This window comes from Methylothermus subterraneus, assembly GCF_054656915.1.
On the sequence record NZ_BAAHXK010000001.1, the window covers coordinates 1 to 53,901 of the forward strand.

61 protein-coding genes and 1 pseudogene (1 of these 62 only partly in view) are annotated in these 53,901 nt (G+C 60.7%); 15 read left to right on the plus strand and 47 right to left on the minus strand.

Going from position 1 to position 53,901, the window contains the following annotated elements:
- Window positions 1-28: 28 nt before the first annotated feature.
- From ACYQ3M_RS00005 to sodC, 3 genes are read left to right on the plus strand one after another with little or no spacing between them, the layout of a single operon-like run.
- Window positions 29-940: a methyl-accepting chemotaxis protein gene (locus ACYQ3M_RS00005; protein ID WP_460033989.1), complete on the plus strand. Its 912-nt coding sequence runs from the start codon at window positions 29-31 to the stop codon at window positions 938-940.
- Window positions 941-975: 35 nt separating this feature from the next.
- Window positions 976-1,491 carry a phosphate-starvation-inducible PsiE family protein gene (locus ACYQ3M_RS00010; protein ID WP_460033990.1) on the plus strand — a complete coding sequence of 172 codons (516 nt, stop codon included), beginning with the start codon at window positions 976-978 and terminating at the stop codon, window positions 1,489-1,491.
- 57 nt (window positions 1,492-1,548) lie between these two features.
- Entirely contained in the window at window positions 1,549-2,070 is a 522-nt protein-coding gene (gene sodC / locus ACYQ3M_RS00015; RefSeq protein ID WP_460033991.1) for a superoxide dismutase [Cu-Zn] SodC, read from the plus strand.
- Here sodC and argC read toward each other — a convergent pair.
- The gene (gene argC, locus ACYQ3M_RS00020) at window positions 2,067-3,095 is read right to left on the minus strand and encodes an N-acetyl-gamma-glutamyl-phosphate reductase (protein WP_460033992.1); all 1,029 of its coding nucleotides are present in this window, start codon (window positions 3,093-3,095) and stop codon (window positions 2,067-2,069) included. The two genes, sodC and argC, sit on opposite strands and share 4 nt — an antisense overlap.
- A 37-nt stretch (window positions 3,096-3,132) precedes the next feature.
- Between argC and tsaD the strand changes: the two are divergent.
- A pseudogene (gene tsaD, locus ACYQ3M_RS00025) lies at window positions 3,133-4,143 on the plus strand (tRNA (adenosine(37)-N6)-threonylcarbamoyltransferase complex transferase subunit TsaD); the annotation flags it as partial.
- Here the strand turns inward: tsaD and plsY are convergent.
- Window positions 4,142-4,726: a glycerol-3-phosphate 1-O-acyltransferase PlsY gene (gene plsY, locus ACYQ3M_RS00030; protein ID WP_460033993.1), complete on the minus strand. Its 585-nt coding sequence runs from the start codon at window positions 4,724-4,726 to the stop codon at window positions 4,142-4,144. The pseudogene tsaD and the gene plsY overlap by 2 nt on opposite strands.
- Before the next feature lie 66 nt (window positions 4,727-4,792).
- Between plsY and folB the strand changes: the two genes are divergently transcribed.
- Window positions 4,793-5,155: a dihydroneopterin aldolase gene (folB, locus tag ACYQ3M_RS00035; protein WP_460033994.1), complete on the plus strand. Its 363-nt coding sequence runs from the start codon at window positions 4,793-4,795 to the stop codon at window positions 5,153-5,155.
- Window positions 5,148-5,681, plus strand: a complete 534-nt coding sequence (folK, locus tag ACYQ3M_RS00040) for a 2-amino-4-hydroxy-6-hydroxymethyldihydropteridine diphosphokinase (protein WP_460033995.1) — start codon at window positions 5,148-5,150, stop codon at window positions 5,679-5,681. Before folB ends, folK begins: the two co-directional genes overlap by 8 nt.
- Here folK and ACYQ3M_RS00045 read toward each other — a convergent pair.
- From ACYQ3M_RS00045 to def, 22 genes are all read right to left on the minus strand, one after another.
- The gene (locus ACYQ3M_RS00045) at window positions 5,638-6,366 is read right to left on the minus strand and encodes a pteridine reductase (RefSeq protein WP_460033996.1); all 729 of its coding nucleotides are present in this window, start codon (window positions 6,364-6,366) and stop codon (window positions 5,638-5,640) included. The two genes, folK and ACYQ3M_RS00045, sit on opposite strands and share 44 nt — an antisense overlap.
- Complete coding sequence (locus ACYQ3M_RS00050) at window positions 6,356-7,156, minus strand: sulfite exporter TauE/SafE family protein (protein ID WP_460033997.1); 801 nt, start codon at window positions 7,154-7,156, stop codon at window positions 6,356-6,358. The genes ACYQ3M_RS00045 and ACYQ3M_RS00050 overlap by 11 nt, the downstream gene beginning before the upstream one ends.
- Window positions 7,157-7,576, minus strand: a complete 420-nt coding sequence (gene gspG, locus ACYQ3M_RS00055) for a type II secretion system major pseudopilin GspG (protein ID WP_460033998.1) — start codon at window positions 7,574-7,576, stop codon at window positions 7,157-7,159. It abuts the gene before it with no gap.
- An 11-nt stretch (window positions 7,577-7,587) separates the two neighbouring features.
- Complete coding sequence (gene tatC, locus ACYQ3M_RS00060; RefSeq protein WP_460033999.1) at window positions 7,588-8,331, minus strand: twin-arginine translocase subunit TatC; 744 nt, start codon at window positions 8,329-8,331, stop codon at window positions 7,588-7,590.
- Window positions 8,315-8,635, minus strand: coding sequence for a Sec-independent protein translocase protein TatB (gene tatB / locus ACYQ3M_RS00065; RefSeq protein WP_460034000.1), 321 nt, complete (start codon window positions 8,633-8,635; stop codon window positions 8,315-8,317). The genes tatC and tatB overlap by 17 nt, the downstream gene beginning before the upstream one ends.
- A 2-nt stretch (window positions 8,636-8,637) precedes the next feature.
- Entirely contained in the window at window positions 8,638-8,889 is a 252-nt protein-coding gene (gene tatA / locus ACYQ3M_RS00070) for a twin-arginine translocase TatA/TatE family subunit (RefSeq protein WP_460034001.1), read from the minus strand.
- Between the two features lie 28 nt (window positions 8,890-8,917).
- A complete protein-coding gene (locus tag ACYQ3M_RS00075) occupies window positions 8,918-9,250 on the minus strand; it encodes a phosphoribosyl-ATP diphosphatase (protein WP_460034002.1) in 333 nt (110 codons plus the stop codon).
- Window positions 9,240-9,626, minus strand: a complete 387-nt coding sequence (gene hisI / locus ACYQ3M_RS00080; RefSeq protein WP_460034003.1) for a phosphoribosyl-AMP cyclohydrolase — start codon at window positions 9,624-9,626, stop codon at window positions 9,240-9,242. Before hisI ends, ACYQ3M_RS00075 begins: the two co-directional genes overlap by 11 nt.
- Window positions 9,623-10,381, minus strand: coding sequence for an imidazole glycerol phosphate synthase subunit HisF (gene hisF, locus ACYQ3M_RS00085; RefSeq protein WP_460034004.1), 759 nt, complete (start codon window positions 10,379-10,381; stop codon window positions 9,623-9,625). Before hisF ends, hisI begins: the two co-directional genes overlap by 4 nt.
- On the minus strand, window positions 10,381-11,112 hold the full coding sequence (hisA, locus tag ACYQ3M_RS00090) for a 1-(5-phosphoribosyl)-5-[(5-phosphoribosylamino)methylideneamino]imidazole-4-carboxamide isomerase (protein WP_460034005.1): 732 nt from the start codon (window positions 11,110-11,112) through the stop codon (window positions 10,381-10,383). The genes hisF and hisA overlap by 1 nt, the downstream gene beginning before the upstream one ends.
- A 10-nt stretch (window positions 11,113-11,122) precedes the next feature.
- Window positions 11,123-11,758 (minus strand): imidazole glycerol phosphate synthase subunit HisH, encoded by a 636-nt coding sequence (hisH, locus tag ACYQ3M_RS00095; protein ID WP_460034006.1) that lies wholly within the window; start codon window positions 11,756-11,758, stop codon window positions 11,123-11,125.
- Window positions 11,755-12,348, minus strand: coding sequence for an imidazoleglycerol-phosphate dehydratase HisB (gene hisB / locus ACYQ3M_RS00100; RefSeq protein WP_460034007.1), 594 nt, complete (start codon window positions 12,346-12,348; stop codon window positions 11,755-11,757). The genes hisH and hisB overlap by 4 nt, the downstream gene beginning before the upstream one ends.
- Window positions 12,349-12,433: 85 nt before the next feature.
- Complete coding sequence (locus ACYQ3M_RS00105; protein WP_460034008.1) at window positions 12,434-12,838, minus strand: rhodanese-like domain-containing protein; 405 nt, start codon at window positions 12,836-12,838, stop codon at window positions 12,434-12,436.
- Window positions 12,810-13,427 (minus strand): class I SAM-dependent methyltransferase, encoded by a 618-nt coding sequence (locus ACYQ3M_RS00110; RefSeq protein ID WP_460034009.1) that lies wholly within the window; start codon window positions 13,425-13,427, stop codon window positions 12,810-12,812. Before ACYQ3M_RS00110 ends, ACYQ3M_RS00105 begins: the two co-directional genes overlap by 29 nt.
- 7 nt (window positions 13,428-13,434) lie before the next feature.
- Window positions 13,435-14,889 (minus strand): TrkH family potassium uptake protein, encoded by a 1,455-nt coding sequence (locus ACYQ3M_RS00115; RefSeq protein WP_460034010.1) that lies wholly within the window; start codon window positions 14,887-14,889, stop codon window positions 13,435-13,437.
- A 4-nt stretch (window positions 14,890-14,893) separates the two neighbouring features.
- The gene (trkA, locus tag ACYQ3M_RS00120; RefSeq protein WP_460034011.1) at window positions 14,894-16,261 is read right to left on the minus strand and encodes a Trk system potassium transporter TrkA; all 1,368 of its coding nucleotides are present in this window, start codon (window positions 16,259-16,261) and stop codon (window positions 14,894-14,896) included.
- Entirely contained in the window at window positions 16,262-17,614 is a 1,353-nt protein-coding gene (locus ACYQ3M_RS00125) for a sigma-54-dependent transcriptional regulator (protein ID WP_460034012.1), read from the minus strand. It abuts the gene before it with no gap.
- Entirely contained in the window at window positions 17,611-19,803 is a 2,193-nt protein-coding gene (locus tag ACYQ3M_RS00130; RefSeq protein WP_460034013.1) for a sensor histidine kinase, read from the minus strand. Before ACYQ3M_RS00130 ends, ACYQ3M_RS00125 begins: the two co-directional genes overlap by 4 nt.
- On the minus strand, window positions 19,800-20,348 hold the full coding sequence (locus tag ACYQ3M_RS00135; protein ID WP_460034014.1) for a DUF4390 domain-containing protein: 549 nt from the start codon (window positions 20,346-20,348) through the stop codon (window positions 19,800-19,802). The genes ACYQ3M_RS00130 and ACYQ3M_RS00135 overlap by 4 nt, the downstream gene beginning before the upstream one ends.
- Window positions 20,342-21,622, minus strand: a complete 1,281-nt coding sequence (rsmB, locus tag ACYQ3M_RS00140) for a 16S rRNA (cytosine(967)-C(5))-methyltransferase RsmB (RefSeq protein WP_460034015.1) — start codon at window positions 21,620-21,622, stop codon at window positions 20,342-20,344. Before rsmB ends, ACYQ3M_RS00135 begins: the two co-directional genes overlap by 7 nt.
- A gap of 7 nt (window positions 21,623-21,629) precedes the next feature.
- On the minus strand, window positions 21,630-22,553 hold the full coding sequence (gene fmt / locus ACYQ3M_RS00145; protein WP_460034016.1) for a methionyl-tRNA formyltransferase: 924 nt from the start codon (window positions 22,551-22,553) through the stop codon (window positions 21,630-21,632).
- 3 nt (window positions 22,554-22,556) lie between these two features.
- Window positions 22,557-23,087 (minus strand): peptide deformylase, encoded by a 531-nt coding sequence (gene def, locus ACYQ3M_RS00150; RefSeq protein WP_460034017.1) that lies wholly within the window; start codon window positions 23,085-23,087, stop codon window positions 22,557-22,559.
- A gap of 123 nt (window positions 23,088-23,210) precedes the next feature.
- On the opposite strand from def, the gene ACYQ3M_RS00155 reads away from it, so the two are divergent.
- The 4 genes from ACYQ3M_RS00155 to topA are packed head-to-tail and all read left to right on the plus strand — an operon-like array spanning window position 23,211 to window position 28,177.
- A complete protein-coding gene (locus tag ACYQ3M_RS00155) occupies window positions 23,211-24,248 on the plus strand; it encodes a LysM peptidoglycan-binding domain-containing protein (RefSeq protein WP_460034018.1) in 1,038 nt (345 codons plus the stop codon).
- 6 nt (window positions 24,249-24,254) lie between these two features.
- Window positions 24,255-25,367: a DNA-processing protein DprA gene (gene dprA, locus ACYQ3M_RS00160; protein ID WP_460034019.1), complete on the plus strand. Its 1,113-nt coding sequence runs from the start codon at window positions 24,255-24,257 to the stop codon at window positions 25,365-25,367.
- A 22-nt stretch (window positions 25,368-25,389) separates the two neighbouring features.
- Complete coding sequence (locus ACYQ3M_RS00165; RefSeq protein ID WP_460034020.1) at window positions 25,390-25,854, plus strand: Smg family protein; 465 nt, start codon at window positions 25,390-25,392, stop codon at window positions 25,852-25,854.
- A gap of 31 nt (window positions 25,855-25,885) precedes the next feature.
- Complete coding sequence (topA, locus tag ACYQ3M_RS00170) at window positions 25,886-28,177, plus strand: type I DNA topoisomerase (RefSeq protein WP_460034021.1); 2,292 nt, start codon at window positions 25,886-25,888, stop codon at window positions 28,175-28,177.
- Between the two features lie 14 nt (window positions 28,178-28,191).
- On the opposite strand, the gene ACYQ3M_RS00175 is transcribed toward topA, so the two are convergent.
- From ACYQ3M_RS00175 to ACYQ3M_RS00205, 7 genes are read right to left on the minus strand one after another with little or no spacing between them, the layout of a single operon-like run.
- Complete coding sequence (locus ACYQ3M_RS00175) at window positions 28,192-28,914, minus strand: 4'-phosphopantetheinyl transferase family protein (protein ID WP_460034022.1); 723 nt, start codon at window positions 28,912-28,914, stop codon at window positions 28,192-28,194.
- Window positions 28,911-30,572 (minus strand): gamma-glutamyltransferase, encoded by a 1,662-nt coding sequence (gene ggt / locus ACYQ3M_RS00180; protein WP_460034023.1) that lies wholly within the window; start codon window positions 30,570-30,572, stop codon window positions 28,911-28,913. Before ggt ends, ACYQ3M_RS00175 begins: the two co-directional genes overlap by 4 nt.
- Entirely contained in the window at window positions 30,569-30,823 is a 255-nt protein-coding gene (locus tag ACYQ3M_RS00185; RefSeq protein ID WP_460034024.1) for a YfhL family 4Fe-4S dicluster ferredoxin, read from the minus strand. Before ACYQ3M_RS00185 ends, ggt begins: the two co-directional genes overlap by 4 nt.
- Window positions 30,823-31,332, minus strand: coding sequence for a pantetheine-phosphate adenylyltransferase (gene coaD / locus ACYQ3M_RS00190; protein WP_460034025.1), 510 nt, complete (start codon window positions 31,330-31,332; stop codon window positions 30,823-30,825). The genes ACYQ3M_RS00185 and coaD overlap by 1 nt, the downstream gene beginning before the upstream one ends.
- Window positions 31,305-31,865: a 16S rRNA (guanine(966)-N(2))-methyltransferase RsmD gene (gene rsmD / locus ACYQ3M_RS00195; protein ID WP_460034026.1), complete on the minus strand. Its 561-nt coding sequence runs from the start codon at window positions 31,863-31,865 to the stop codon at window positions 31,305-31,307. Before rsmD ends, coaD begins: the two co-directional genes overlap by 28 nt.
- Window positions 31,849-33,171, minus strand: a complete 1,323-nt coding sequence (locus ACYQ3M_RS00200) for a M16 family metallopeptidase (RefSeq protein WP_460034027.1) — start codon at window positions 33,169-33,171, stop codon at window positions 31,849-31,851. Before ACYQ3M_RS00200 ends, rsmD begins: the two co-directional genes overlap by 17 nt.
- Window positions 33,161-34,555 carry a M16 family metallopeptidase gene (locus ACYQ3M_RS00205; protein WP_460034028.1) on the minus strand — a complete coding sequence of 465 codons (1,395 nt, stop codon included), beginning with the start codon at window positions 34,553-34,555 and terminating at the stop codon, window positions 33,161-33,163. Before ACYQ3M_RS00205 ends, ACYQ3M_RS00200 begins: the two co-directional genes overlap by 11 nt.
- Before the next feature lie 117 nt (window positions 34,556-34,672).
- On the opposite strand from ACYQ3M_RS00205, the gene cyoE reads away from it, so the two are divergent.
- Entirely contained in the window at window positions 34,673-35,569 is an 897-nt protein-coding gene (gene cyoE, locus ACYQ3M_RS00210) for a heme o synthase (protein WP_460034029.1), read from the plus strand.
- Here cyoE and rpoH read toward each other — a convergent pair.
- Genes rpoH through ACYQ3M_RS00230 form a run of 4 tightly spaced genes read right to left on the minus strand, consistent with a single transcriptional unit; the run spans window position 35,532 to window position 39,816 of the window.
- On the minus strand, window positions 35,532-36,425 hold the full coding sequence (gene rpoH, locus ACYQ3M_RS00215; RefSeq protein WP_460034030.1) for an RNA polymerase sigma factor RpoH: 894 nt from the start codon (window positions 36,423-36,425) through the stop codon (window positions 35,532-35,534). The two genes, cyoE and rpoH, sit on opposite strands and share 38 nt — an antisense overlap.
- 60 nt (window positions 36,426-36,485) lie before the next feature.
- A complete protein-coding gene (ftsY, locus tag ACYQ3M_RS00220; RefSeq protein ID WP_460034031.1) occupies window positions 36,486-38,453 on the minus strand; it encodes a signal recognition particle-docking protein FtsY in 1,968 nt (655 codons plus the stop codon).
- Between the two features lie 12 nt (window positions 38,454-38,465).
- Window positions 38,466-39,059 (minus strand): SCO family protein, encoded by a 594-nt coding sequence (locus tag ACYQ3M_RS00225; RefSeq protein WP_460034032.1) that lies wholly within the window; start codon window positions 39,057-39,059, stop codon window positions 38,466-38,468.
- Window positions 39,052-39,816, minus strand: a complete 765-nt coding sequence (locus ACYQ3M_RS00230; RefSeq protein WP_460034033.1) for an SURF1 family protein — start codon at window positions 39,814-39,816, stop codon at window positions 39,052-39,054. The genes ACYQ3M_RS00225 and ACYQ3M_RS00230 overlap by 8 nt, the downstream gene beginning before the upstream one ends.
- Window positions 39,817-39,845: 29 nt before the next feature.
- Between ACYQ3M_RS00230 and ACYQ3M_RS00235 the strand changes: the two genes are divergently transcribed.
- Window positions 39,846-40,088 carry a twin transmembrane helix small protein gene (locus ACYQ3M_RS00235; protein WP_460034034.1) on the plus strand — a complete coding sequence of 81 codons (243 nt, stop codon included), beginning with the start codon at window positions 39,846-39,848 and terminating at the stop codon, window positions 40,086-40,088.
- A gap of 30 nt (window positions 40,089-40,118) precedes the next feature.
- Here the strand turns inward: ACYQ3M_RS00235 and ACYQ3M_RS00240 are convergent, their stop codons facing one another.
- The 4 genes from ACYQ3M_RS00240 to ACYQ3M_RS00255 all read right to left on the minus strand — a co-directional run bounded on the left by ACYQ3M_RS00240 (window position 40,119) and on the right by ACYQ3M_RS00255 (window position 44,120).
- The gene (locus tag ACYQ3M_RS00240) at window positions 40,119-40,991 is read right to left on the minus strand and encodes a cytochrome c oxidase subunit 3 (protein WP_460034035.1); all 873 of its coding nucleotides are present in this window, start codon (window positions 40,989-40,991) and stop codon (window positions 40,119-40,121) included.
- A 128-nt stretch (window positions 40,992-41,119) separates the two neighbouring features.
- Entirely contained in the window at window positions 41,120-42,727 is a 1,608-nt protein-coding gene (gene ctaD, locus ACYQ3M_RS00245; protein WP_460034036.1) for a cytochrome c oxidase subunit I, read from the minus strand.
- A 43-nt stretch (window positions 42,728-42,770) separates the two neighbouring features.
- Window positions 42,771-43,589: a cytochrome c oxidase subunit II gene (gene coxB / locus ACYQ3M_RS00250; protein WP_460034037.1), complete on the minus strand. Its 819-nt coding sequence runs from the start codon at window positions 43,587-43,589 to the stop codon at window positions 42,771-42,773.
- A 12-nt stretch (window positions 43,590-43,601) separates the two neighbouring features.
- Window positions 43,602-44,120, minus strand: a complete 519-nt coding sequence (locus ACYQ3M_RS00255; protein ID WP_460034038.1) for a DUF2244 domain-containing protein — start codon at window positions 44,118-44,120, stop codon at window positions 43,602-43,604.
- 87 nt (window positions 44,121-44,207) lie between these two features.
- On the opposite strand from ACYQ3M_RS00255, the gene ACYQ3M_RS00260 reads away from it, so the two are divergent.
- Complete coding sequence (locus ACYQ3M_RS00260; RefSeq protein WP_460034039.1) at window positions 44,208-45,125, plus strand: cytochrome c oxidase assembly protein; 918 nt, start codon at window positions 44,208-44,210, stop codon at window positions 45,123-45,125.
- Here the strand turns inward: ACYQ3M_RS00260 and bioC are convergent.
- From bioC to bioB, 4 genes are read right to left on the minus strand one after another with little or no spacing between them, the layout of a single operon-like run.
- Window positions 45,122-45,892 (minus strand): malonyl-ACP O-methyltransferase BioC, encoded by a 771-nt coding sequence (gene bioC / locus ACYQ3M_RS00265; protein ID WP_460034040.1) that lies wholly within the window; start codon window positions 45,890-45,892, stop codon window positions 45,122-45,124. The two genes, ACYQ3M_RS00260 and bioC, sit on opposite strands and share 4 nt — an antisense overlap.
- A complete protein-coding gene (gene bioH, locus ACYQ3M_RS00270; RefSeq protein WP_460034041.1) occupies window positions 45,889-46,650 on the minus strand; it encodes a pimeloyl-ACP methyl ester esterase BioH in 762 nt (253 codons plus the stop codon). The genes bioC and bioH overlap by 4 nt, the downstream gene beginning before the upstream one ends.
- On the minus strand, window positions 46,647-47,807 hold the full coding sequence (gene bioF / locus ACYQ3M_RS00275; RefSeq protein WP_460034042.1) for an 8-amino-7-oxononanoate synthase: 1,161 nt from the start codon (window positions 47,805-47,807) through the stop codon (window positions 46,647-46,649). Before bioF ends, bioH begins: the two co-directional genes overlap by 4 nt.
- Window positions 47,797-48,780, minus strand: a complete 984-nt coding sequence (gene bioB, locus ACYQ3M_RS00280) for a biotin synthase BioB (protein WP_460034043.1) — start codon at window positions 48,778-48,780, stop codon at window positions 47,797-47,799. The genes bioF and bioB overlap by 11 nt, the downstream gene beginning before the upstream one ends.
- Before the next feature lie 104 nt (window positions 48,781-48,884).
- Between bioB and ACYQ3M_RS00285 the strand changes: the two genes are divergently transcribed.
- Window positions 48,885-49,544, plus strand: a complete 660-nt coding sequence (locus ACYQ3M_RS00285) for a ComF family protein (protein ID WP_460034338.1) — start codon at window positions 48,885-48,887, stop codon at window positions 49,542-49,544.
- Between the two features lie 87 nt (window positions 49,545-49,631).
- Window positions 49,632-49,757: a hypothetical protein gene (locus tag ACYQ3M_RS00290; protein ID WP_460034044.1), complete on the plus strand. Its 126-nt coding sequence runs from the start codon at window positions 49,632-49,634 to the stop codon at window positions 49,755-49,757.
- Here the strand turns inward: ACYQ3M_RS00290 and ubiA are convergent.
- The 4 genes in view from ubiA to ACYQ3M_RS00310 are tightly spaced (at most 27 nt apart) and all read right to left on the minus strand, a layout consistent with a single transcriptional unit that may run on beyond the window.
- Complete coding sequence (ubiA, locus tag ACYQ3M_RS00295; RefSeq protein ID WP_460034045.1) at window positions 49,728-50,588, minus strand: 4-hydroxybenzoate octaprenyltransferase; 861 nt, start codon at window positions 50,586-50,588, stop codon at window positions 49,728-49,730. The genes ACYQ3M_RS00290 and ubiA overlap by 30 nt on opposite strands.
- Window positions 50,575-51,153 (minus strand): chorismate--pyruvate lyase family protein, encoded by a 579-nt coding sequence (locus tag ACYQ3M_RS00300; RefSeq protein WP_460034046.1) that lies wholly within the window; start codon window positions 51,151-51,153, stop codon window positions 50,575-50,577. Before ACYQ3M_RS00300 ends, ubiA begins: the two co-directional genes overlap by 14 nt.
- A gap of 27 nt (window positions 51,154-51,180) precedes the next feature.
- Window positions 51,181-53,226 (minus strand): ATP-dependent DNA helicase RecG, encoded by a 2,046-nt coding sequence (gene recG / locus ACYQ3M_RS00305; RefSeq protein ID WP_460034047.1) that lies wholly within the window; start codon window positions 53,224-53,226, stop codon window positions 51,181-51,183.
- Window positions 53,227-53,901 carry the final stretch of a RelA/SpoT family protein gene (locus ACYQ3M_RS00310; RefSeq protein ID WP_460034048.1) on the minus strand. It continues 1,479 nt past the right edge of the window, so the window shows 675 of its 2,154 coding nt (coding positions 1,480-2,154); its start codon lies beyond the right edge, outside the window — the gene reads right to left on this strand; its stop codon occupies window positions 53,227-53,229.

The following is a 53,901-nucleotide window of genomic DNA, read 5'->3' on the forward strand; positions in this document are numbered from 1 at the left end:
GGCGGCAAATCCTTAACTGAATCTGAGCGTGAGCGGGGAAGATGAAATCGCGGTCTTTAGCCGCCAGCTCGAGCGCTTCGCCAGCACGATCCGCCAACTCCTCGGGCAGGTCAAGCAGTCGGCGCAGGAACTTAACCAAGCCGCCGCGGCGATGGCCAGGATCGCTCAGCAGACCGAAACCCTCGCCGCCAAGCAGAACCACGCGACCGAACAGGCGACCGTCACCATGAGGCAGATGAGCGCGGCCATTCACGAAGTCGCCCGAAGCTGCAGCGCGGCCGCCGAGCAAGCGCTGCAAACCGACACCCAAGCCGAGCAGGGCCGCAGCGTGGTGCTGGACGCGCGCGATAAAATCCGCGAGCTCGCGGCGGAAATCGAACTGGTCGCGCAGGAACTCGAGCGCTTAGAAAGCGGCAGCCAAAGCATAGGCAAAGTACTGGAGATTATCCGCGATATTGCCGATCAGACCAACTTATTGGCCCTCAACGCCGCCATCGAAGCCGCTCGCGCTGGGGAGTACGGGCGCGGGTTTGCGGTGGTCGCCGAGGAAGTGCGCACTTTGGCCAACCGCACTCAGCAATCCATCGCCCAAATCCAGACCACCATCGACGAGCTCCAAGGCCGATCCCACGCCTGCGTGACGCGCATCGAACAAAGCCGGCGCAAAGCTCAAGAAAGCGTCCACGCGACCGAGGCCACCGCGGGGGCTTTGGAAAAAATTCTAGAAGCCATCGCTACGATCAAGGAACTCAACACCCAAATCGCCGCTGCGGTCGAAGAGCAAAGCACGGTAAGCAGCCACATCGATACCAACGTCGCTGAGATCCACCAGGGCGCTAAGGAAGTGGCCGCCCAAATGGGGCAAGTCTTAGACGCCAGCCGCCGCCTCGAAGCCATCGCCGCCGATCTGGAGTCTAAGGTGGCGCAGTTTCAGACTTAAGCAAACTCAGCGCCGTTCAGGTTACACTATCGACTATGGCCAGAACCGACCCTTCGTTAGACAAGATCGAACCGAATTTGGAACCATCGCAACCGGAAAAGTTGGGCTTTTCCCAGTTTTTTTTCGATACCCACCCTCAGGTTTGGAAGCTTTTGAGCTTCTATGACCGCTTCGAGCAAGTGGTCAGCATCCTCGTGACGATGGTCATCTCGGTGGTGATCGTCTATGCCTTGTTTGCCCTCGTGCACGAGGTCTTCACCGGCTTGATCCTCGGGCGGCTGGACCCTTTTGAGCACACCACCTTCCAACGCCTGTTCGGGGCGATTATGGCGGTGCTCATCACTCTCGAGTTCAAACACTCGATCATCAAAGTGACTGTGCGCGCCGAAGGCATCATCCGCGTCAACACCGTGATCCTGATCGCGCTGCTGGCGATCGCGCGCAAATTGATCATCCTCGATTTCGAGCGCACCTCGCCGGCCTTGCTCGCTGCGCTGGCCGCCTCGATCTTGGCCTTAGGCGTGGTCTATTGGCTGCTGCGCAAACAGTGATGCTTAAAAAAGCAGTATGTTAGAGTCACCTCTTCCTAGACCATTAAGGAGCAAGCAATGTACCTCAAATCAGTCATAGGCTTAGCATTGCTAAGCGCAATGCAAGCTACAAGCAGCGCCGAGCTCAAGGTACCCATGCACCGCGTGACCGAACACGGCATCGGCGCTCCGCTAGGCCAGATCACCGTCTCCGAATCCAAATACGGCTTGGTTTTTACCCCCGATTTGAGCGGCCTCCCTCCCGGGCTGCACGGCTTCCACCTCCACCAGCATCCAGACTGCAGGCCGCAGGAAAAGGACGGCAAACAGGTCGCCGCGCTGGCGGCGGGAGGGCATTACGATCCTAAGGGAACCAACCGCCACGCCGCGCCCTGGGAAAATGGCCATTTGGGCGATCTCCCCCCGCTCTACGTGGACGCCGACGGCAAGGCCGCGTTGCCGGTGTTGGCGCCGCGCCTCAAGCTCTCCGACCTCAAAGGCCGGGCCTTGATCGTCCACGCCGGCGGGGACAATTACTCCGACCATCCCGCGCCCCTAGGTGGCGGCGGGGCCAGGATCGCGTGCGGAGCCCTCCCTTAAGGATACAGCGCGATCCCATCCAAGCCGGCAGTCTCTGGGAGACCTAAGGCCAGGTTCATGTTTTGCACCGCCTGGCCGGCGGCGCCTTTGACCAGGTTGTCGATCACCGCCAGCACCACCACCGTATCCCCGCCTCCCGGGCGGTGTACGGCGATGTGGCAGCGGTTGGAGCCGCGCACTTGGGAGGTGGCCGGGTGGGAGCCGGGCGGCAAAACCTCGACGAAAGGTTCAGCAGCGTAATAGGACGCAAACAGCGCCTGAAGATCCGCCTCGCAGCGCAAGCGCGCATATAGGGTCGCGTGGAGGCCGCGGATCATCGGTGTAAGATGCGGGACGAAGGTCAGCCCGACCGGCTTTCCCACCAGTTCCTCAAGCCCTTGGCAGATTTCGGGATGATGGCGGTGGCCGGGGACCGCATACGCTTTGAAGCTTTCGCCGGCCTCGGCCAGCAGCAGGGAAACCTCGGCCTTGCGTCCGGCGCCGGAGACGCCGGATTTGCAGTCGGCGATCAAAAATTCCGGCTCGACCACGCCGCTTGCCAAAAGCGGCCAAAAGCCAAGCTGCACCGCAGTGGGGTAGCAGCCGGGACAGGCGATCAGGCGCGCGCCTTTAATCTTTTCGCGATGGATTTCAGGCAGGCCATAAACGGCTTCGCCGAGCAGCTCGGGGCAGGCGTGCGGCTGGCCGTACCAGCGCTCCCAGAGCTTAGGATCGCGCAGGCGAAAATCGGCGGCCAAGTCGATCACTATCTTCCCGCGCGCGAGCAAGTCTTTAGCGTACTGCATCGCTACCCCATTGGGGGTGGCGAAAAAGATTACATCGCACGCCGCCAAGGCTGAGACGTCGGGCGCTTGCAAGCGCAAATCCACCACCCCGCGCAGGTTGGGATAGACTTCAGCCACCGGCCTGCCCGCCTCGCTGCGCGAGGTCGCCACCGCCAGTTCCACCTCGGGATGGCGCGCCAACAGGCGCAGCAGCTCCACCCCGGCATAGCCGCTGCCGCCGACCACTGCCGCTTTGATCATCGTTTTCCCCGCTTTTAAAAGCTATAATTTTACGCCAATGTACGTTCTTGGTATCGAAACCTCTTGCGACGAGACGGGCGTTGCCGTCTACCATTCAGAGCACGGTCTGCTCGCCCATCGCCTATACAGCCAGGTCAAGCTGCACGCGCCTTACGGCGGGGTCGTGCCGGAGATCGCCGCGCGCGACCATATCCGCGCCCTCACGCCGCTGATCCGCCAAACCTTGGCCGAAGCGGCCTTGAGCGTAGCCGACCTAGACGGGGTAGCCTACACCGCCGGCCCCGGACTGATCGGCGCCTTGCTGGTGGGTGCGGCGGTCGGCCACAGCCTGGCTGTGGCCCTTAAGGTACCAGCGGTAGCGGTCCACCACCTCGAAGGCCACCTATTGGCCCCGCTCTTGGAGCGCCCAGAGCTTGCGCCGCCGTTTTTGGCCTTGCTGGTTTCGGGCGGGCACACGCTGCTGATCCAAGTCGAAGATTTAGGGGTTTACCGCGTCCTCGGGGAATCGATCGACGATGCGGTCGGGGAGGCTTTCGACAAGGTCGCCAAAATGCTGGGGCTTAAGTATCCAGGCGGGCCAGAGCTTGAGCGCCTGGCCGCCCAAGGACGCCCCGGCCGCTTCCATTTCCCCCGCCCCATGACCGACCGGCCCGGCCTGGACTTTAGCTTCAGCGGCCTCAAGACTCAGGCAAGGTATACCCTGGCCCAGGCTTCGGGCGACACGCAGGACCTGGCCGACCTCGCTTACGCGTTTCAAGAAGCGGTGGTCGACACGCTTGCGATCAAAGTCCGCCGGGCGCTGCGCCATACCGGCCTGAAGCGGCTGGTGGCCGCCGGCGGAGTATGCGCCAACCGCACTTTGAGGGAGCGTCTGGCGCAGGTGGCAGAGCAAGAAGGCGCCCGGCTGTTCCTCCCGCGCCCGGAGTTTTGCACCGACAACGGCGCGATGATCGCTTTTTGCGGCTGCCTGCGCCTGCTTGCCGGGCAGCGCGAGGGACACGAGATCCGGGCCCAAGCCCGCTGGCCGCTGGAAGAACTGCCGCCGATCAACCTCGGATGCGGTCTTCCTCGCCGCGCAGCAAGCGGCGGATGTTGTCGCGGTGGCGAACGATCAGCCAGCCGGCCATGACCGCCGCCACCGCGGTAATCGCCGGGGTACGCAAGAGCCAGTGCGCGTACAAAGGCGCCAGCGCCGCGGCGGTGAGCGCCGACAGCGAAGAAATCTTGGAAAGTTTGGCCACGGCGAGCCAGGTGCCCGCCAACATTAGGCCCAGCCCCCAGTGAATCCCGCTCAGCACCCCGAGCGCGGTGGCCACGCCTTTCCCCCCTCGGAAACCGAAGAACACCGGATAAAGGTGCCCTAAAAACGCGGCCAGGCCTGCGGCAGCAACGACGCCGGGTTCGGCTCCCAAACCGCGCGCCAACGCCACCGGCAAAAAGCCTTTGAGCACGTCCCCGAGCAAGGTCAAAGCGGCGGCCGGCTTGCTGCCCATCCGGAGCACGTTGGTGGCGCCCGGATTGCCCGAGCCTGCGGTGCGCGGGTCAGGCAAGCCCCACAAGCGGCACACGATCACCGCGCTGGAGATCGAACCCAAAAGATACCCCGCAGGCACCCACAACCAAAACCCCACCTTGCCTTCTCCCTCGTCTGTGTGTCACCCTAATCGGCCCGTCAACTTCGCAATCCAAGGCGATCCATGGACATTATATTCTTGCGTGGCTTAGAGATCGAGACGACCATCGGCATCTACGAATGGGAACGGCAGATCAAGCAGACCGTGATCTTGGACCTGGAGATGGCCACCGACATCCGCCGCGCAGCCGCCACCGACGATATCCAACACACCATCGATTATAAGGCGGTGGCCAAACGGCTGATCGGGTTCGTGGAAAAGAGCGAGTTTTACCTTGTGGAAACCCTAGCCGAACGCATCGCCCAGATCGTGCTCGAGGAATTTTCGGTCCCTTGGGTTCGCCTAAGCCTTAACAAAAAAGGCGCCATCTCCGGCGCCAGCGACGTGGGGGTGATCATCGAGCGCGGCGAGCTTCCCCGTGGTTAGAGCCTTCGTCAGCATCGGCAGCAACTTAGAACGCGAACGCCACATTCGAGAGGCTCTGGCCGAGCTCGAAGAAAGCTTTGGCGAGCTTTCCGTCTCCAGCCTTTACGAAAGCGAGGCCGAAGGCTTTGAAGGGCCGCCGTTCTACAACCTGGTGGTGGGATTCGACACCGAGCTTACGGTAGAACAGGTCTTAAGCCGGCTTAAGGCGATCGAACGCCGCCACGGCCGCGGCCCCGAAAGCCGCAAGTTCGCCTCGCGCACCTTGGACTTGGATCTGATCCTCTACGGCGAGGAGGTGATTCAAGATTCCCAAGGCCGGATCGTGCTGCCCCGGGAGGATATTTTGCGCTACGCTTTCGTCCTCGAACCTTTGGCCGAGATCGCCCCCAACTTACGCCATCCTTTATCCGGCGAAACCTATCAGGCGCTTTGGCAGCGCTTCGATCGCCGCAAGGTTCGGCAAACGCGCCTCCCGCTTGCGCTCATAGGCTACGGCCGCCGTCCACCGCCAGCACCTGGCCGGTAACGTAAGGAGCGTCGCAGAGCAGGTATTTGACCGCTTTGGCGATGTCCTCGGGTTGACCCAGGCGGCGTAGCGGGATGGTATCTAGCAAGGCTCGTCTCTCTGCCTCAGGCAGCGGGGTCTTGGGCCACAAAATCGCCCCCGGTGCCACCCCGTTGACCCGCACTTCCGGCGCCATTTCTTTGGCCAGCGCCTGCGTCAGGGCGAGCAAACCCGCCTTGGATACGCTGTAGATGGGATAACTTAACCTTGGGCGATAGGCATAGACGTCGATGAGATTCACGATCGCGCCCCCGCGGCGCTTGAGTTCAGGGAAGGCCGCCTGGGACAGAAAAAACGGCGCTTTGAGGTTGAGATCGAGCAATTCCTCCCAGTGCTCTTCGGTCGCCTCCTCCAAAGGCGTGGGATAAAACCGCGAGGCGTTGTTGACCAACGCATCCAGCCTTCCCCAAACGGCCGCGGCTTCCTTCACCAGTCTTGCCAGCGCGCTCACCTGCCGCAAATCCGCCGCGACCAGGCGCACCGAATCCGGCCGCTCGGCTTCCAGGCGGGTTTTGAGAGCAACCGCTGCGCGCTCGGAGCTTAGGTAGTGCAGGACCAAATTGAACCCTTCGCGGTGCAGAACCTCGGCGATGGCGGCGCCGATCCGCACGACCCCGCCGGTGATCAAAGCGACTTTAATGGCCATACCAAAGCTTTAACCCGATCAACGCCAAACTCAAGGCGAACAGGCGCTTTAGCACTTCGCTCGGCAAGCGGTGAGCTAATCTTGCTCCCATGGGAGCCGTCACCAAGCTGGCGGCGGATATGGCCGAAAAAGCCGGCAGGTACACGTAGCCAAGACTGCCGGGAGGAAGACTTGGCGCATTTAGCCCCAAAAGCGCGTAGCTTAAGGTCCCCGCTAAAGCGATAGGCACCCCCAAAGCGCTCGCGACCGCCACCGCCCTCCGGATAGGAAAGCCGCTCCAGAGCAGAAACGGCACCGTCAAGGTGCCTCCCCCGATCCCAAGCATGGCCGAAAGCGCGCCTATGAGGCTCCCGGCCCCGCCGTAAACCCAAAGCCTAGGCGGCGCCTGACCGGCTGGCGGTGGAAAGCCCCGGACCATCTGCGCCGCAACTGCCAAAAGATACGTCGCAAACAGGGTTTTAAGCCAACCGCCCGGCAAGCGTTCGGCCAACCAGGCGCCGCCGCCCGAGCCTAAGACGACGCCCGGGGCCAGGCGCCAAACCGCCTGCCAATCCAGCGATCCCAGCTTGTGGTGGGCCCACGCCGAAGCGGCCGCCGTGACTGCAACGGTCGCCAGCGAGGTAGCCACCGCCGCCACCGGGATAGATTCGGGCGGAAACCCCTGCCAAGCGTACAGGAACAACAGCGCGGGTACCAACACGACCCCGCCGCCCAAGCCGAACAACCCGGCCACCAGGCCCGCCAACGCCCCCGCCGCGCCGTATAGGGGCAGTTGCCAAAGCGACCCCACTCACCAATTCCCGATGTCGGCGTTTTCTCCCTCGCCTCCCTCGGCGTTGTCGGCGCCTAGGGAATACAGGTCATAATCCATCCCGCCGCGCCGGGGCGGGATCTCGTAGTGGAAGGGGAACCCCCAAGCGTCCTTGGGCAGTTCTTTCTTACGCAAATACGGGCCGTTCCAGTTGGGAAGACCCTCCGGCGGGCTAAGCAAAGCCTGAAGACCCTCCTCTTGGGTAGGATAGCGGCCGTTGTCGAGGCGGAAATTGTCTAACGCAGTGGCGAGCATCTCGATTTGCGATTTGGTGGTCTTGATCTGGCCTTGACCTAAGGCGTTTATCAGCCTGGGGCCGACCAAGGCCGCGAGCATGCCCAAAATGGCAAGCACGATCAGCAACTCGATCAGGGTAAATCCCAAAGCACGTTTTGGCATCGACTCTTCTCCTAAATGGTACTGCGCTCAAAAGGACGGCAAAACAACAGCCCAAGTTCGTACAAAAACCACATCGGCACCGCGAGCAGCGTCTGGGAGATCACATCCGGCGGCGTCAACACCATTCCGATCACAAACGCCGCCACGATCACATAGGGACGCTTGGCGGCAAGCGCGGCGCGGGTGGTGATTCCGCTCCAAACCAGCAAGATGGTGGCGATCGGGACTTCGAAGGCCACGCCGAAGGCAAAAAACAGCGTCAGGATGAAATCCAAATAGCGGCTGATGTCGGTCATCACCGCCACCCCTTGGGGCGCGGTGGCGGTCATGAACTGAAAGACCAAAGGCAAAACCACCAAATACGCAAACGCGCCCCCAAGATAGAACAAAACCGTACTCGCCGCCAACAAGGGCAAAAGCAGGCGTTTTTCGTGGCGGTACAGCCCCGGCGCGACAAACGCCCAGACCTGATACAGCGTAAACGGCATGGTGCCGAAGATCGCGACCACCAAGGCGAGCTTAAACGGGGTCAAAAACGGCGAGGCCACGTCGATCGCGATCATCCGGCCGCCTTCGGGCAAATGCTTGAGCAGAGGACCGGCCAAATAGGTATAGAGCCGGTCGGCGAACGGAGCCAGGCCCAAAAACGCCAACAGCACCACCGCGACGACCTTGAGCAGGCGGCTGCGCAGCTCGATCAGGTGGGCGATGATGGGCTGCTCAGGACCCAACTCGGACTCAGGCGGAATCGTCATCGACAACGGCAGCCTTAGGCTGAGCGCCTGCTTGCTCTACAGTTTGCGGCGGAATCAGCGGCTGGCGTAACTTTTGCTCCAAGTCCCGCAGGTGCTTCAAGGAATCCCCTTGCTCCAACGACGCCTTAACCTCTTCCAAAGCCAATTCGCGTTCGATATCGGCTTTTACCTGCGCCACCAAGCTGCGCGCCCGGCGCACCACAAACACCGTCGTGCGCACGGCCCCAGGCAACCGCTCCGGCCCCAGCACCAACAAGGCGACGATGCCGACCAATACCAATTCCCAGAACCCAATGTCGAACATCGTCAGGGTTCCAACGGCTGGCGCTGCGGACGCTCCGGTTTTTCCTCAACCTGCCGCTCCGTGCCGCCTTGCGCCTCGATCTGCGCAAGCTCTTTAGACTTTACCGGGCTTTCGGTTTCCCCTTCGCCCAGCGCGTTTTTAAAGCTTTTGATCGCTGCCCCCAAATCCGCGCCGACATCCCGCAACCTGCGGGTGCCGAACAACAGCAGTACGATTACCAGCACGATCAACAACTGCCAAATACTGATCCCCATAACGCCTCCATAATCCAACTCAGGCATTTTACCCTTGCCGCCCCTGGCGCGCCGCCTTCTCCTCAAGACCCGAGCGGCCAAAGCGCGCTTTGAGCTCGGCCAGCACCTCCTCCAGCTCCAACCCTTGATGCACCAGCAACACCAAAGTATGAAACCAAAGATCGGCGGCTTCATGAATCAAAGGCCCGCGCTCGCCGTTTTTGGCCGCGATCACCACTTCGGTGGCCTCCTCGCCGAGCTTCTTTAAGATCGCATCCAAACCCTTGGCGTACAAAGAAGCCACATAAGAACTTTTAGGATCGGCGTGCCTGCGCGCCTTAAGCACTTGGACCAGTTCCTCGAGCACCGGTTCAAACGCCATAGATCGCCTCGGGGTCCTTTACCACCGGCAAGTCGGTCTGCCAACCCCCGCGCTCCAGGCGGCGATAAAAACAAGCCCGCCGACCGGTGTGGCAAGCGACGCCGCCTTCCTGGATCACTTTCAGCAACACCGCATCGCCGTCGCAATCCAGGCGGATCTCGCACACGCGCTGACGATGGCCGGAAACCTCGCCCTTGCACCAAAGCTTACGGCGCGACCTGGACCAATAGACCGCCTCGCCCTCTTGCAAGGTCAAGGCCAGCGCCTCGCGGTTCATCCACGCCAGCATCAGCACCTCGCCCGTGCTTGCCTCTTGGGCGATGACCGGCACGAGCCCCTCTTCGTTCCAGCGCACCTCGTCCAACCAGCCGCTCACAGCCGCACCTCGATGCCGCAGCCTAAAAGATACTCTTTGGCCTGCCTAATCGAATACTCGCCGAAGTGGAAAATGCTCGCCGCCAACACCGCATCCGCCCAACCTTCCAGGATTCCTTCGGCAAGATGGGATAAACTGCCCACCCCCCCGGAGGCGATCACCGGGATGGTGACGCGCGCGCTCACCGCCCGCGTCAAGGCAAGATCGAATCCTTCCCGGGTGCCGTCGCGGTCCATGCTGGTAAGGAGGATCTCACCGGCGCCCAAAGCTTCCATCTTGGCCGCCCACTCGACCGCGTCGATCCCGGTCGGCTTTCTGCCGCCGTGGGTGAAGACCTCCCAACCTTGGCCTACGCGCTTGGCGTCGATCGCCACCACGATGCATTGCGAGCCGAACCGGCGCGCCGCCTGGCGGACGAACTCCGGCTCCGCCACCGCGGCGGTGTTGATCGCCACCTTGTCGGCGCCGGCGTTGAGCAGCCGACGGATGTCGTCTAAACTTCGAATCCCCCCGCCCACCGTCAGCGGGATAAACACGCAGCCGGCCACCTGTTCCACCACCTGGACCATGGTCGCGCGGCCTTCGTGGCTGGCGGTGATGTCCAAAAACGCCAGTTCGTCCGCGCCCTCCTCGTCGTAGCGCCGGGCAATCGCCACCGGATCGCCGGCGTCGCGGATATCCACAAACCGCACGCCTTTGACCACCCGCCCGCGATCCACGTCCAAACAGGGAATAATGCGCTTGGCCAGTCCCATCAGTACTGCTCGGCTAATTTGAGCCCTTGGGCGAAATCCAGCGTTCCCTCGTAGATGGCGCGACCGGTAATGGCGCCGATCACGCCTTTGTCGGCGATCTCCCCAAGGGCGCGGATATCCTCTAAACTCCGGATTCCGCCGGAAGCGATCACCGGGATGTGAATGGCCTCGGCCAAGCGCGCGGTCGCCTCCACGTTCACGCCGTCGAGCATGCCGTCGCGGCTGATGTCGGTGTAGATGATCGCTTCCACCCCCTCGTCTTCGAACCGCCGGGCCAGGTCGATCACGTCATGGCGGGACAGCTTCGACCAGCCGTCGATGGCCACTTTGCCTTCCTTAGCGTCCAGGCCGACCAAGATGTGGCCTGGAAATTCCAGCGCCATGTCCTCTACGAAGTGCGGCGCGGTAACCGCCTGGGTGCCGAGGATCACGTATTTTACCCCCGCGTCCAGATACTCCTGGATCGTATCGGCGTCGCGGATTCCTCCCCCCACCTGCACTTCCACCTCGGGGAACGCCGCGGTGATGGCGCGGATCACCTCCGCATTCTTGGGTCGGCCGGCCAAGGCGCCATCGAGATCCACCACGTGCAGGCGCCGGGCACCCTGCTCCACCCAGCGCCTGGCCGTCGCCACCGGATCGTCGGAAAACACGATTTCTTCCTCCATCCGCCCTTGACGCAGCCGCACGCACTTGCCGGCTTTCAAATCGATCGCGGGAATCAACAACATGGGTTCTCTCTCACGGTGACCAAGACAAAAAGTTAAACAGCAGGCGCAGCCCCATCCGTTGGCTTTTTTCCGGATGGAACTGCACGGCAAACAGATTATCGCGCGCCAGCGCGCAGGCAAAGGGACCGCCGTAATCGCACGTTGCGGCGACATCTTGCGCCGATTCGGGGCGGGCCAGGTAGCTGTGCACGAAATAAAACCAGCTGGCTTGCGGAATGCCCTCCCACAACGGATGGGGGCTAAGTTGCTGGACCCGGTTCCAGCCCATATGGGGGATTTTCAGCGGCCGCCCCTGAGCGTCTAAACCCCGTGGAAACCGGACCACCCTGCCAGGCAACATCCCAAGACAGGGCACCCCTCCTCCCTCCTCGCTCTCTTCCAGCAGGGCCTGAAGTCCCAGGCAGATCCCCAAGAGCGGGCGCGTCCGCGCCACCTGCCGGAGCACCTCGATCAATTGCCGTTGGCGCAACGCCGCCATGCAGTCGGCAATCGCCCCAACCCCAGGAAACACCACCCGATCGGCGGCTAGGATCGCTTCGGGATCGGCGGTGACCAAAACGCGCGCCGCGGAGGCAACGTACTTTAGCGCCTTGGCGATGGAGTGCAAATTGCCCATGCCGTAATCGATTACGGCAACGCAGCTCATACCAACATCCCCTTGGTCGAAGGGACGCTGCCCTGGGCGTCCCGACTAAGAGCCGCACGCAAGCTGCGACCGAAAGCTTTAAACACGGTCTCGGCGATGTGATGGGCGTTGCGCCCGCGCAGGCAATCGATGTGCAAAGTCACCAGCGCGTGGTTGACAAAGCCTTGGAAAAATTCGCGGATCAGGTCCACGTCAAAGCTACCGATCAGCGGGCGGGGGAACTCCACCTCATACACCAGGCCGGGGCGGCCGGAGAAGTCCACCACCACCCTCGAGAGCGCCTCGTCCAAAGGCACGTAGGCATGACCAAAACGGGCGATGCCGCGCCGATCTCCCACCGCGTTGGCGACCGCCTGGCCCAAGGTGATGCCGATGTCTTCCACGGTGTGGTGGGCGTCGATGTGCAGATCGCCGCGGGCGGTGATTTCTAAATCCAGCCCGCCGTGCTTGGCCACCTGGTCCAACATGTGCTCCAAAAACGGAATGCCGGTATTTAATACCGCCTGGCCCGCGCCGTCGAGATCGACGCGCACCGTGATCTGGGTTTCAAAGGTACAGCGCTCCACCTGCGCCTGCCGAGAATCGCTCATGATCGTTTCTTAGAATTGGACTTGGCCCAAGCCATTCGCTCGCCGTGCTTATCCTAATCGCAACCTCTGCCGCGCAAAAGCCCGCTTAACTTTGCTCCCAAGGCAGGCCATGGAACCGCCAACCGCCCAAGGTGCTGCGGTGCTTGTTCGGATCCAACGGGCCTTCAAAACCTTCGTCGATGTTGATCAAGATCTCATACCCTGCCGCCGCCATCGCCTCAGCCGCCTCCAGAGAACGATGGCCGCTGCGGCATAAAAACAAGATCGGGGTTTTGGGATCGGGTACCGCCGCCTTGACCGCAGCGACGAAGTTAGGGTTAGCTTGCATAGGCAGACCGTCCTTCCACGGGATCAAGATACAGCCTAGAGGATGCCCCACGAACAGGTGTTCGGCGGTGGTGCGCACGTCGATCAACACCGCCTCGGGGTGTTCTTGCAGGAACTTCCAAGCCTCAGGCGGCTTAAGGTGGATAACTTTGGATTCCGCCATATTCGCCTCCTTTATATACCTGAAATTGCGGCCGCTCGCCCACCAAATACGCCTCGTTGCGAAAACCCTGCCCCAAATCGCCGCATCGCCCTTCGTCGCGGAAGGCCCGCACGATGAGACCAGGAAAAAGCCGCAACAGTTCGTTTTCTTCCAGAAGATACGCCGGGTTCTCAGGCCCGCTTGAAGCCGCCTTGGCGCGTACGAAAGTTTGATAATACAACAGCCCGCCCGGCTTGAGCGCCGCCGCAATCTTAGAACACAAAGAGCGCACCAAAAACCGGCTTACCACGATCACGTCAAACGCCTGTTCGGGCCAAGGCACGGCCGTAACATCGACCGCCTGTGCGTTAAGCTTCCATCCCAAGGCGCGGCGGCGCAGCTTTTCGATCGCCACCTCCGAAAGGTCCCATGCGGTCACTTCAAACCCCCGTTCGGCCAAGAACAGCGCGTTGCTTCCCAGACCGCAGGCCAGATCCAACGCGCATCCTGAACTTGGCAAAAGATGCGCGTTTTCCACCAGCACGCGCGCCGGAGGCGGTTCGTCGGTAGCCTCTTGGTAGATCCGATCCCATTTGGCCTTTAAGTTCATAAAATCTTTAGCTTTTCCAATAGGCCGGGCTGAAAAGGACCAAGAGGGTGAAGATTTCCAATCGTCCGAGCAACATGGCAAGGCTGGCCAGCCACTTGACCGCCGTTGGCATGGATGCGAAATTCGCCGTCACCTCGCCCAACCCGGGACCCAAGTTGTTAATGCACGTAGCCACGGCCGAAAACGCCGTCACCTGATCGAGGCCGGCGACCATCATCAAGACCATGATGACGGCAAATACCGCCACGTACAAGGAGAAAAACCCCCACACCGCCTCCACCACGCGGGGCGACACCGGGGTTTTGCCGAGTTTTACCGGAATCTCCGCCTGCGGATGGATCAGGCGCAAGATCTCGCGCACGCCCTGCTTGTACAAGAGTAAGACCCGGATGACTTTGAGCCCTCCGGCGGTGGATCCGGCACAACCGCCGATAAACACGCTAAAGAGCAACAGCACCGGCACAAACGCCGGCCACCGGCTGTAATCGGCTGTGGTAAAGCCGGTGCTGGTCATGAACGAAACGGTCTGGAACAAGCCCTCGCGCACGCTTTCCCTAAACGGCAATCCGTTTTGCCATAACGTTGCGCTCACGATCAACGTAAACAGCACCAGCAAGCCGACGTAAGTGCGCGCCTCGGAGTCCCGCCAATACAGCGCAAACCGCCCGCGGCGCAGGGCTTCGAAGTGGACGGCGAAGTTGATTCCCGAAATGGCCATGAACCCCACGGCCAGCCCTTCGAGCAGCGGGCTGTTGAAAAAGCCAAAACTGGCGTCGTGGGTGGAAAATCCTCCCGTAGAGATGGTCGCAAACGCGTGGCAGATTGCATCAAACCAACTCATCCCAGCCAGGTGATAACTCACCGCGCACGCCGCCGTGATTCCTAAGTAAACCGCCCACAGGGCTTTGGCGGTCTGGGCAATGCGCGGGGTGAGTTTGACGTCCTTCATCGGCCCGGGCAGTTCGGCGCGATACAGCTGCATTCCCCCAATGCGCAGCAAAGGGAGCACCGCCACCGCCAACACCACGATCCCCATTCCCCCCAGCCATTGAAGTTGCTGGCGGTAATATAGGATCGAGGCAGGCAAATGGTCCAAGCCGACCAACACCGTCGCCCCCGTGGTCGTCAGTCCGGAGACGCACTCGAACACCGCATCGCTAAACGACATCACCGGTTGCTTGGCGAGCACCAAAGGCACCGCCCCCGCCAAGCTGATCGCGATCCAACAACAGCTGACGACCAAAAACCCATCGCGCACTTTAAGCTCCTGCTGGACTTCGCGCACCGGCATCCACAGCGCCCAACCCAGCAAAAACACCAAGGCAAAGGCGAGCAAGAAGATCTCTTCCTGGCCGTCGCCGAAATACCAGGAGACCCCCAACGGCGGCAAGAAACTCAAGCTGAAAAACATAAAAAACGCGCCGACGATGTGCAGTATCATCCGCACTTGGATGACTGTCACCAAGTCAGGCGGCCTCCTTGGCCTCGAACAGGTTTTCGACCAGCGGGATCAGTTTCTTGTCGAGCAAAAACAGCACGATGTGATCGCCGTCTTCGAGCCGCGTATCGTGGTGGACCTGGATGACCTCGCGGCCACGGATCAGAACGCCCGGCACCACCCCGTCCGGCAATCTGAGCTGTTCGATCGTGCGCCCGACGACTTTGGAGCGCCCCGGGCACCCGCGCACCACCGCCTCGAGCGCTTCGGCCGCGCCGCGCCGCAAGGAATGCACCTGCACCACGTTCCCGCGGCGGATATAGCGCAACAGGCTGCTGATGGTGACCTGGTCGGGAGAGATCACCAAATCGACCAGGTCTTGCACCAGATCGACGTAGGCGGGGCGATTGATGAGGCTGATCACCCGCCGCGCCCCAAGCTTCTTGGCCAGCATCGCCGACAAGATGTTGACCTCGTCGTCGTTAGTGATCGCGCAGAACACGTCCATGTTCTCTATGTTCTCGTTAAGCAAAAGCTCGCGCTCGGAAGCGTCCCCCACCAACACCACCGTTTGCTCCAGGTCGGTGACCAACTTGATCGCGCGCTGGGGGTCTTTCTCGATTAATTTGACCTGAAAACGCGACTCCAAGGCTCTGGCCACGCGCTTGCCGATATGGCCGCCGCCGGCGAACATCAGGCGGCGGTAAGGCTGATCCAAACGCCCCAGCTCGCTCATGACCGCACGGATCTCTTCCTTGGGCGCCATGAAGTAGACTTCATCCCCCGGCTCGATCACCTGATCCCCGGTCGGCACGATGGGCTGGCCGTTGCGGAAAATCGCGGTGATGCGCGCGTGCGCTTTGGGAATATGGCGGTGCAGGTCGCGGATCGGATGCATCACCAAAGGGCCGCCTTGGTCGGCGCGCACCGACACCAAGCGCACCCGGCCGGAGGCAAAATCCAACACCTGGGAAGCGCCGGGATATTCCAACAAGCCGGTGATGAACTCGCAGATGATCTGCTCGGGGCTGATCAGTACATCCACCGCCAACCCCCCGGAACCGAACAACTCGGGATTTTGGGTGTACTCGATCGCGCGCACGCGGGCGATTTTCTTAGGCACCTTGAACAAGACGTGCGCGACCTGGCAGGCGAGCATGTTGGTCTCGTCGTCGCTGGTCACGGCCAAAATCAGATCCGCGTCGCTCGCACCGGCCTGATCTAAGATCACGGGGTGGGCGGCATTGCCGGTCACCGTCGCGATATCGAAGCGCTCCATCAGCTCGCGCAAGACATCGGGTTTGGTGTCGACCACCACGATGTCGTACTTCTCCTGCGCCAGATTGGCGACCACGCTGGTGCCAACCCGGCCGGCGCCCAGAACCAGGATTTTCACTTAGCGCTTGTCCTTGAACTTGATCCCGAGCGAGTGCAGTTTGCGGTACAGATGCGTGCGCTCCATGCCGATCGCCTGCGACAGGCGCGCCACGTTGCCGCCGTGTTTGTCTAGGTGGTATTCAAGATAAGCCTTTTCGAACCGCTCGCGCGCCTCTTTAAGCGGCAGATCGTAGAACTCAGGCGCCTCGATCGTTTCCTTGGTGATGATCTCGCCTAGCGCGGTCTTGACTTCCTCCAATTCCACTTCTTCGCCGCTGCCCAAGATCAACAGGCGATGGACCAAGTTTTTCAGCTCGCGAATGTTACCGGGCCAGGCGTAATTGCGCAAGAAATTTTGCACCGCTACCGGAAAGCGCCTAAAGGCGAGCTTCTCCTGGGTGACAAAGCGATCCACGTAGAAATTCAAAAGCTCGGGGACGTCCTCAGGGTGCTGGCGCAGCGGCGGCACGCCCAAGGTCACCTCGTTGATAAGATAAAACAGGTCTTTGCGGAACCGTCCGGCCTTGACCTCGTCTTCCAGATTGCGCCGGGTCGAGGACAAAACGCGCACGTCCACCTTGACCTGTTCGCTGCCTCCCACGCGAAGAAACGCCTTGGACTCCAGCGCGCTGACCAAACGCAGCTGGGTCTCCTCGTCCATGTCCCCGACTTCGTCCAAAAACAGCGTGCCGCCGTGCGCTTGCTCGAGCAGGCCGCGGTGGATCTTGCCGCCCTCTTCCTTGCCGAAAAATTCCACCGCCGAGTATTCCGGCGCGATGGTCCCCACTCCCACGGCGATGAACGGCCCCTCGCGCCGCAGACTGTGCCTATGCAGATAGCGGGCGAGGGTTTCCTTGCCGCTTCCCGGCTCGCCCACGAACAAAACGCGCGTATCGTACTGGGCCAGGCGCTTGACTTGATCGCGCAGGCGCGCCATGGCCGGGCTTTTGCCGACCGGCTCGATTTCGAGCTTCTCGCCGACCCGCGCCAGAGGTTTGCGCAAACGCTCGGCCTCGAGGGCGCGCTCTACGGTGGCAAGCAGCTTGGCCATCGACAGGGGCTTTTCCAAGTAATCGAACGCCCCAAGACGCGTCGCCTCCACCGCCGTCTCCACCGTGCCGTGCCCGGACATCATGATCACCGGACACGTGGCCCCTCCGCTCACCCACTCTTTAAGCAGGCTGACGCCGTCGGTATCCGGCATCCAAATATCGAGCAACACCAAATCCGGCCGGCTCTCCTTAAAGCAGCGCCTGGCTTCAGCGCCCGAGTTCGCAGTGACGACTAAAAATCCTTCGTCTTCGAGGATCTCTCGAACCAGATCGCAAATATCCGGCTCGTCGTCGACGATCAAAATCTTAGTCCGACTCATAACTCGCTGACCGCTTCGTTTCGGTAAACTGAGGACGAGGCGTTGACAATCGGCAAGCGAATCACAAACCGCGCCCCACCGGTAAATTGCCGATCCAGGTAAATCGTCCCGCCGTGCTCTTCGATGATTTTCCGGACGATCGCCAGCCCAAGCCCGGTGCCCTTAGGTTTGGTGGTCACATACGGATCAAAGATTTGATCGGCCCACTCGGCCTCTACCCCGGGACCGTCGTCCTCAAGGGCGAGCTCGATGCCGTCGAATCCTCGTTCGCTCAAGCGGCGGGCGGTGATTTTCATATGCACCGGCGAAGTCCCCGCCTCTAAAGAATTCTTGATCAAATTGTGCAACACTTGCCTAAGCCTTAGCGGATCGGCCTTGAGTTGAGGAAGATCCGGCGCCAGCCTAAGCTCGAACTCGATTCCCGCCGAAGGCGGATACAAGACCAGCACCTCATCGATCAGTATATTAAGCTCCAAAGGCTGAAACTGCATCTTCGGCAACCGGGCGTATTCGGAGAAGGCGTTGACCATCGCCTTGAGCGCCTCGACTTGTTGGACGATGGTCCGGGTGGAGCGTTCCAGCACCGCCGCCCCTTGCTCGTCCAACTGCGGTCTTAGTTTATGCGAAAGCCGCTCGGCCGCAAGTTGGATCGGGGTCAAGGGGTTCTTGATCTCGTGCGCCAACCGCCTGGCGATTTCGCTCCAGGCGGCGTGCTTTTGCGCCTGTACCAGCGCGGTGATGTCGTCGAACACCAACACCGCGCCGTGGCGCTCGCCGTCGACGCCGGTCAGGGGGCTGCCGCGGCACAGCAACACTTTCTGCCCCTGCGCGCAGGTCAAAGTCACCTCCTCCCGCCAGACGCCTTCGGCGCCATCGAGCCGGGAACGAATCAAGCGCACCAAACCTTCCAGGGCTGGGTTGATTTCCGCCAGCTCTCTAAACGGCCGGTCCTGGAGCCGGCTGCAGTCGACTTCCAAAATGGCTTCAGCCGCCTGGTTGGCGGTCTTGAGGCGAAATTGCGCGTTCAAGGTCAAGACCCCAGAGGAAAGATGCGACAGCACGGTCTCTAAATACGCGCGTTGATCTTCCACCTGGCGCCGGGAGCGTTCGGCTTCGTCGCGGGCTTGGGCCAGGCGCGCGGTCATGGCGTTGAAGGAGCCGACCAACAGCCCCATATCGTCCTTTTGCAGAATCGGCAAACGCTTGTCCAGATTGCCTTGGGCCACCGCGCGGGTGCCTTGGACGAGCATCTTGATCGGCGCCACGATCCGGCGGATGCTCAAGAAAGCGGCCCAGGTCGCCGCCAGCATCGTGACCTGGAGAATCAAAGCCAAGGTCAAGGAAAAGCTGAATTTGAGCGAGCGGCGCAGGTAGACCATCTGCCGGTAATGAGAATACGCCGATTCCACGGTTTGCGCCAGCACGTTCAAGCGCTTCGGCAATTGATAAAGCGCTTGCAGAAAAAGCGGCTCGTCCAGCTCGAGGGGCACCAGCGCACGCACTTGCAATACCGCTTCCTTGGCGTCCTTAACCCAAGGGGTGGGCGCAGGATCCAGGCTCACATAACCGCCTTCTGCGGCCCGATCGAGCAAGCTGGGATCCGGCAGGCTCGGCAGAATCAAACCGACGCCCGCGCTGCTCGTGGCGACGATCCGCCCCTGGCGGGTCAACAAGGTCAGCTCCGCCGCCTCGCTCTGCTCCCGCAAGCGGTCCAGTTCGACCGGCAACAGCGCCTTGGAAACCCGGTTCAATTCGACCGCCAACTCGCGGGTGCGCTGCAGCAGCACGCGCATCCTTTGCTCCAGAGCGGACTTGCCCAGTTCCAGGGAGCTCTCCATGGCCCGGTCGATCTGCACGTCGAACCAACTGTCGATGCTGCGGTGTAGGAACTGTAGGGAATAGTAAAACACGATCGCGGCTGGCGTGAGCGCCAACAACACAAACAACAGCACCATCCGCAAAGCCAACCGGGAACCGGCGGCGCGCTTGCGGAACTGGCGCACCAGCCAAACGCCGTTGGCGACGACCAACCCCAAAAGCAGCGCCCCACCCAAGACGTTGATCCCCAACAGCCACGAGTACCAGCGGCTCAGCTCGGAGGCGGCCTGAGTGGCCGAGCTCATCAAGTGCAAAGGAACCAGGAGGATCCCAAACAGGACCACCACCAACACGCTCAAAGGCAATTTCAATCGACCAGTCGCCATCGGTAAGGAGACGAACGCAGGCGCCACGCGGGCGAAAAATAAGCTAGCACGCGCAATGCCCAGGGCAGCCGCTCGAGGTTGAGTTTGACCCACACCTCGGCATAGCAGTCGCGAGCGGGACGCCAATCCTCGGCCACCGGCAGCGCGACCTGCTTAAGGTCTCCCAACGCTTCCAGCGCTGCGTCCAGCTGCGCAAAACTGCGCTGGAAGTCGTTGCTCTCATCGATCACCCGATACACCTTGGCCAGAGGATAGTATTGAATGCGAAAATCCAGATCGCGCCGCCACACGGTCGCATCCCACCCCCAGCGCGGCCGGCGAATGCGCGTTTTCACCGTCAGCGTCAACGGGATTCCAGACTCTAGAGCCTCGATGACCGCCGGGCTGAAACGATAGGCAATCTTCGCCGTCAGCGCAAAGGCATCGCTGTGCCGCAGCAAACGCGCATAGAGCACGGTAAACCCTTCGTCTCGAGCAGCCAAGTGCGCCGCCCATACGGCCAACAGCGCGGCGACAATCTGCCTTAGCATTTCTCCAAACAGGCGTAGAAAAAGCCGTCCATGTCCTGCTCCCCAGGAAGAATCTGCCGCCCCCAGCCGGTAACCTGGCCCCAGGCGGCGTGGATCGGCACAGCTCGGGCGTCGGGATGCTCGGCAAGGAAAGCGCGAATTTGCGCCTCGTTCTCTTCCGGCAGGAGCGAACAGGTGACGTACAGCAACCTCCCTCCGCGGGCGAGCAGCGGCCAGACGGCGCTAAGGATCTCCCGCTGCCTCGCCGCCAGGGCGGCGACGTCGCTTTCGCGGCGCAGCAGTTTGATGTCGGGATGACGGCGAACGACGCCGCTCGCCGTGCACGGCGCATCGACCAAGATCCGCTCGAAATGCCTCCCATCCCACCAGGACGGATCGCGCGCGTCCGCGCAGATCAAGCGCGCTTTGCCGGCTACCCCCGCGCGGGCCAAATTTTCCCGCACGCCTTGCAGGCGCTCTTGGGAAACGTCCACCGCCACCACTTCCGCAAGCTCAGGGCAGCTTTCCAAAATGTGCAAGGTCTTGCCGCCTGGGGCAGCGCACACGTCCAGCACCCGTTGCCCTGGCTGCACCGCCAGCAAAGGGGCCGCCAACTGGGCGGCGGCGTCCTGCACCGAGACCAGGCCTTGGGCAAAACCGGGCAACTCCTCCACCGGCACCGGACGATCCAACCGCAACGCCGAATCGACCGCCGCCACCTCCTGCGCCTTGAGACCCTGGGCGAGCAACCGCTGGGCATAAGCGGCACGGGAGACGCGCGCCAGATTGACGCGCACGGCAAAAGGCGGATGCGCCAGGTTCGCCGCCAAAACGGCCGCGGCTTGACGCGGCCAGGCCTGCTCGATCCTTTGCCTAAGCCACGCAGAGTGACTGACCGAAGCCTCATAGTCGGCCTCGGCGGCTTTCTCCAGCGCGTCCCGCTGGCGTTGGTAAGCACGCAGCAGAGCGTTGATGAGCGGCCTGGCCCACGGCTTGGCCGCCGCTACCGTCTCGGCTACCGCCGCGTGGGGTTTGACCGCCATGAACGCGAGCTGGTGCAAGCCGACTAGGGCCAAGGCGTGGATCTTTGGATCTTTGATCGGCCGAACACAAAGCTGGCGCAAGAGGAATTCGAGGCGGTGATACCAACGCAAGGTCCCAAAACTCAACGCCTTGCAGAACGCGTGTTCTTTGACCGGCAACTGGCACAAGGCCGCCGGCAAGGCTTCCGTTAAGGACCGACCCGCCAGAACCTGACCCACCACCTCGGCAGCACGCAGACGAACGCCGCTCACGGCAAGATTATCCAAGGCACAGGCCTTGACACCGATGAGCATTGAGGAAAGCCTCGGCGGCCATAATCCGGCCGCCTGGCAACTGCACTTCCAACAAGCGCAGGCACCCCTCGCCGGTCGCGACTTCCAAGGTCTTTTTCGCGCGGACGATGGTGCCAGGGGCCTCATGCGCGCTACACTCGACCGCTTCGGCGCGCCAGATTTTAAGCCGCTGACCGCCAAACTGGGTAAACGCCACCGGCCAGGGATTGAACGCTCGCACTTTCCGCGCTAACTGCCCGGCAGACTGCGACCAATCCAAGTATGCTTCGTCCTTAGCGATCTTGTCGGCATACGTGGCTTGAGATTCGTCCTGCGGTTTCCATTCCACCGTGCCCTTGGCGAGGGCGGCGAGGGCCTCAAGCAGCGCCTCCGCCCCCAACCGGGCTAGCCGCTCGCAAAGCGCGCCTGCGGTCTCATGCGGTAGGATGGGCACAGCTTTTTGCAGCAGCATAGGTCCGGCGTCGAGCTTCTCCACGATTTGCATGATCGTCACCCCGGTTTCTTTATCGCCGGCCAAGATCGCGCGTTGGATCGGAGCTGCGCCGCGCCAGCGCGGCAGCAGCGAGGCGTGGACGTTGATCGCCCCGAGGGGGGGGATAGTCAACAGCGGTTTAGGCAGAATCAGGCCGTAAGCGGCGACTACCAGCAGGTCCGGCTTGAGCCGGGAAAATTCTTCGATGACCTGCGCGCTGCGCAAGGTGGGCGGCTGCCTCACAGCGAGCCCATAACTTAACGCCGCCTCCTTGACCGGGCAGGGCTTGAGTTGGTGGCCCCGCCCGGCAGGACGGTCGGGTTGGGTGTACACTGCGATCACCTTTTGGCCCGCGGCCAAAAGCGCTTTGAGGCTGGGCACGGCAAACGCCGGCGTGCCCGCGAATACGATCCGCATGGATCAACTCGTCGCTACCGCCAGCAACTTTTCTTTAGCCTGACGGGCAGCTTTGCTCAGCTTCTTGCGGATTCGCTGGCGTTTGAGGGGCGAGAGGTAATCTACAAACAACTTGCCGTCCAGATGGTCGATCTCGTGCTGGATGCAGACGGCGAGCAAACCTTCAGCCTCCAACTCAAACGCCCGGCCGCGGCGATCCAATGCTTTGACCTTGACCTTGTCGGCCCGGCGAACCTTTTCAAACACCCCGGGCACCGACAAACACCCCTCTTCGCGCTCTTCCACCCCGCTGCGGGCTAAAATTTCGGGATTGATCAAGCACAGGGGCTGGTCTTTGGTCTCGGAAACATCGATCACCACGACCCGCTTGGCCACGTTTACTTGAGTGGCTGCAAGACCTATGCCGGGAGCGGCGTACATAGTCTCGAAAAGATCGTCCACCAAACGCAAGATCGCCGCATCCACCGCCTCTACCGGTTTGGCCTTACGCCGCAGCCGCTCGTCTGGAAATTCGAGGATCTCTAATAAGGCCATCTTTGCCTCTTAAGTTTCTATTTAGGCTGGCATTTTAGCCGAATTGAACTAGACTGTGAACGAACGCTTTTAAAAGACTCCTCTTACTGGCAAAAGTTGCAAACCGCTGGAGAAAGCGCAACCATGCACGCCTTGTGGGTTTTAAGCCTTGCCTTGGTTCTAGGTTTCAAGTCGCCTCAAGCGGGCGCCGAGGAAATCGCCTTGGCGCAGAATCCGCCGCAGCGCTACACCGTCGTCCAAGGCGACACCTTATGGGACATCGCCGCCCGCTTCCTCAAACACCCCTGGCAGTGGCCAAAAATCTGGAAAGCCAACCCTCACATCCACAACCCCAACCGGATTTATCCTGGGGACGTGCTGATCTTAGAATACCAAAACGGTCAGCCCTATCTGGTCCTCAAGCGGGGCGAGCAACCCGCGCTGGAAAAGCTGACGCCCAAGATTCGGGAAACCCCCATCCAGCAGCCCATTCCCACCATCCCCTACGAGGCGGTACGCCAATTTCTGACCACCCCAAAGGTCGTAACCAAAGAAGAGATCGAGTCCGCCCCCTATATCGTCGGCTTGGCCAATCGCCGGCTCATCGGCGGCAGCGGCGATAAAATCTACGTCCGCGGCGGCAAATTAAGGGACTCCAATTACACCGTGTTCCGCCAAGGCAAAGCCCTCAAAGACCCGGAAACCAACGAAGTCTTAGGTTACAACGCAATTTACGTCGCCGACGTTTATTTGACCCAAACCGGCGATCCGGCCACTTTCACGCTCGCCAAGAGCGTGCGCGAGGTGTTGGTCGGCGACCGCCTGCTTCCTGCCACCGAAGAAGCCGTGGTCATGGATTACCATCCGCACCCGCCAAGCCGGGACATAACCGGGCATATCATCGAATTCCTGGACGGGGTTTCGCAGATCGGGCGCTACAGTGTGGTGGTGATCGACCGAGGCTTGCGCGACGGTCTTGAACCGGGCCATGTTCTAGAGATCTGGCGGCACGGAGCCAAAGTGCTCGATACCGTCGGCCCATCCGCTTCCGAATGGGTCGCTTTGCCGGCCGAGCGCTCTGGCCTGGTGTTGATTTTCCGTCCGTTTGCGCGGGTCAGCTACGGCCTGGTCATGGAGGCGAACGCGCCGATTTATTTAGGCGATCAGGTCAAGCGCCCTTAAACCCAATTGCTTCCTAAAGCGTCTAAGCTCCGCTATTGGCTCGCCCTGGCCCAAACCCCCGGCCTGGGGCCAAAGACGTTTCAGGCTTTGATCGAGGCCGGTGTGGATCCTGAAGAACTGTTTTGCCAACCGGCCTCGTATCTGCGCGATCTCGGCCTGAGCGCGGCGGTCATCGAAGCGCTGCGCCGCCCCAACTGGAAATCGGTCGAGCGCGCCCTGGCCTGGGGCACGCAACCCAACTGCCAGGTCTTGACCCTCGCCGATCCCAGGTATCCACCGCAACTTAAGGCCATCGCCTCGCCTCCCCCGGTGCTGTTCGTCCAAGGTCAAGTCGAGGCGCTGCAACGAGCGCAGCTGGCCATCGTCGGCAGCCGCCATCCCACCGAGGCCGGACGCAAGCTCGCCTTTGCGTTTGCCAAGAGCCTGGCGGAATTGGATATCGCGATTACCAGCGGCCTGGCGGTAGGAATCGACAGCGCCGCCCACCAAGGCGCGCTGGCCGGCGGCGGACAAACCCTCGCCGTGCTCGGCACCGGACCGGACCGGATTTACCCCTCCCAGCACCAAAACCTGGCGGCGGAGATTGCGAGAAGCGGCGCGCTCGTGTCAGAATTTTTCCCAGGCACGCCGGCGCGTGCCCAGCATTTTCCCCGCCGCAACCGGATCATCGCGGGGCTAGCGCTGGGCACCCTGGTCGTGGAAGCGGCCCGGCGCAGCGGCTCGCTGATCACCGCGCGGTTTGCTTTGGAACAAGGCCGCGAAGTCATGGCGATTCCCGGCGCCATCCACAACCCCCAAGCCAAAGGATGCAACGCGCTGATCCGGGAAGGGGCAAAACTGGTGGAAACCATTGAAGACGTCTTGGAAGCCTTAAACCTCATCCCGTCCCGCACCGCACCGGCCCCCCGTTCGGAGTGGCCGGCGCAACCTTCAAGCAGTGAACTTAGTGACGATTATCGCGACTTATTAGGTAAAATCGATTATGTTCCCACACCGGTGGACCGGCTCGTAGAGGTCACCGGCTTGCCTCCGCAGGAGCTGGCTTCTATGCTGCTGGTGTTGGAGCTGGAAGGGTATATCGCCGCCGCCCCCGGCGGGAGTTATCAACGGATCAAATAATTTCATAAGGCCCAAAAGCGCCATGAAAGAAAACGTGTTTGACGTATTGTTGTATTTGTTCGAAAACTATATGGGCGAAGATCCGCAAACGCTGCCGGATCCCGACTCCATCCGCACCGAACTGATCGCTGCCGGATTTCCCCATCGAGACATCGATAAAGCGTTTCAGTGGTTGGAATCCTTAACCGAAAGCCAGCCGATCCAGACGACGATGCCGACTTTTCGCATTTATGCTCCTGAGGAGATGGCTAAGCTGGATACGGAGTGCCGGGGGTTGCTGCTGTTTTTGGAACAAAGTGGGATTTTGACTTCTTCGAGCAGAGAGTTGGTCATCGATCGCGCCATGGCTTTGAGCTCCGAAGAACTGAGCCTGGAAAAACTCAAGTGGATCGTGCTCATGGTGCTATTCAGTCAACCGGACCAGGAACTGGCTTTCGCCCGGATGGAAGACCTGGTCTACGACAACGCTCCGATCGCTCTCCACTGATCTTACGCTTAATAACCAGCCAGCATTATTCATGGCCCAACGTCTAGTCATCGTCGAATCGCCTGCTAAAGCTAAAACCATCGCCAAATATCTGGGATCCGGCTTTAAGGTGCTGGCCTCGTATGGGCACGTGCGCGATCTCCTTCCCAAAGAAGGCGCCGTCGATCCCGAGCGCGACTTCGCCATGAAATACGCGGTGATCGACAAAAACAAAAAGCACTTGCAATCCATTCAACAGGCGGCCAAGCAAGCAGACGTTTTGTATCTGGCCACCGACCCGGACCGCGAGGGCGAAGCGATCTCCTGGCATATCCTCGAACTCCTCGACAAAAAGGCGCTGGCCGGGAAAGCGGTGTATCGGATCGTGTTTCACGAAATCACCCAGCGCGCGATCCAAGAAGCTCTCAACCACCCAGGCCAGCTCTCCATGGATCTGGTCGATGCGTACAAGGCCCGCCGCGCTTTGGACTATCTGGTGGGATTCAACCTGTCGCCGCTGTTGTGGAAGAAAATCCGCCGGGGGCTTTCGGCAGGCCGCGTGCAAAGTCCGGCCCTGCGCATGATCGTGGAACGCGAACTCGAGATCGAGCAGTTTCAACCCAAGGAGTACTGGACCCTTGAAGCCCAGTGCCAAACCGCCGACCAGCCGTTTACCGCTAGGCTAATCCAATACCAAGGCGACAAGCTCAAGCAGTTCAGCATTGCCAACGCCCAAGACGCTCTCGCCATCCGCGAGAACCTTCTCAAGTCGGCCCAAGGCGAGCTGCGCGTCGTGCGCGTGGAAAAGAAACAGCGCAAACGCAACCCCCCGCCTCCATTCATCACTTCGACCTTACAGCAGGAAGCGGTCCGGAAACTTGGCTTTTCCGCCCAGCGCACGATGCAAATCGCCCAACAGCTTTATGAAGGCATTGACCTCGGCGGGGAGACGGTGGGCTTGATCACCTATATGCGCACCGATTCGACGCAGTTGGCGACAGAGGCGGTGGCGGAAATCCGCGATTTGATCGCCTCGCTGTTTGGCCAGGACAATCTGCCGACAACGCCGCGAACGTTCAAGACCAAGGCCAAAAACGCCCAAGAGGCTCACGAAGCGATCCGTCCGACCTCGATTCATCGCCTGCCGCAGCAGGTCAAGCCGTATCTGACTTTAGAGCAATTTCGGCTTTACGAACTGATTTGGAAACGCACCGTGGCCTGCCAGATGATCCACGCCACCCTCGACACGGTCGTAGTGGACCTGGCGTGCGGGGCAGCTGCCAACCTCTTCCGCGCGACCGGTTCGACCGTAGCCCATCCAGGCTTTTTGGCCGTATACGAAGAAGGCCGGGACGAGGAAGGGGGCGAGCACGAAGCCGGGCTCCTGCCTCCCATGCAGGAAGGCCAGCGCGTGCACCTTAAAGACATTCTCGCCCATCAGCATTTTACCGAGCCTCCGCCGCGCTACACCGAGGCCAGCTTGGTCAAGGCGCTCGAAGAATACGGGATCGGCCGGCCTTCGACGTACGCCAGCATTATCTCCACCCTTCTGCTCCGGGAATACGCGGTGCTGGAAAACAAGCGCTTCAAACCCACGTACCTCGGTCGCATTGTCAACCAATTCCTGACCGAGCATTTTACCCGCTACGTGGATTACCACTTCACCGCGGATCTGGAAGATCAGCTCGATGCGATTTCGCGCGGAGAAAAACCCTGGATCGGGGTGCTGCGCGAGTTTTGGATGCCGTTCAAACGCTTAGTCGAGGAAAAGGAAGCCAGCGTAAAGCGCTCCGAAGTCACGCAGACGCCGCTCGACGAGCGCTGCCCGGAATGCGGCGGGCAACTCAGCATCCGCCTTGGGCGCAACGGCCACTTTATCGGCTGCGCCAACTTTCCTGAATGCAAATACACCCGCGACCTCGACGCACCCGAAGAAAGCTTGGCGGCGGAAGAAACCGGTCCTTGCCCCAAATGCGGCGGGCAGCTGCAAGTCAAGACCTCCCGTTACGGCCGCTTTCTCGGCTGCAGCAACTACCCCAAATGCCGCCACATCGAACCGCTGGAAAAACCGGAAGACACGGGGGTGCTCTGTCCCAAGTGTCAGGCAGGCACCCTACTCAAGCGCAAGTCCCGCAGCGGCAAAATTTTCTACGCGTGCTCGACCTACCCGAAGTGCGACTACGCGCTTTGGAATCCCCCCGTAGCCGAACCCTGCCCGCAATGCGGTTGGCCGATCCTGACTTTAAAAACCACCCGCCGGCGAGGGACAGAGAAAGTTTGCCCGCAAAAGAGTTGCGGTTTTAGCCAACCGCTCGAAGAAGCCCCCCTCGCCGCCGAAGCCTAAGCCGTTTGCCTGCGCTAAGCGGCGGCGCCGATCCAGCCTGGCTTAAAGGTATATTCCACCGCGCGAAAGCCGCCTGGACGCGCGCACAGCGCGGCGCAAAACGCCTCTCCCACCCACTCGTGGACGGTCCAAGAAGCCACTGGCCCCAAAGCTTCAGGCGCGGCCACAAGTCCCTTCCCGAGGGCAAAGACCAAGCGGGAGAGGCCAATACTCAAGCCCTGGCCGGACGCTTTGGCAAGCGCCTCCTTACACGTCCAAAAGCGCAAAAAAGCGAGCAATTGCTCTTCTTCCGCCAAAGCCTGCCAGGCCTGCCATTCCGAAGGAGCAAGGCAACGCCGGGCCAGACGCTCCAACTCCTTGAGCGGGCGCAATATCTCCATGTCCACGCCGATCTCCCGGCTCTGAGCCACCGCCAGCAGCATCTTATCCTGGGAGTGGGAAAGATTGAACGCCAGCCTCTGGTCTCCTAAAAGATACGGTTTACCTAAAGGCTCGCGCGCAAACATTAGCGCTTTAGGAGCAAGACCTAGGCACAAGCCGAGCAGCCAACGCACCTGCCCCCAGCAGGCGATGTGCCGAAACCGGCTGAGCGGCCGCCAAAGGCGCCGCGCCCTCCGCTTCTCCTCGGCGGAAAGCACCTTCCAGGCCAGCTCTAGGTCTTGGGCCGGAAGGTCTAAAGACAGCCAAAAGACCCGCACCTCATCTTGCTGCAGCGGCCCAAACCAGGGTGCCTTCATTCCACCTGCGCCCACCCCTCGCCGCGCGGGTCGGAGGCCGCCTCGACCCGGTTCAGCCGCCGATCCCAAACGATCGCCTGCAAGTTGCCATAAGGTTTAGGCAAAGGACGCAAACGGTGCCCTAAAGCCTCAAGCACTCGCCGCTCGGAGGCCGTCAAGGCGCCCGGCTCGTATTGGATTTCGTCGGGCAGATATTGGTGGTGAAAGCGCGGCCAGGCAACCAAGGTCGCCGGGCCGAAACCTGAGGCAAAATCCAGCACCGCCAGGGTGATCATGGAGATAATCCGACTGCCTCCCGGGGTGCCTACGATAGCCACTCGGTGCCCAGACTCCAAGAAGGTAGGCGCCATGCTCGAGAGCATGCGTTTGCCTGGAGCGATGGCGTTGGCCTCGCCGCCGACCAAGCCGTAGAGGTTAGGAACTTGGGGCGCCAGCGCAAAATCGTCCATCTCGTCGTTGAGCAACACCCCCGTCCCCGGCACGGTAAAACCCGAGCCGAACAGATAATTGATGCTCAACGTGGCCGCTACCCGATTGCCTTCCCGGTCAAGGATAGAGAAGTGGGTGGTATCTGCGCCTTGCTCGATTTGAATTGGCGTATCGGCCAGCCACGCGCTCGGCAGGGCACGGTCAAGGCGGATCGCAGCGCGCAGGCCTTCGGCATAAGCCGGGCTCAAAAGCAGCGCCACCGGGGAAGGGATAAAATCCGGATCGCCAAGGTACAGAGCGCGATCGCGGTAAGCGCGGCGCCAGGCTTCCACGATCAGGTGTTTGGCGATGGCGGTATCGAGCTGCGGCAGGGGCCATGCCGCCAGAAGGTTTAAGGTTTCCAGCAACACGACGCCTCCCGCCGGGAGAGGCGCAGTCACGACCTCAACCTGGCGGTAACGGCCGACCAAAGGCGGTCTTTCGACCACTCGATAGCGGGCCAGATCCTCGAGCTGCCAAATCCCGCCGGCGCGGCGCACTTCCTCCACGAGACGCCGGGCCACCCAGCCGGCATAAAACCCGCTCCGTCCCTTGGCCGCGAGCGTCTCCAAAACTTTTGCCAGATCCGGCTGGACCAGGCGAAAGCCCGGCTCAGGCGCCCGTCCTGCCTGCAAGAAAATCTTCGCGCTTTCCGGATAGCGTTGGAGCGCCTCCAGGCGTTCGCGAACCTGCTGCAAATAGCGCTCGCCGACCAAAAACCCGTGGCGCGCCAGCGCGATCGCCGGCGCCAGGCTTACCTTTAACGGCAGCCGGCCGTAGTCTTCGGCCAAGTGCGCCAGCGCCGCCGGAAGTCCCGGAATGGCCGCCGCCAAAGGGCCATCGACGGAAAGCCCAGGAATCACCCGCCCTTGCGCATCCAAGTACAGGCTTCGGTGAGCCGCCAGCGGGGCGCGCTCGCGCGCGTCTATCGCCGTTTGCAAACCATCGCGCGCCCGATAAAGCAGAAAAAACCCGCCGCCGCCTAACCCAGAGCCGGCCGGCTCCACCACCGCCAGCGCCGCCGCTACCGCCACCGCCGCGTCGAAGGCGTTGCCGCCGCGCCTTAAAATTTCCAGTCCTGCGGCGGTAGCTAGCGGATGGGCCGTGGCGACGGCGGCTTTTGGTGGCGCGGGGACTGCCGCCGCGCTCGCCCACCACGCGAGCAGGCAAGCAAGCAGGAACGACTTCATCTGCGGGTTTTAGTCAGACGCAGATACTTTTGATACAGAAGCTCGCGCTCCTCACGCCGCTCCGGATCAGGGACGATGCAATCCACCGGACAGACCGCGACGCACTGGGGAGTTTCATGGTGACCCACGCACTCGGTGCAGCGCTCCGGATCGATCACGTAGATTTCCTCGCCTAAGGAAATGGCTTGATTTGGACACTCAAACACGCACACATCGCAAGATATGCAGCTGTCGGTGATCTTCAGCGCCATCATCCACCTCGTTGGAAAATTTCACGCAGCCGCCGTTCCACCGGAGGAGGCACAAACGCCGCCACATCGCCCCCTAACCGGGCGATTTCCTTGATCATACTGGAAGACACAAAGGCGTACTGCTCGGCCGGAGTTAGAAATACGGTCTCGATCTTTTCTCCCGCCAGACGCCGGTTCATCGCCGCCAGTTGGAACTCGTACTCGAAATCCGACACCGCCCGCAGCCCGCGCAGAATCACCTGCGCCCCGTGTTGGCGCGCGCAGTCCACCAACAGGCTGGTAAAGCCGATGACCTCCACATTGGTAAGACCGGAAAGCACTTGCTTGGCAAGCGCAACCCGCTCGTCCAGAGAGAGCAACGGGCGCTTTTCGCGGTTTTCCGCTACCGCCACCACCACCTTGGCAAAAATCCCAGCCGCCCGGGCCACCAAATCGACATGGCCGTTGGTGATCGGGTCAAACGTGCCAGGATAGATCGCCGTTATTTGGCTCTTACATACAGACGACAACCTACCTCCCCGACCCGCTTTTCGCGCAGCTTCTCCCACCGACTCGGCACCGGGGGGGCAAAGCGGCTTTCGGCCTCGACGTAAATTTTCGCCGCCGGCTTAAGCCAACCTCGCTCCTCCAAGAGGCGGCAACAGACTTCCACCAGCCCTTGCCCATAAGGCGGATCCAGAAACACCAGATCGAACGGCTCGGCCAAGGCTTGTTTAAGAAAGCGCACCACCTCGCTGCCGACGATCTCTACTTGACTGGCGGCCAGCCTGGCGCGGTTTTCAAAGAGCCGCTTTACGGCCTGCGGATGAGACTCCACCAGCACCACGCTAGATGCCCCCCGCGATGCCGCCTCGAACCCAAGCGCCCCGCTGCCGGCAAACAGATCCAGACAGTTTGCCCCCGCCACGTCTTCCCGCAGCCAGTTGAACAGCGTCTCGCGCACTAACCCCGGCGTGGGGCGCAAGGACGCCACCCTGGGGAAAGGCAATCTCTGCCCTTTTAAAGCGCCGGCGAGGATGCGCACTTCATTCTTGTTTCTCATGCGCTTTCAGACCGCCCACCACGACGGTCTTAAACCGATCCGGATCGAGCCGGCGGCGAAACGCCTCGATCACCGCCTGCCGGGTGACTGCATCCACTTTTTGCGTGAAGGTATCGAGGTAATCGAGCGGCAGACCGTAAAACCCGATCATCGCCACGTAATCGGCGAGCTTGGCGTTGCTGTCGTAGTTGAGCACAAAAGAGCCGGTGAGGTTGCGTTTAGCGGCGGCAAGCTCTTCTTCGCTCGGTCCCTGTTCGAGATACGCGCGCAGAGTTTGCACCAACACCTCAAGCGCGGCTTGGGCCTGATCGTTTCGGGTCTGGAGGCTGGCAAGATAAGGGCCGTTTTGCTTTAGCGGCAAGAAATAACTGGCGACGCTATAGGAAAGACCCCGCTTTTCCCGCACTTCCTTGACCAACCGAGAAGTAAACCCTCCCCCGCCCAAGACGTGGTTGCCCACATACAGCGGGAAATAGTCCGGATCGCCGCGCGCTATGGCCGGCATCCCGGTGAAAATATGCGTCTGAGCCGAAGGAAACGATTTATACACCCATTTGTCGGTACTCGCCTCCTTCACTTCCGGAATGGGCGGGGCCGGTTCCCCGGCAGGCAGCGCCCCCATCAGCTTGTCGGCAAGCGCTTGCGCGCCGCGGCGGTCGAGCGCGCCTACGATAACGACCATCCCATTCCTGGCCACGTAAAAGCGCCGATAGAAAGCCTTAAGATCCTCCCGTTGGATGGCTTTTACCGTTTCGATTTCGCCCTCGGTCGGATGGGCGTAAGGGTGATCGCCGTAGATCGCCTTGAAGAACAGCAGCGACGCCAATTGTTCGGGAGATTCTTCGCGCTGCTGCAACGCGAGCACGAGGCGCTGCTGTTCGCGGGCAAAATCCGCTTCGGCAAAGCGCGGCGCGCTCAAAATCGTGCGCACGGTCGCAAGCGCCGTCTCGAGCTTGGCGGGATCGGTCAGACTGCGCAGGTGCAGCCAGGCCAAATCGCGCGCAACTCCGCTGTCCAAGCGGGCGCCAACGCTCTCCAAGCGGCGCGCGATGGCGTCGGCGTCCCAACCTCCGGCGCCCTTGTCGAGCAAGCCAGAGGTCAAAGTCGCCAAACCGTATTTTTCCCCGTCGAAGGCGCTGCCGGCGGCGAACACGAGCCGGATGTCCACCAGCGGCGGTTCGGGATTGTACACGTAATAGACCGCCGCGCCGTTTGGGGTCTGCCAGCGCTCGATCTTAGGGCCGGCCCAGACGGCCATGGTCCATAGCCCAAGCACGAGCCAGAGGCAAAAACGTTCAGCGCACATACTTATCTCCCATTCCGGATTCTGACTTAGGCTTCGGCTTTTTCGCAAGCGGCAGAGGTTCAAGGTAGGCTACCGTAAGCCGCTCGGGGATCAGGTACTTGCGCGCCACTTCTTGAACCTGGGCGGCGGTTACCTGATGGATTTGCTCCTCATATTCGTCCATCCGCTGCCAGCCCAAGCCCACCGTCTCTAACAGACCGATCTGCATCGCCTGATAAAACATCGAGTCGCGCTCATACACCGTCTCGGCGGTTACCTGGGTTTTGACGCGGGCCAATTCCTCAGGGGTAACCGGTTCGGTTTGAAGCTTCTCCACCTCGGCGCGTAAGGATTGTTCCAGTTCGACAAGAGTATGGCCTTGGGCCGGCGTCCCTTCGAGCACCAGAAGGTTCGGCAAGCGGTCGTAGAGATCGTAATTGGCGCCGACGGAAGCGGCGACTTGGCGGCCGCGAATTAGGCGGGAAGTCAGGCGCGCGCTTTCGCCGCCATCCAAAATCCCGGCCAACACCGCCAACGCGTACGCTTCCCAGCGCCGCTCCTTCGGCAGACTGGCCAGCACCGGCACTTTGTAGCCCATGATCAGGTAGGGAAGCTCGGCCGGGAGGCGCACCGTCAGCCGCCGCTCTCCCACTTGCTCGACTTCGGCGCGGGGTTTGAGAGGGGGGATGGCGCTGGGTTTGAGCGCGCCAAACCAGCGCTTGGCCAGCGCGAAGGTCCGCTTTGGATCCACGTCCCCAACGACCACCAAGGTCGCGTTATTGGGCGCATACCAACGCTCATACCAGGCTTTAAGATCGTCTAGAGTCAGATGCTCGATGTCGGAAGGCCAGCCGATGACGGGATGGCGATACGGGCCGTTGGTGTACGCTGTAGCCATAAAATACTCGTAAGTTTTAGCGCGCGGTTGGTCTTCAGTGCGCAAGCGGCGCTCCTCTAACACCACCTGCTGCTCTTTCCGGAATTCTTTTTCATCTAGGCGCAAATTCCGCATCCGGTCGGCCTCGAGCTCGAATGCAATCCCAAGCCGCGAGCGCTCTAAGCTCTCGAAATAAGCGGTGTAATCGGCGCCGGTAAAAGCGTTTTCACGCCCGCCGTTTTCCGCGATGATGCGGGAGAACTCTCCTGGGCCGTATTTTTCAGTGCCCTTGAACATCATGTGTTCGAGCATATGGGAGATGCCGGTCATGCCTTCGCTTTCATAACTCGAACCGACCTTGTACCAAACTTGGGAGACGACGACCGGCGCGCGGTGATCCTCCTTGACGACCAGCTTCAGGCCATTATCCAGCTTGAATTCGTGCACTTTGCCGGCGAAAGCCAAGGCCGGCAGCAGCAGAACCGCCCCCAGCCACCGTATCCGATTTGAGCTGATTTTGGTGTCCATCACCGCTCCTTACCCTCCATCCCAAAATTTAAAATTATGCCACGGTCGGCCCAAGGCCGCGGCAATTTCCGAGAAATTTGATATAAAATGACTTACCCCAACCAACCGCTCGCAGCGATGAAACCAAACCCATTGTGCCTTCACCGCCTGCCGCGATGGAAGGCTTATTTCGCCTTGTGCAAACCTAAAGTGGTCGCCATGATCGTTTTCACCGCCGTGGTGGGGATGTTCCTATCGGTGCCCGGTATGGTACCGTGGCCGCCGTTGCTGTTTGGGACTTTAGGCATCGCCCTGGCGGCTGCCTCGGCGGCCGCGTTTAACCACTACCTGGACCGCCACGTGGACGCAGAGATGAACCGTACCCGCCAACGGCCCTTGCCGCAAGGAGAACTCCCTCCTCATAAGGTATTGATCTTCGCTTCCGTGCTCGGCATTGCGTCGATGGTCATCCTGGCAGGGTGGGTAAACGGGCTGACCGCGGTACTGACCTTCCTGTCTCTGATCGGTTATGCGGTAATCTACACGGTCTATCTGAAACGCGCCACCCCTCAGAACATCGTCATCGGCGGGGTCGCCGGCGCGGCTCCCCCCATCCTTGGCTCTTGCGCCGTTCTAGGGACCGTCCACCCTTATTCGGTGCTTTTGTTCTTGATCATTTTCTTATGGACACCGCCGCACTTTTGGGCGCTTGCGATCGCCAAACGCAACGAATACGCCAAGGTCGACATCCCTATGCTTCCCGTCACCCACGGAGTGGAGTTTACCGGTTTGCAGGTCTTTCTCTACACCATTCTCTTGTTTGTTATTAGCCTAATCCCTTATCTTACGCGCATGAGCGGCCTGCTTTACTTGGGCGTCGCGGTTGGGTTAGGAGGTCTATTTTTGTATCTCGCTTGGCAATTGCGTTGCCGACCGCAAGACACCCGCTTGGCCATGCGCACTTTTGCCTATTCCATCTTTTACCTCGCGGGCCTTTTCACCGCGCTGCTGCTGGATCACTATTTTCGCTATTAGGTTCCGCCAAAATCGCTTTTAGTTTGCGGATGGCGTTGTTTTCCAGCTGGCGGATGCGTTCGGCAGAAACCCCATACACAGAAGCCAACTCTTGCAAAGTGACTTTCTTCTCCCCAAGCCAGCGCGATTCGATGATCTCGCGGCTACGCTCATCCAGTTGCGCCAATGCTTGCCCAAGTCGCGCGTGCAGCAAGCGATTCCATTGCGCTTCTTCCAACTGCAAAGCCGGGTCGGCTTCGTCCGCGCTCGCCAGATAATGCACCGGCGCTAAGGGATAGCCGGGCTCATCGGCCTCCGAATTGTTTTCAAAAGCCAGATCCTGACCGTTTAAGCGTTGCTCCATCTCCCGCACGGTCTCGGCCTTTACCCCCAAATCCTTGGCAACCGCTTCGGTCTCTTCTGGATTTAACCAGCCAAGCTGTTTCTTCGCTTTGCGCAGGTTGAAAAACAGCTTGCGCTGAGCCTTGGTGGTAGCGATCTTGACGATCCGCCAGTTGCGCAGGATGAATTCGTGAATCTCGGCCTTGATCCAATGGACGGCGAACGAAATCAGCCGAACCCCTAAAGAAGGATCATAGCGCTTGACCGCTTTCATCAAACCGATGTTGCCTTCCTGGATCAAATCCGCCAAAGGCAAGCCATAGCCAAGGTATCTCTTAGCGATGGGAACCACGTAGCGCAGGTTGGACAACACCAAGCGCTTTGCCGCTTCGATGTCGTTCTCCTGCCGATACCGCCTCGCCAACTCGCGCTCTTCCTCCGCACTCAAGGGCGGAATCTGGTTCACCGCGAGAATGTAATCGTTGACGGAAGCGATCGATTTGCCAAAGTTCAACCGCGCTAGAGCTTTGTTCATGCTTTTTCCCCCTCTTATCCAAGTCCCCATTGGAGCGCCGAACCGTCTTTCCGGTTCCCTTCAGTGCACAGCCGCCGGCCGGGTTTCCAGCTCACCTGCGAACAAAGCATCGATAAAGGTCTGCGCTTCAAAATCCTGAAGATCCTCGATCCCCTCACCGATCCCAATGAAGCGGATCGGAATCCCAAACCGTTTGGCCAAAGCGAAGATTACGCCTCCCTTGGCGGTACCGTCCAATTTGGTCAGGACCAATCCAGAAACTCCCACCGCCTGGTTGAATTGCTCGGCCTGCGCCAAGGCGTTCTGGCCGGTGGTCGCATCCAGCACCAAGAGCACCTCGTGCGGGGCGGTAGGATCGAGCTTGGCCAAGATCCGCTTGATCTTAGCCAGTTCCTCCATCAAATTGGACTTGGTATGCAGGCGCCCGGCGGTGTCGGCAATGAGCACGTCTATCCCCCGCGCCTTGGCCGACTGCAACGCGTCGTAGATTACCGCCGCCGAATCGGCGCCAGGATGTTGGGCGACGACCGGCACCTGATTGCGCTCCCCCCAGGTCTTGAGCTGCTCCACCGCCGCTGCCCGAAAGGTATCTCCGGCCGCCAGCATCACGCTGTAACCCTGGCGTTTGAAACGCTGGGCCAACTTGCCGATGGTGGTGGTTTTGCCTACGCCGTTGACGCCCACGACCAGAATGACAAACGGCTTGTGCTCTAAATCGATGCGCAAAGGCTTACTGCACGGCGCCAAGCTCTCAAGCAAGATATCGCGCAGCGCTTGCACGACTTCGGCCCGCTCGCGCAGCGGCCGGCGCGCCAGCCTGGCGTTTAAGCCTTTGAGGATCTCTTGCGTCGCAGCCACCCCCACGTCGGCGAGCAAAAGGTGGGTCTCGATCTCCTCTGCCAAGTTCTCGTTCAACGTCCCGCCGCTCGCGAGAAAGCCGATCAAACCGTAGCGAGTCTTTGCCAGCCGCCCGCGCAGGCGCTCGAACACCGTCTCTGGTTTCGGAGACGGTGGGAAGGTTTCGACCTCGGGCAAGCGAGCCGTTTCCGGCACGAAAGGCGGATAGCGCAGATAAAAACCCACCGTAAGGACGGTAAGCAGCAGGGTGACCCCGATCAGGCTATGAGTCACCGTCAAGACGGGCCAAGCATACCGCAACGCGCCCATACCTGAGGCGATTTCGGCTAATAACAGAAAATTGAGCAGCAATCCAAGCTTGCTTAAATAGGGAACCTTAGGGTTGGAGCTGATCCGAATCGCCAGGCCAAACAGGGTAAAAAACACCACCACAGCTCCAAGCCGGTGGATCCAGTGGAGGGTGATTCGAGCTTGGGTATCCAAAAGCGCCCACTCCGTCAGCCCTTTACCCCATTGCTCCCAGAACGCCAAAGCGCGCCAATCCATAGGCGGCCACCAAAGCCCCTGACAGGTCGGAAAATCGGGGCAGGCAAAGCCGGCAAAGTTGGCGCCCATCCATCCTCCCAACACCAGCTGGGCCAGAGTCACCCACCCGGCCAGGCTCGCCCATCGGCGCAAGCCGTCTGTACCGGCCGCCTGCCTTGGTTCTCTGGGTTTGAGCGCCAAATACCAGCGCCAGGCCAACGCGGCCATCAACACCGCCACCAGCCAATGGCCAGTCACCAGCACCGGCAGCAACCGGCTTTTTACCAGCGCGGCGCCCAACCCCAGCTGCAGGGCATACAAAGTCAAAAGCCCCAAGGCTCCCCAGCCGGCCACCCGCCGATTTGCCTGCCACCAGGCAAGGCCGGCCAACCCGAGCAACACCCCACCCAAGGCCCAGGCCAGCAACCGGTGTCCCATCTGCAACCCCGCCTGGAACGGGTCATACGCGAAGCCAGGATAAGCTTTGAGCGCCTGTGCTGGAAGATTCTTAGGCGGCCACAGATAGCCGTAGCAAAAAGGCGCATCAGGGCACGCCAAACCCGCTCCCACCACCCGCACATACCCGCCCAGAACCAGGGCGGCCAGGATCAATACCAATGCAACTAAAGCAAGTTTTCGATACATGGGGGTTTTTATTCAACCGAGCCGCGAAGCGTGCAGCAAACGCCGTAAATCGCGATAGAGTCCGTAAGGATCGAATTTTTGATCATACCACATCATTAAGTTGCCTAAAGGGTCCACCAGCCAAACCTGATCTCCTTGCCTGCGGTTTTCCGGCATTAGATTGTGCAAAAACTCTAGGGAGACTTGGGCCAGATACAGATCCCCGTCTTGTTCTAAAAACTTCAAGGCCTCCGTTTCCGGCGGTGCGTCATCGACCCAGATCGCCAGACGCCGTACTCTAGGAATATCTTTGTTGAGCAGCAGATGCAGTTTTTGGGTAGCGGCTAAAGTCTCCTGGCATGCTTGGGTGCAAGTTTTAGGGATCCAATGCACGATTACCCAACGCCCCCGGATCTCCTGTAATGGCCGCGAAGACAACCCAGAGACTGGCTGCAACCGTTCGTAGGCAAACTGCCTAGGCGGCACGATCAAGGCGCCGTGATTTCCCGGCTTGCCCACCAGTCCAGGATGATTGACTAAGTACCAGGCTATTGCGAGCGGCAACCCCCCGACCGCAACGATCGCCCCAAATACCCACCAACTGCTGCGTCTTGTCTTTTCAGCCATGGGTTCTCTGCTTCATCTGCAATTCGCGCCCCCGCTTGAAGCCATGCCTAATCCAAAGTCCCAAAGCGATCAACGCAAAACTCGCCCATTGTAAGGCGTAACCCCGATTTCGGTGAGGATCGATAAAATCCAGCCGCCATTCGCGTACGTATCCGTCCTCCTGATCTGGGGCCAATTTTATCTGAAAGTCCAAGACCTCTCGCCCCAAACGTTGGGAAATGACCTTAGGATCGATCCGTTGCACGACTGCCGGCCAGCCCTCGGTAGGGATCTCCATGCCTTGCAAGTACATTCCAGGACTCGGAAAGCGATCTACCATGCCGTGGATGGTCGCCCGCTTTCTGGGAAGAGTCACCTCAGGCAAGCGCGTGCGGTCGCTGCCCGCCGCCACCCAACCGCGATTGACCAGCACGACCTGAAGGCCACCCTCGATCTCTAGCGGAGTCAACACTTCATAGCCGACGGTTCCACGCCAGGTGCGGTTGTCCAGCAACAAGGAATGGCCGCCGTCCCAAACCCCGGTGACGGTGACCGAACGATACCGCAACCGCCCCGCTTCGTTTTCTAAGCGTTCTTCGCCTCCCAAGTAAAGCGTAGGCGCCTCTCTCTCTTTTGCGTACAAGCGCAGCAGGGCTTGTTTTTCCTCGGCTCGATGCCACTGCCAGCGCGCCAAAGAGAGAAACGCCAAAATCGCCAACGCCGTCAGAAAAGTTAAAGTCCATTTGGGTTTGAAATAGAAAGCGTTACTCTTTAGCATTACAAGCTTTGCTTTTACCCCCACCGGCTATGTGGACCAAACTGCTCGTTCTGCTGACTTTTTTCGGCATTGTCTTGAGTCTAGGCTCGGCGCTTTATTATCTGCTCAACGACCCGAACCGCTCGCCGCGCACGGTCAAAGCCTTGACCACTCGGATCGCGCTCTCTTTAGTCTTGTTTTTCTTCTTATTGTTCGCCGCTTACCAAGGCTGGATTCAGCCTCACGGAATTCAAGCTAGGTGGATTTCTAGTGAAAAAAAAGGCGCTTCTTAAAGCGCCTTCTTACCGGCTTTGGCGTGAAGTTCAAAGCCAGTACACGAAAATAAACAGCCCAAGCCATACCACGTCGACGAAGTGCCAGTACCAGGCAGCGGCCTCGAAGGCAAAATGATGATCCGGATCGAAATGCCCGCGCCAGGCCCTAAGCAGCACGACGGTCAGAAAAATCGCCCCGATGGTCACGTGCAGGCCGTGAAATCCGGTCAACATGAAGAAGGTGGAACCGTAAACGCCCGCGCCTAAAGTCAGGCCCATCTCGGTATAGGCGTGATAGTACTCATAGGCCTGCAACAGGACGAAGCTCACCCCCAAGGCGATGGTCGCGATCAAGCCCTTGATTAGTTGATCGCGGTTATTCTTGAGCAATCCCCAATGGGCCCAGGTCACCGTCGCGCCGCTAGACAAAAGGATCAGGGTATTCAAAGCGGGAATTCCCCACGCCTCCATCGGCTCGAACTTTCCTCCTACGTGGGCGGGACCGTTGGTAGGCCACTCCGGCGCAAAATCCGGCCAGAGCATATGCGTGAACGCCCCCACCCCGGTCGTTCCTTCCCCTCCCAGCCAAGGCACGGCGTACATCCGGATGTAGAAGAGCGAACCAAAAAAACCGGCAAAAAACATTACTTCCGAGGCGATGAACCAGATCATGCCCCAACGGAAGGAACGCTCCACCTGCTCGTTGTAGAGCCTGGCAACGCTCTCGTGGATCACCTCGCCGAACCAGCCCACCATCATCCCGAGCACGATGAGCAGCCCAATCCCCATAAGCGCCCCACCAAGCCCGGAACCTAAGAGCTTAATGGAGAAGCCCACCATAAAGGTAAACAACCCCAGTGACCCGAGAACAGGCCACTTCGCTTGGTGGGGTAAATAGTAACTACCGCCTACAGACGCCATGACTTCCCCCTTCGATGAATTTCAGTTAAGGCTCCAACCAAACAAGCTCAGCAAGGTCACGACATACAACGTCAGTGCCAACAGCCCCAACATCGCCGCCAAGAGCCAATTTTTCTGGCGAACCTTCATTATTCGCACTCTATGGCCTTTTGGATATCCACGCCTTCAAAGGAGTGATGGTAAGGCATGGGCGAAGGCAGGTTCCATTCCAGGCCGTGGGACTTGGCGCCTTCCCAAACCTCGCCGTTGGCTCTCTCACCCACGCCCCGGATCGCTTGGTAAACCACGTAAACCAAGATCAACTGAGCAAAACCGAAGATAAACGCCCCCACCGTGGACATCTGGTTGAACTCAGTGAATTGGATCGCATAATCGGGGATGCGCCGGGGCATGCCGGCCAGCCCCAGAAAATGCTGGGGGAAGAAGAGCACGTTGAAGCCCAAGAAAGAGAGCCAAAAGTGCAACTTGCCCAAGCGCTCGTCGTACCGGACCCCAGTCCATTTGGGCAGCCAATAATAGATCCCAGCAAAGATCGCAAACACCCCTCCACCCACCAAAGTGTAGTGAAAATGCGCGACGATGAAGTAATTGTCATGGTAATAAAGGTCCGCCGGCGCCTGGGACATCATGATGCCCGTGAATCCACCGATGACGAATAACACGAGAAAACCCAAGGCGTTGAGCATAGGGGTCTCGAAGGTCAAGGAGCCTTTCCACATGGTGGCCAGCCAGTTGAACACTTTCACGCCGGTGGGCACCGCGATCAGCATGGTGGAATACATGAAGTAAAGCTCCGCCGGCACCGGCATCCCCACGGTGAACTGGTGGTGCGACCAAACGATAAAAGATAAGAAGCCGATCACCGCCGTGGCATAAACCATCGAGTTTTTGCCGAACAACGGCTTGCGCGCGAAAGTCGGGATAACTTGCGAGATAATCCCAAACGCCGGCAAGATGATGATGTACACTTCCGGGTGACCAAAGAACCAGAACAAGTGCTGAAACAGCACCGGATCGCCGCCGCCGGCCGGATTGAAGAAGCTGGTGGCGAAATACTTGTCGGTCAGCAGCATGGTCACCGCGCCCGCCAGCACCGGCATCACCAGGATCAACAAAAAGGCCGTGATCAGCCAGGTCCAGCAGAACATCGGCATCTTCATCATCGTCATGCCCGGCGCGCGCAAGTTGAAGATGGTGACGATGATGTTGATCGACGCCAGGATCGAGGACATCCCCAAAAGGTGCACGCTGAAGATGGTAAACGGCAAGGCATTGCCGGTCTGCAGCACCAGCGGTGGATACAGCGTCCAACCCGAAGCCGCTGCCCCGCCGTCCATGAACAGAGTGGAAGCCAGCAAGGCCGCAGCGAACGGCAACAGCCAGAAGCTCCAGTTGTTTAATCTCGGCAGCGCCATGTCCGGGGCGCCGATCATGGGCGGGATCATCCAGTTGGCAAAACCCGCAAACGCCGGCATCACCGCCCCAAACACCATGATCAGGGCGTGCAGGGTAGTCATCTGATTGAAGAAATGCGGATCGACCAACTGCAGGCCGGGTTTATACAACTCCGCCCGGATGATCAGCGCCATCGCCCCACCGACGAAAAACATGATCAGCGCAAACGTCAGGTAAAGCGTGCCGATGTCTTTGTGGTTGGTGGTCGTCAACCACCGCAGCCACCCTTTGGGAGGAGCGTGTTCGTGGTGCTCGCCGTGCGGTTCAGCTACCGTTGCCATGCTTAAGTCACCTCGCTACAAATTAAGGTTTACTCTTTGCTTGCTATTCCAGAACTTCGGAAGCGGCGTGGTTTTGTTTCCATTCGGCGACCCACGCCTTATATTCGTCTTCAGTCACCGCCTTGACCACGATCGGCATATACCCGTGATCGCGCCCGCACAACTCGGCGCACTGGCCACGATAGACGCCGGGCTTTTCGATCTTCACCCAGGCGGCGTTGACGTATCCAGGAATGGCGTCTTTTTTCCACCCAAAAGCCGGCACCCACCAGGCGTGGATGACGTCCGCGGCCGTGATCAAGAAACGGATCTTTTTGTTGATCGGGACCACCAAGGGATTATCGACGTTCAACAGATAATTATCCACTTTCTCCGGCGCCAGATCGGAACCCAATTGCCGCGCCCGGTTGCTCGCCTCATCCAGGCTACTGAAGAACTGGATACCCTCTTCGGGATATTCGTAGTGCCACTTCCACTGGTAACCGGTCACCTTGATGGTCATTTCGGCATCCGACGTGTCCTCGATGCGAACCAGCGCTTTGGTCGCCGGAACCGCCAGCCCGACCAAAATAAGCACCGGAATCACCGTCCAGACGATTTCCAGCTTGGTGTTTTCGTGGAAAGCGGCGGGTACGGGATGCTTGGATTTGCGGTGGTTGACGATCGAATAAAACATCACCCCGAACACCACCACCCCTATCCCTAGGCACACCCAAATGGCGTACATGTGGAAATCGTAAATCATCCGACTGGTTTCCGTCGGTCCGACGGGGATATTGAGCTGGTAATCCGCCGCTGCGGTCGCCGCCTCAAGACTTAAGGCCACCGTCAAAAACAGCCGTTTGAGATTAACTCGAGTCACGGAACACTCCCCTCATTGATCAACTACAAAGCCGGTTGTCGGTTGGGAGGCAAGGGCCTGGCGTAAAGATTTCGCCAAAGCCTGCTTTTCTTCTTCGATCAAAAACGCGCCGATCTCCACTCGCTTGCCGTGCGATCCCAGATAAAGCCTAGGCGCCTCATGCCAACGCTTCGGTCTAGACCACTCCAACCGCGCCCAGATCCGGTAATACTCGTGGCAACACCGCTTCTTTAGCGCAACTTGCTCGATCCGAATCTTCACCGCATCCAAGGTGATGATCTCGCGGGTTGCACTCTGGCGCAAGCTCCAATTCAGTCCATAGCCGAGCAGCCAGAGTTCAATTCCGGCGAAAGGCAGCACCGGCCACGCCCCAGCCCACGCAAACCCGCCTCCGATCAGCGCCATTCCCGTTCCTAACAAGCCAAGCAAGGCTTTGGCTTGGCTGCGCCGCAAAGACGCATTAGGAGACAATATCCAACGCTGCTGGAAGTTGCCACCCTCGTGCACGATCACGGCGGCAAAGACGGGCATAACCTCTTAAATTATGATCTAATGTAAACGATTGCTGGGTATGCCGCAAGGCGATTGCTTTTGCTCTAGATCAAATTCAATAACCCCATGATCGCGCCGCGCACCCAGGTGGGAATCGCCATCTTCTTCCTATTCCTCGCACTGAGCGGGCCAAGCAGCGCCCACGGTTCTTTTGCAGAAAAAGACAATTTCTGGCTGGCCTGGCATTTTAGCCTAGAAATCCTCCTGCCGCTGGTCCTGATCGTCCTGATTTATGTTCGTGGCCGCCAAAAGCGCCTGCACCAAAAAAAACCCGTATCCCTTGGACGGACCGTCGCCTTCCTCGCGGGGATGGGATGCTTTCTGATCGCGCTGCAATCGCCCATCGAACCGCTCTCTGACCATTTTCTGTTCATCCATCAGCTCGAACACATGTTGCTTCGGGTTTTCGGCCCGCTGCTGACGATCTTCGCCATGCCGCTCGCGCCTCTATTGCAAGGGTTGCCCTCGTGGCTGCGCCACCGACTTCTCTCCCCCTTGCTTCGCAGCTTTTGGATCCAGGCTCTGTATCGCTTTCTTAGCCATCCGGTAGTCTCTCCCATCCTGTTTGCGGGAACGATGATCTTCTGGCAGATTCCCCCGATTCACGACGCCGCCGTGCAAAACAGGTGGCTGCACGACCTGATGCACTTAAGCTTCATCCTCACCGGCTTTTTCTTCTGGTGGCTGATCGCCGACCCGCGCGGGGCGCGCGCTAGGTTGCCTTATTCGCTGCGGCTGATCGTGCTGTGGGCGGTCACGGTGCCCGATGCGCTGGTGGGAGCGTTGGTCACCCTGGCGCGATCGCCCCTTTACCAAGTCTACGATGTGTTGCACGGAAGCTGGCGCATCGACCGCTTGCTCGATCAGCAACTGGGAGGCATCTTGATGTGGAACGACGCGATGATCGGGGTTATAGGCATGGCGGTGGTGTTTTTGCTCTGGATCCGCGAGGATCGGCAGGTCAAGGCAAAAGCGCCAAGCTAACCGACCGCAACGCCGTACACGAGCACAAAGCTCGCCTGGATCGTTTCTTCTTCCCTTGGATAAGCGGCGATCAACTGCTTGAGCGCGTTCTTCCCGAGCAAGTGGCGCGGCCGTCCTAAGGTGACGTTGTGCGCCCCGATCCCCTTGATCTCCTTGAGCAAGGCCGGCACCGAAGGATAGCGCCGCACGATCGTCTCACGTTCAAGGCGCCAGCGGGAAAACCCCACCCCGCTTAAAGCCTCGTCGAAAAACCCCGGCGCGACAAAGCGGTTCACGTGGGTGTAGCCATCGACTTGCTGCCAAGCCCGGCGCAGCTCTTCCAAGGTTCCCTCCACCAAAGCGCTAAACAACAGCGCGCCGCCAGGCTGGAGCACCCGCCTTGCCTCGGCCAAAGCCCGGGTAGGGTCGAGGCACCACTGCAAGACCAGGTTGGCTACGATCAAGCCGGCCGAGGCCTCGGCCAAAGGCAAGGCCTCGGCGTCCCCAACCAGCAAGCTCGGCTTTTGACCTAGGCGGGAACGCGCCTGCCGCAGCATACCCTCGGAAATATCTACCAACAACAAAGGCCGCTCGGGATAGCGGCGCGCCAGCGCTGTCGCGCACCGACCGGTTCCTGCGCCGAGGTCTATAAGCCAGCCGGGCGGGAAATGCTCTGGCAGCGCGGCAAGCAGCAGCAAGCCGACCTGGTGCTGCAGCTCGGCGAAGCGGTCGTAGCTCGCTGCCGCCCGGTCAAAGGAACGCCGCATCCAGCGCTTATCCCAACTCACGCGGCCACCTCCTCCACCAGCGCCGCCAGCTCTTGGGGATGGGACAAAAACAGCGCATGGCCTGCACCCTTAAGGACCATCCGCCGCGCTCTGGGCAGGCACGCCGCCAGCCGCTCCGCGGCCGCGGCCGGCACCAGACGGTCTTGCTCCCCGGCGGCGACTGCCACCGGGCAGCCGACGTGCGCCAACGCAGCGCGCAGGTCGGCACCGCGCAAGATCTCCAGGCCCTGCCGCAGCACCGCCGGCGAAGGCGAAGGCCTTCTATTCCACGCGGCGCGCAACCGGCCAAGCAATTTGGGCGCCGAATCCGCTCCCAGGCAACACAAGGTCAAAAACCGCTGCAAGGTCGATTGCGGTGCGCGCTCAATTCCTTGAGCGAACTCGGCAAACACTTCAGGCGCCAGGCCAGGCCAATCGCCCTCGGCGAGGAACTTAGGGTTGGTCGCGAGCAGCACCAGCGCCTTGGCTTTGGTAGGGTACCGCCGGGCCAGCTCCAAGGCGACTTGTCCGCCAAGAGACCAACCCAGCCACACCGCCCCCCCCGGCGCCACCTCAGCCAGCGCCTCGGCGGTCGCGGCTAAAGTCCACTCCGGCCACGCCGGGCTTGCGCCGTGCCCGGGAAGCTCAACGCAGGTGACGCGAAACTTTCTCGCCAGGCGGGCGGCAAATTCCCCCCACACCTTTGAATGCATCGCCCACCCGGGGATCAGCACCAACGGCAGCCCCTGGCCAAAGCTCGCCGTGTCGAGGCGACTCATACGCTGCGCGCCAAGGCCTCCAGCAGCTGATCGACCTGGCGCTCGCTGTGCGCCGCAGTCAAAGTAATGCGCAGGCGGGCCGTCCCCGTGGGGACCGTCGGCGGACGAATCGCCGCCACCCAAAAACCGAGCTCCCACAGCTTACGGCTGACCGCCAAAGCCCTTTGCGGACTGCCCAGGATCAGCGGCTGGATCGGGGTCATTGAGGGCAAAAGCGGCAGCCCAAGCGCCTGGGCGCCGGATCGGAACCGCTCGATCAACGCGCGAAGGTACTCCCGCCGCCAGCTTTCTCGCCGCACGAGCGCCAGGCTGGCGCGGGCGGCCTCGGCGAGGGCCGGCGGGAGAGCCGTGGTATAAACGTAGGTGCGCGCCTCCTGGATCAGGGTCTCGATCAGCGCCTCCCCGCCGGCCACGAACGCGCCAAACACCCCCAGCGCTTTGCCTAAAGTCGCCATCAGAATCGGCACCTCGCGGTATCCTAAGCCAAAGTGCGCCAACGTCCCCTGTCCGTGTTCGCCCAATACTCCAAAACCGTGGGCGTCGTCCACGTACAACCAGCAGCCGTGCCGCTGCGCGAGTTCGGCAAGCTCGGGCAAAGGCGCCAAATCGCCGTCCATGCTAAATACCCCATCGGTGGCGATCAGCGCGCACCGGGGCCATCTTGCGAGCCACTCCGCCAAAGCCCGACTCTCCCGGTGGGGATAGCGCTTGAGGCGAGCTCCGGCCAAGCGCGCTGCGTCCAACAACGAGGCGTGATTCAAACGGTCTTGGGCAATCCAGTCGCTGCGTCCGGCGAGCGCGGCGATCACTCCGAGGTTGGCTTGATACCCCGTAGAGAAAAGCAGCGCCCGCGGGCGGCCAGTGAATTCGGCCAGCGCTTCCTCCAGCGCGCGATGCGGGGCCATATGGCCGCAGATCAGGTGGGAGGCGCCGCTGCCTACGCCATAGGTTAAGGCTCCCCTTAGCGCCGCGGAGAGGACCTCGGGATGGGCCGCCAAGCCCAAATAGTCGTTGCTGCAGAAGTTCACGCACCGGCGCCCGGAGACGACGACTTCCGCCCCTTGGGAGCCTTCCACCGCCAGGCGGCGGCGGTATAAACCGGCCGCTTGCCGGCGCGCCAAGCGCTCGATTAGGGCGCGTTCCAACTCAGTCGACATCGTCTTCGGGTCGCAGCCCGAGGCGCTCGAACAGACGGCGGTCGGCCTCGCGCTCGGGGTTGGCGGTGGTAAGGAGCTTATCGCCAAAAAACACCGAGTTGGCTCCAGCTAGGAAACACAAGGCCTGGAGTTCATCGCTTAGGGCAGTGCGTCCTGCCGACAGCCGCACGTAGGAGGCGGGCATTAAGATCCTGGCCACGGCTACCGTACGCACGAGTTCGAACGGATCCAAGGATGGGGCGCCATACAGCGGCGTGCCTTCGACCTGGACCAACAGGTTGATGGGAACGCTTTCTGGATGGCGGGGCAAATTGGCCAGCTGCCGCAGCAATTCCGCCCGATCGGCGCGACTTTCCCCCATGCCGACGATTCCGCCGCAGCAGACGTGAATGCCCGCTTCGCGCACGTGCCTTAAAGTGTCGAGGCGGTCCTGATAGGTCCTGGTGCGGATGATCTTCGGGTAGAACTCCGGGGAAGTGTCCAGATTATGGTTGTAGTAGTCGAGTCCGGCCTGTTTTAAGCGTTTGGCCTGCGCTTCGGTGAGCATCCCTAAGGTCATACAGGTCTCAAGCCCCAAGGCTTTGACCGCCGCCACCATTTCTGCCAACCGTTCGAGATCGCGATCCTTAGGCGCGCGCCAAGCCGCGCCCATGCAGAAGCGGGTGGCGCCGTTGGCCTTGGCCGCTTGCGCCGCCGCCACCACCTCTTCCAGCGAAAGCAGCGGCTCGCGCTCAAGGCCGGTGGCATAGCGCCCGCTCTGCGGGCAGTAGGCGCAATCCTCGGGACAGCCGCCGGTCTTGATCGAAAGCAGCGTGCTGATCTGGATCCGGTTGGGATCGAAATAGCGCCGATGCACCGTCTGCGCCGTGTAGATAAGATCGCTCAGAGAAAGCTCGTACAAGGCCAAAACTTCTTGTTTGGTCCAATCGTGGCGCAGCCGATCGGCAACTGTTTTAGCGCTGGAAACCGCCATCTCGTTCTCCTTAAAAACTATACTCAGGGCAGGGCGATCATAGAGCAAAAGCGAACGCTGTCAACTGAAAATGGGAGCAAAAAATTAACGCTTGGCAAAAAATTATTCAGACGCTCTTTTCTGCCTCCCGCTGCCTGTGGTGCGAAGCTCCCGGGACCGACCTAATCTGCCCTTTGTGCGAAGCCGAACTGCCCTGGTTAAACCGCGCCTGCCGCCAGTGTGCGCTCCCTTTGAGCGGCCCCGACCTGGTGTGCGGCGCCTGTCTCGCCAAACCGCCCGCTTTCGATCGGGCGCAGGCGCTGTGGCGCTACCAGCCGCCGGTGATCGGGGCCATTTACGCGCTTAAATTCCACAAGCGGCTGGAGCTGGCCCGCGCTCTGGGGGAGATTCTGGCCAGGCGTTTGCGCCTTGATTCCCCTATCGATTGTCTGGTGCCAATTCCCCTCCACCCGGCGCGCTATCGCGCGCGTGGATTCAACCAGGCGCTGGAAATCGCGCGGCCGCTCTCCAAACGCTTTAAGCTTCCTTTGCGCCCACAGCTCTGCCGCCGGCTCCGCGACACCCCGCCGCAACGCACCCTCTCCGCCGAAGCGCGGCGCCAAAATCTGCAGGGCGCTTTTGAGGCCACCGCCGATCTAAGCGGCCGCCGCATCGCGCTCATCGACGACGTGTTGACTACCGGCGCTACTGCCCACGCAGTCGCCTACGCCCTCAAACAGGCCGGGGCCGTCTGGGTCGAGGTCTGGGTCCTGGCGCGCGCCTGATCGGCAAAAACGCGCGCTCGGTCACAATCGCGCAACGCAAAGCGGGCTAGATTTTAGGCACGTCTACAGCCATAGAGGAGCGAATTTATGTCCAACGTCGAAATCGTGCTGCTCGGAGTCTTCCTCGGAACCGTCCTGGCCAGCGTCGCTTATTGCGGCTGGCATTTTTATCGTTACCGGCCGTTAGCGCAGAAAGTCGAGCGCGATTCCTAGGAAGATCACCGCGCCCAACCAAGCGTTGTGCAAAAAGGCCCGAAAGCAGGCGGCGCGGTCTTGATCGCGGATTAAAACCTGCTGATAGATAAAAAGCCCTGCCGCCACGGCAAGCGCCAGCCAATACCAGCCGCCCAGCCCGGCAAGCTTTCCCACCCAAGCGAGCACGCCGAGCATGGCCGCCTGGATGCAGGCGATGATCTGAGGGCAAAAGCGTCCAAACAAAATGGCGCTCGATTTGACCCCGATCTTCAAATCGTCTTCGCGGTCGACCATGGCGTACATGGTGTCGTAAACCAACGCCCACAGCACGGTCGCCAAAAACAACCACCAGGCCACGGCCGGGATCGAGCCGGTCTGAGCGGCAAACGCCATCGGCACCGCCCAACCAAAGGCCACCCCCAGATAGGCCTGAGGCAAGTGGGTAAAGCGCTTCATGAACGGATAGGAGACCGCCAGCAGCAAGCCCACAAACGCCAGGGCCAGGGTGAAGCGGTCGAGCTGGAGCACCAGCAAAAACGCCAACAGGCATAACGCCCCGAACAAGGCCAACGCCTCTTTGGGAGCGACCCGGCCAGCGGCGATCGGCCGATCCCGCGTGCGGGCCACGTGGGGGTCGAAGTGGCGGTCGGCGTAATCGTTGATCACGCACCCTGCCGCCCGCATCAAAACCACCCCGAGCACGAACACCACCAGGACCTTGCCGTCCGGCTCGCCCCGCCCGGCGATCCAAAGCGCCCAAAGCGTGGGCCACAGCAAGAGAAAGATCCCGACAGGGCGGTGAAACCGCATCAAATACCAATACTGGATCAGGCGTTCACGCCAAACCATCGCCTCCCTCCAAGGCAAACACCGCCGGAAGAAAAAACTCGCTCACCAACAAGGGAAGGTTCGGATAGGTCCGATACAGCGTCCGCCGCCCCCAGCGCGGGGGCGCCCCGTAAACTTCAAGCCAGCACGCGGGATGCGGCAAGGTCCACACCCTATCCACCCGAATCGCGGCAGGCCGGCTAAACAGCACTTCCCCTAAGGGGCGTGTCCCCAAGCGGGCAAAGCGCTTCCCCGGGCCGGTCAGCGTCGCGGCCGGAGCCACGGTGCGGGCGAGCACCAACGGCTCGCCTGCAGCGCTGAGCGCCACCTCCCGGATCCACGCCCGCCGCTCCCAAGGCGACCGCAAGGCCGTCGCCTCCCCTACAAACAGCCTGCCCCAGCCCTGATACAGCAGCCGAACTTGGATCGGCCCGGCCAAAGCCTCAAGGCGCGCGGTGAGGGAGCCGGATTCGGCCAGCCAATCCCGCACCGCCTTAGGAATCCGGCGGGCACGCGGCGAGCACGCCGAGAACCAAACCGGCTCGGCGGCCAACAGAACGCTTCGGGAAGGTCTCGATAAGCCCACGGACTGATTCGCAGAAGGATCGCGCGGTCAAACCTCAGCGTACCTTCCCCCTCCTTCGAGCCAGAAGGCAAGCAAGGAGGCGATCGTCTGCGGCGCGTGCTGCTTTAAGCGCTCGGCAACGCGATTGACCTCGGGCACAAGGTCGCTATCGCGCCCGAGGTCCGCAATTCTAAACTGGAACGCGCCGCTCTGACGAGTCCCCAAGACCTCGCCCGGGCCGCGCAGTTCCAAGTCTTTTTCGGCCAGCGCAAAACCGTCGTGGCAATCGCGCACGTAAGCCAGGCGCTTGCGCGCGGTTTCGGAAAGAGGCGGCTTGTACAGCAATACGCAGTAACTCGTCCCTCCGCCGCGGCCGACGCGGCCGCGCAGTTGATGAAGCTGGGCCAGCCCTAAGCGTTCGGCGTTTTCGATGACCATCAGACCCGCGTTCGGCACGTCCACCCCCACCTCGACCACCGTGGTCGCCACGAGCAGGTCGATTTCCCCCACCTTGAACGCCGCCATGGTCTTTTCCTTGACCTCGGCTTTGAGGCGTCCGTGGACCAGGCCGATGCGGATTCCGGGAAGCTGCCGGCGTAGGGTTTCCACCGTCTTTTCCGCCGCCTCCCCGGGCCAAGCCTCCGATTCTTCGATCAAGGTACATACCCAATAGGCTTGGCGGCCGCCGACTATCCATTCTTTCAGGCGGGCGATCAACTCGGCCCGCTTGTTTTCGCTCATCACACAAGTCTCTACGGGTTTACGCCCAGGCGGCAGCTCGTCGATTCGCGACACCGCCAGATCGCCGTAGCGCAGCATGGCCAGCGTTCTTGGAATGGGCGTGGCGGTCATTACCAGATAGTGGGGGATCAAAGCGTGCGCCTTGGTTTTGAGCGCCAAGCGCTGATCCACCCCGAAGCGGTGTTGCTCGTCCACAATCGTCAGCCCCAGGCGTAAAAACCGAACCTCCCGCTGAAACAACGCGTGGGTACCGATCAAAACGTCCACCTCCCCCCCCGCGACGCGGTCTAAAATCGCCCGCCGGTGGCTTTTGCCTTGGTGCGCAGTCAAAAGCGCCACCTTAATGCCCAGCTCGGCTAACCAGCTCGTCCACAGGCGATAATGCTGTTCGGCCAAAATCTCGGTCGGCACCATCAGCGCAGTCTGCCAACCGCTGCTTGCCGCCGCCAGAGCCGCTAAGGCGGCGACCACGGTTTTGCCGGCGCCCACATCGCCTTGCAACAGCCGTCCCATCGGTTTGTCTTTAGCCAGGTCGGCGTAAATTTCCGCCACCACCCGCTCTTGGGCGGAAGTAAGCGAAAACGGCAGACGTCGCCTAAATTCATCCAGCAACTTGGCCTCGGCCACCAGGACCGGGGCGCGCCGCTCGCAGCCCAAGGACGCGCTGCAGAACGCCAAGCGGTGGGCGAGCAGCTCTTCAAACGCGAGTCGGCGGCGGCAGCGCTCGCCCCCGTCCCAATCTTCGGCAGGCGGCTGATGCAAGCCAACCAGCGCGGTCTTAAGATCAACCGGCGCCCAGGCCGGCAAGCAATCTGGCGGCAGCTGCGGCAGCCACTTTGGCGTTGGATCGAGCCGACTCAACGCTAAAGCGATTAGGCGGCGCCAGGTTTTTTGCGCGATCCCGGCGGTCGTGGGATAAACAGGGACGATTTGAGCCCACGCCTGATCCGCCGGTTCCAGCTCGGGATGGATCATTTCCCGGCCATAAGGTGTGACTCGCACTTCGCCAAAGCAACGCCAGCGGCTGCCGGGAACCAACCGCCGGCGCAGGTGGCGATGGTAGTGGAAAAAACGCAAATCGAGCGCCCCGCTCCCGTCCCACAACCGGCATACCAGCATCGGCCGCTGCTTGCCGACCACCTCGGCAAGCGCGACTTCGCCTTCGATCAGCACCCTGCCGGCGCAGGCCGCCCCGATCGGCGTGATTTGCCGCCGGTCTTCGTAGCGCAGCGGCGCGTGCAAAACCAAGTCGCGCACGTCTTGGATGCCGACCCGCGCAAGCTTCGCCGCCAGCGCGGGACCGACGCCGAAAAGGGATTCAACCTGAGGGATAAAGGCAGCCTCTGCCGCCATTTACGCCCTAGTGCGGGAGATTTTTAACACCACTTGCAGTTTACGCAACCTACGGATGATCCGCGCCAAATGGGCGCGATCTTTGACTGTCAAGGTGATGATGTCGGTGCTGGTGTGGCTGTCCTGCTGGGTGATTTGGAAGTTTTCGATGTTGGCGCCTTCCTCGGCGATCGCCGAGGCGACCTTGGCCAAGGTGCCCGGTTGATCCCACAAAACCACGCGCAATTCCACCGGGAACTCGCCATCGGTGGGTTCGTCCCACTCGGCCAACACCCAGTCCACCTGCTTCTTTTGGAACTCGAGCGCGTTTTTGCATTCTCGGCGGTGAACCACAAAGCCTTTGCCGGGGTTGCAGAAACCGACGATGGCATCGCCCGGAATCGGCCGACAACAGCGCGCCAGATTCACCACCAGGCCTTCGGTTCCCTTGATGAGCAGCGGCGCTCCCCTTCCGCCGGCCTCGTCCACGCTTTCCTCTGGCGCCGCAAGCTGTCTGGCCACCAACCAGGCCATCCGGTTGCCAAAGCCGATCGCCTCGAGCAAGTCTTCCAGCCGGGAGAACCCCATCGCCTGCAGGCGCAGGTCGAGCCGATCTTGGGGGAGGGTTTTTAGGCTCGCACCCAGCTTGCCCAATTCCACCTCCAACATCCGCCTGCCCAAAGCGATCGCCTCCTG

What these genes read in the sequence shown, in the direction of transcription:
- ACYQ3M_RS00010 (WP_460033990.1), top strand. Translation starts at nt 976, where the DNA reads ATGGCCAGAACCGACCCTTCGTTAGACAAGATCGAACCGAATTTGGAA.
- sodC (WP_460033991.1), top strand. Translation starts at nt 1,549, where the DNA reads ATGTACCTCAAATCAGTCATAGGCTTAGCATTGCTAAGCGCAATGCAA.
- argC (WP_460033992.1), bottom strand. Translation starts at nt 3,095, where the DNA reads ATGATCAAAGCGGCAGTGGTCGGCGGCAGCGGCTATGCCGGGGTGGAG.
- folB (WP_460033994.1), top strand. Translation starts at nt 4,793, where the DNA reads ATGGACATTATATTCTTGCGTGGCTTAGAGATCGAGACGACCATCGGC.
- ACYQ3M_RS00045 (WP_460033996.1), bottom strand. Translation starts at nt 6,366, where the DNA reads ATGGCCATTAAAGTCGCTTTGATCACCGGCGGGGTCGTGCGGATCGGC.
- gspG (WP_460033998.1), bottom strand. Translation starts at nt 7,576, where the DNA reads ATGCCAAAACGTGCTTTGGGATTTACCCTGATCGAGTTGCTGATCGTG.
- tatC (WP_460033999.1), bottom strand. Translation starts at nt 8,331, where the DNA reads ATGACGATTCCGCCTGAGTCCGAGTTGGGTCCTGAGCAGCCCATCATC.
- tatB (WP_460034000.1), bottom strand. Translation starts at nt 8,635, where the DNA reads ATGTTCGACATTGGGTTCTGGGAATTGGTATTGGTCGGCATCGTCGCC.
- tatA (WP_460034001.1), bottom strand. Translation starts at nt 8,889, where the DNA reads ATGGGGATCAGTATTTGGCAGTTGTTGATCGTGCTGGTAATCGTACTG.
- ACYQ3M_RS00075 (WP_460034002.1), bottom strand. Translation starts at nt 9,250, where the DNA reads ATGGCGTTTGAACCGGTGCTCGAGGAACTGGTCCAAGTGCTTAAGGCG.
- hisF (WP_460034004.1), bottom strand. Translation starts at nt 10,381, where the DNA reads ATGGGACTGGCCAAGCGCATTATTCCCTGTTTGGACGTGGATCGCGGG.
- hisA (WP_460034005.1), bottom strand. Translation starts at nt 11,112, where the DNA reads ATGTTGTTGATTCCCGCGATCGATTTGAAAGCCGGCAAGTGCGTGCGG.
- hisH (WP_460034006.1), bottom strand. Translation starts at nt 11,758, where the DNA reads ATGAGCTGCGTTGCCGTAATCGATTACGGCATGGGCAATTTGCACTCC.
- hisB (WP_460034007.1), bottom strand. Translation starts at nt 12,348, where the DNA reads ATGAGCGATTCTCGGCAGGCGCAGGTGGAGCGCTGTACCTTTGAAACC.
- ACYQ3M_RS00105 (WP_460034008.1), bottom strand. Translation starts at nt 12,838, where the DNA reads ATGGCGGAATCCAAAGTTATCCACCTTAAGCCGCCTGAGGCTTGGAAG.
- ACYQ3M_RS00110 (WP_460034009.1), bottom strand. Translation starts at nt 13,427, where the DNA reads ATGAACTTAAAGGCCAAATGGGATCGGATCTACCAAGAGGCTACCGAC.
- ACYQ3M_RS00125 (WP_460034012.1), bottom strand. Translation starts at nt 17,614, where the DNA reads ATGAGTCGGACTAAGATTTTGATCGTCGACGACGAGCCGGATATTTGC.
- ACYQ3M_RS00135 (WP_460034014.1), bottom strand. Translation starts at nt 20,348, where the DNA reads ATGCTAAGGCAGATTGTCGCCGCGCTGTTGGCCGTATGGGCGGCGCAC.
- fmt (WP_460034016.1), bottom strand. Translation starts at nt 22,553, where the DNA reads ATGCGGATCGTATTCGCGGGCACGCCGGCGTTTGCCGTGCCCAGCCTC.
- def (WP_460034017.1), bottom strand. Translation starts at nt 23,087, where the DNA reads ATGGCCTTATTAGAGATCCTCGAATTTCCAGACGAGCGGCTGCGGCGT.
- ACYQ3M_RS00155 (WP_460034018.1), top strand. Translation starts at nt 23,211, where the DNA reads ATGCACGCCTTGTGGGTTTTAAGCCTTGCCTTGGTTCTAGGTTTCAAG.
- ACYQ3M_RS00165 (WP_460034020.1), top strand. Translation starts at nt 25,390, where the DNA reads ATGAAAGAAAACGTGTTTGACGTATTGTTGTATTTGTTCGAAAACTAT.
- topA (WP_460034021.1), top strand. Translation starts at nt 25,886, where the DNA reads ATGGCCCAACGTCTAGTCATCGTCGAATCGCCTGCTAAAGCTAAAACC.
- ACYQ3M_RS00175 (WP_460034022.1), bottom strand. Translation starts at nt 28,914, where the DNA reads ATGAAGGCACCCTGGTTTGGGCCGCTGCAGCAAGATGAGGTGCGGGTC.
- ggt (WP_460034023.1), bottom strand. Translation starts at nt 30,572, where the DNA reads ATGAAGTCGTTCCTGCTTGCTTGCCTGCTCGCGTGGTGGGCGAGCGCG.
- ACYQ3M_RS00185 (WP_460034024.1), bottom strand. Translation starts at nt 30,823, where the DNA reads ATGGCGCTGAAGATCACCGACAGCTGCATATCTTGCGATGTGTGCGTG.
- rsmD (WP_460034026.1), bottom strand. Translation starts at nt 31,865, where the DNA reads ATGAGAAACAAGAATGAAGTGCGCATCCTCGCCGGCGCTTTAAAAGGG.
- ACYQ3M_RS00200 (WP_460034027.1), bottom strand. Translation starts at nt 33,171, where the DNA reads ATGTGCGCTGAACGTTTTTGCCTCTGGCTCGTGCTTGGGCTATGGACC.
- ACYQ3M_RS00205 (WP_460034028.1), bottom strand. Translation starts at nt 34,555, where the DNA reads ATGGACACCAAAATCAGCTCAAATCGGATACGGTGGCTGGGGGCGGTT.
- cyoE (WP_460034029.1), top strand. Translation starts at nt 34,673, where the DNA reads ATGAAACCAAACCCATTGTGCCTTCACCGCCTGCCGCGATGGAAGGCT.
- rpoH (WP_460034030.1), bottom strand. Translation starts at nt 36,425, where the DNA reads ATGAACAAAGCTCTAGCGCGGTTGAACTTTGGCAAATCGATCGCTTCC.
- ftsY (WP_460034031.1), bottom strand. Translation starts at nt 38,453, where the DNA reads ATGTATCGAAAACTTGCTTTAGTTGCATTGGTATTGATCCTGGCCGCC.
- ACYQ3M_RS00225 (WP_460034032.1), bottom strand. Translation starts at nt 39,059, where the DNA reads ATGGCTGAAAAGACAAGACGCAGCAGTTGGTGGGTATTTGGGGCGATC.
- ACYQ3M_RS00230 (WP_460034033.1), bottom strand. Translation starts at nt 39,816, where the DNA reads ATGCTAAAGAGTAACGCTTTCTATTTCAAACCCAAATGGACTTTAACT.
- ACYQ3M_RS00235 (WP_460034034.1), top strand. Translation starts at nt 39,846, where the DNA reads ATGTGGACCAAACTGCTCGTTCTGCTGACTTTTTTCGGCATTGTCTTG.
- ACYQ3M_RS00240 (WP_460034035.1), bottom strand. Translation starts at nt 40,991, where the DNA reads ATGGCGTCTGTAGGCGGTAGTTACTATTTACCCCACCAAGCGAAGTGG.
- ctaD (WP_460034036.1), bottom strand. Translation starts at nt 42,727, where the DNA reads ATGGCAACGGTAGCTGAACCGCACGGCGAGCACCACGAACACGCTCCT.
- ACYQ3M_RS00255 (WP_460034038.1), bottom strand. Translation starts at nt 44,120, where the DNA reads ATGCCCGTCTTTGCCGCCGTGATCGTGCACGAGGGTGGCAACTTCCAG.
- ACYQ3M_RS00260 (WP_460034039.1), top strand. Translation starts at nt 44,208, where the DNA reads ATGATCGCGCCGCGCACCCAGGTGGGAATCGCCATCTTCTTCCTATTC.
- bioH (WP_460034041.1), bottom strand. Translation starts at nt 46,650, where the DNA reads ATGAGTCGCCTCGACACGGCGAGCTTTGGCCAGGGGCTGCCGTTGGTG.
- bioF (WP_460034042.1), bottom strand. Translation starts at nt 47,807, where the DNA reads ATGTCGACTGAGTTGGAACGCGCCCTAATCGAGCGCTTGGCGCGCCGG.
- bioB (WP_460034043.1), bottom strand. Translation starts at nt 48,780, where the DNA reads ATGGCGGTTTCCAGCGCTAAAACAGTTGCCGATCGGCTGCGCCACGAT.
- ACYQ3M_RS00290 (WP_460034044.1), top strand. Translation starts at nt 49,632, where the DNA reads ATGTCCAACGTCGAAATCGTGCTGCTCGGAGTCTTCCTCGGAACCGTC.
- ubiA (WP_460034045.1), bottom strand. Translation starts at nt 50,588, where the DNA reads ATGGTTTGGCGTGAACGCCTGATCCAGTATTGGTATTTGATGCGGTTT.
- recG (WP_460034047.1), bottom strand. Translation starts at nt 53,226, where the DNA reads ATGGCGGCAGAGGCTGCCTTTATCCCTCAGGTTGAATCCCTTTTCGGC.